The 57,671-nt window shown below is 41.2% G+C and carries 52 protein-coding genes (2 of these 52 only partly in view); 27 read left to right on the top strand and 25 right to left on the bottom strand.

The window, feature by feature from the left end:
• A protein-coding gene (locus tag BLQ87_RS16790; RefSeq protein WP_083361911.1) for an NUDIX hydrolase crosses the window boundary here: on the top strand, positions 1 to 300 show its 3' portion. 252 nt of this gene lie to the left of the window's left edge; only the last 300 of its 552 coding nucleotides appear in the window; its start codon lies off the left edge, out of view; its stop codon occupies positions 298 to 300.
• 72 nt (positions 301 to 372) lie between these two features.
• On the opposite strand, the gene dnaA is transcribed toward BLQ87_RS16790, so the two are convergent.
• The 3 genes from dnaA to BLQ87_RS16775 all read right to left on the bottom strand — a co-directional run bounded on the left by dnaA (position 373) and on the right by BLQ87_RS16775 (position 4,078).
• The gene (gene dnaA / locus BLQ87_RS16785; protein ID WP_074609032.1) at positions 373 to 1,803 is read right to left on the bottom strand and encodes a chromosomal replication initiator protein DnaA; all 1,431 of its coding nucleotides are present in this window, start codon (positions 1,801 to 1,803) and stop codon (positions 373 to 375) included.
• Positions 1,804 to 1,997: 194 nt separating this feature from the next.
• Positions 1,998 to 3,545, bottom strand: a complete 1,548-nt coding sequence (locus tag BLQ87_RS16780) for an acyl-CoA mutase large subunit family protein (RefSeq protein ID WP_074608896.1) — start codon at positions 3,543 to 3,545, stop codon at positions 1,998 to 2,000.
• Between the two features lie 2 nt (positions 3,546 to 3,547).
• Positions 3,548 to 4,078 carry a DUF7935 family protein gene (locus BLQ87_RS16775; RefSeq protein WP_074608894.1) on the bottom strand — a complete coding sequence of 177 codons (531 nt, stop codon included), beginning with the start codon at positions 4,076 to 4,078 and terminating at the stop codon, positions 3,548 to 3,550.
• 89 nt (positions 4,079 to 4,167) lie between these two features.
• Between BLQ87_RS16775 and BLQ87_RS16770 the strand changes: the two genes are divergently transcribed.
• Positions 4,168 to 4,521 carry a HesB/IscA family protein gene (locus BLQ87_RS16770; RefSeq protein WP_074608891.1) on the top strand — a complete coding sequence of 118 codons (354 nt, stop codon included), beginning with the start codon at positions 4,168 to 4,170 and terminating at the stop codon, positions 4,519 to 4,521.
• 118 nt (positions 4,522 to 4,639) lie between these two features.
• Positions 4,640 to 5,872 (top strand): ABC transporter permease, encoded by a 1,233-nt coding sequence (locus BLQ87_RS16765; RefSeq protein ID WP_074608888.1) that lies wholly within the window; start codon positions 4,640 to 4,642, stop codon positions 5,870 to 5,872.
• Between the two features lie 56 nt (positions 5,873 to 5,928).
• Here the strand turns inward: BLQ87_RS16765 and rfbB are convergent, their stop codons facing one another.
• From rfbB to BLQ87_RS16740, 5 genes are all read right to left on the bottom strand, one after another.
• Positions 5,929 to 6,984, bottom strand: coding sequence for a dTDP-glucose 4,6-dehydratase (rfbB, locus tag BLQ87_RS16760; protein ID WP_074608886.1), 1,056 nt, complete (start codon positions 6,982 to 6,984; stop codon positions 5,929 to 5,931).
• A 108-nt stretch (positions 6,985 to 7,092) separates the two neighbouring features.
• Positions 7,093 to 7,659 carry a hypothetical protein gene (locus tag BLQ87_RS16755; protein WP_074608884.1) on the bottom strand — a complete coding sequence of 189 codons (567 nt, stop codon included), beginning with the start codon at positions 7,657 to 7,659 and terminating at the stop codon, positions 7,093 to 7,095.
• Positions 7,660 to 8,682, bottom strand: coding sequence for a UDP-glucose 4-epimerase GalE (gene galE, locus BLQ87_RS16750; RefSeq protein WP_074608882.1), 1,023 nt, complete (start codon positions 8,680 to 8,682; stop codon positions 7,660 to 7,662). It abuts the gene before it with no gap.
• A gap of 6 nt (positions 8,683 to 8,688) precedes the next feature.
• Complete coding sequence (locus BLQ87_RS16745; RefSeq protein WP_074608879.1) at positions 8,689 to 9,678, bottom strand: UDP-glucuronic acid decarboxylase family protein; 990 nt, start codon at positions 9,676 to 9,678, stop codon at positions 8,689 to 8,691.
• Positions 9,678 to 10,988, bottom strand: coding sequence for a UDP-glucose dehydrogenase family protein (locus BLQ87_RS16740; RefSeq protein WP_074608877.1), 1,311 nt, complete (start codon positions 10,986 to 10,988; stop codon positions 9,678 to 9,680). The genes BLQ87_RS16745 and BLQ87_RS16740 overlap by 1 nt, the downstream gene beginning before the upstream one ends.
• 63 nt (positions 10,989 to 11,051) lie before the next feature.
• Here BLQ87_RS16740 and BLQ87_RS16735 point away from each other — a divergent pair, with 63 nt between their 5' ends.
• Positions 11,052 to 12,269, top strand: coding sequence for a 3-deoxy-D-manno-octulosonic acid transferase (locus tag BLQ87_RS16735; RefSeq protein WP_074608875.1), 1,218 nt, complete (start codon positions 11,052 to 11,054; stop codon positions 12,267 to 12,269).
• Here BLQ87_RS16735 and hemH read toward each other — a convergent pair.
• From hemH to BLQ87_RS16710, 5 genes are all read right to left on the bottom strand, one after another.
• On the bottom strand, positions 12,266 to 13,279 hold the full coding sequence (gene hemH, locus BLQ87_RS16730) for a ferrochelatase (protein WP_074608873.1): 1,014 nt from the start codon (positions 13,277 to 13,279) through the stop codon (positions 12,266 to 12,268). The two genes, BLQ87_RS16735 and hemH, sit on opposite strands and share 4 nt — an antisense overlap.
• 90 nt (positions 13,280 to 13,369) lie before the next feature.
• Positions 13,370 to 14,218, bottom strand: a complete 849-nt coding sequence (locus tag BLQ87_RS16725; RefSeq protein WP_074608871.1) for a 4-hydroxy-3-methylbut-2-enyl diphosphate reductase — start codon at positions 14,216 to 14,218, stop codon at positions 13,370 to 13,372.
• A 58-nt stretch (positions 14,219 to 14,276) separates the two neighbouring features.
• Positions 14,277 to 15,158, bottom strand: coding sequence for a hypothetical protein (locus tag BLQ87_RS16720; protein WP_143010460.1), 882 nt, complete (start codon positions 15,156 to 15,158; stop codon positions 14,277 to 14,279).
• Positions 15,159 to 15,238: 80 nt separating this feature from the next.
• Positions 15,239 to 15,862: a 1-acyl-sn-glycerol-3-phosphate acyltransferase gene (locus BLQ87_RS16715; protein ID WP_074608867.1), complete on the bottom strand. Its 624-nt coding sequence runs from the start codon at positions 15,860 to 15,862 to the stop codon at positions 15,239 to 15,241.
• Between the two features lie 38 nt (positions 15,863 to 15,900).
• Positions 15,901 to 16,410: a phosphoribosyltransferase family protein gene (locus tag BLQ87_RS16710; protein WP_074608865.1), complete on the bottom strand. Its 510-nt coding sequence runs from the start codon at positions 16,408 to 16,410 to the stop codon at positions 15,901 to 15,903.
• Positions 16,411 to 16,547: 137 nt separating this feature from the next.
• On the opposite strand from BLQ87_RS16710, the gene BLQ87_RS16705 reads away from it, so the two are divergent.
• Positions 16,548 to 17,264, top strand: a complete 717-nt coding sequence (locus BLQ87_RS16705) for a head GIN domain-containing protein (RefSeq protein ID WP_074608862.1) — start codon at positions 16,548 to 16,550, stop codon at positions 17,262 to 17,264.
• 155 nt (positions 17,265 to 17,419) lie between these two features.
• On the opposite strand, the gene BLQ87_RS16700 is transcribed toward BLQ87_RS16705, so the two are convergent.
• The 3 genes from BLQ87_RS16700 to BLQ87_RS16690 all read right to left on the bottom strand — a co-directional run bounded on the left by BLQ87_RS16700 (position 17,420) and on the right by BLQ87_RS16690 (position 19,673).
• Positions 17,420 to 17,821, bottom strand: coding sequence for a hypothetical protein (locus BLQ87_RS16700; RefSeq protein ID WP_074608860.1), 402 nt, complete (start codon positions 17,819 to 17,821; stop codon positions 17,420 to 17,422).
• A gap of 19 nt (positions 17,822 to 17,840) precedes the next feature.
• The gene (rlmD, locus tag BLQ87_RS16695; RefSeq protein WP_074608857.1) at positions 17,841 to 19,322 is read right to left on the bottom strand and encodes a 23S rRNA (uracil(1939)-C(5))-methyltransferase RlmD; all 1,482 of its coding nucleotides are present in this window, start codon (positions 19,320 to 19,322) and stop codon (positions 17,841 to 17,843) included.
• Positions 19,323 to 19,562: 240 nt separating this feature from the next.
• A complete protein-coding gene (locus BLQ87_RS16690) occupies positions 19,563 to 19,673 on the bottom strand; it encodes a phenylalanyl-tRNA synthetase subunit alpha (RefSeq protein ID WP_074608855.1) in 111 nt (36 codons plus the stop codon).
• A gap of 120 nt (positions 19,674 to 19,793) precedes the next feature.
• On the opposite strand from BLQ87_RS16690, the gene BLQ87_RS16685 reads away from it, so the two are divergent.
• Positions 19,794 to 20,357, top strand: coding sequence for a hypothetical protein (locus tag BLQ87_RS16685; protein WP_074609030.1), 564 nt, complete (start codon positions 19,794 to 19,796; stop codon positions 20,355 to 20,357).
• 3 nt (positions 20,358 to 20,360) lie between these two features.
• On the opposite strand, the gene BLQ87_RS16680 is transcribed toward BLQ87_RS16685, so the two are convergent.
• The 4 genes from BLQ87_RS16680 to kbl all read right to left on the bottom strand — a co-directional run bounded on the left by BLQ87_RS16680 (position 20,361) and on the right by kbl (position 23,682).
• On the bottom strand, positions 20,361 to 20,936 hold the full coding sequence (locus BLQ87_RS16680) for a TetR/AcrR family transcriptional regulator (protein ID WP_073237758.1): 576 nt from the start codon (positions 20,934 to 20,936) through the stop codon (positions 20,361 to 20,363).
• The gene (locus BLQ87_RS16675; protein ID WP_074608853.1) at positions 20,936 to 21,355 is read right to left on the bottom strand and encodes a Rieske (2Fe-2S) protein; all 420 of its coding nucleotides are present in this window, start codon (positions 21,353 to 21,355) and stop codon (positions 20,936 to 20,938) included. Before BLQ87_RS16675 ends, BLQ87_RS16680 begins: the two co-directional genes overlap by 1 nt.
• Positions 21,355 to 22,392 carry a phenylalanine--tRNA ligase subunit alpha gene (pheS, locus tag BLQ87_RS16670; protein ID WP_074608851.1) on the bottom strand — a complete coding sequence of 346 codons (1,038 nt, stop codon included), beginning with the start codon at positions 22,390 to 22,392 and terminating at the stop codon, positions 21,355 to 21,357. The genes BLQ87_RS16675 and pheS overlap by 1 nt, the downstream gene beginning before the upstream one ends.
• 102 nt (positions 22,393 to 22,494) lie before the next feature.
• Positions 22,495 to 23,682 carry a glycine C-acetyltransferase gene (gene kbl / locus BLQ87_RS16665; RefSeq protein ID WP_074608848.1) on the bottom strand — a complete coding sequence of 396 codons (1,188 nt, stop codon included), beginning with the start codon at positions 23,680 to 23,682 and terminating at the stop codon, positions 22,495 to 22,497.
• 142 nt (positions 23,683 to 23,824) lie between these two features.
• Here kbl and BLQ87_RS16660 point away from each other — a divergent pair, with 142 nt between their 5' ends.
• Entirely contained in the window at positions 23,825 to 26,275 is a 2,451-nt protein-coding gene (locus BLQ87_RS16660) for a DUF5686 and carboxypeptidase regulatory-like domain-containing protein (RefSeq protein ID WP_074608846.1), read from the top strand.
• Between the two features lie 51 nt (positions 26,276 to 26,326).
• Here BLQ87_RS16660 and BLQ87_RS16655 read toward each other — a convergent pair whose 3' ends face one another.
• Positions 26,327 to 27,061: a hypothetical protein gene (locus BLQ87_RS16655; RefSeq protein ID WP_074608844.1), complete on the bottom strand. Its 735-nt coding sequence runs from the start codon at positions 27,059 to 27,061 to the stop codon at positions 26,327 to 26,329.
• A gap of 125 nt (positions 27,062 to 27,186) precedes the next feature.
• Between BLQ87_RS16655 and BLQ87_RS16650 the strand changes: the two genes are divergently transcribed.
• Positions 27,187 to 27,873 (top strand): S24 family peptidase, encoded by a 687-nt coding sequence (locus BLQ87_RS16650; protein ID WP_074608842.1) that lies wholly within the window; start codon positions 27,187 to 27,189, stop codon positions 27,871 to 27,873.
• Here BLQ87_RS16650 and BLQ87_RS16645 read toward each other — a convergent pair.
• Together BLQ87_RS16645 and BLQ87_RS16640 are read right to left on the bottom strand one after the other, a co-directional pair.
• Positions 27,864 to 28,835: a 2-hydroxyacid dehydrogenase gene (locus tag BLQ87_RS16645; RefSeq protein ID WP_074608840.1), complete on the bottom strand. Its 972-nt coding sequence runs from the start codon at positions 28,833 to 28,835 to the stop codon at positions 27,864 to 27,866. The genes BLQ87_RS16650 and BLQ87_RS16645 overlap by 10 nt on opposite strands.
• A gap of 108 nt (positions 28,836 to 28,943) precedes the next feature.
• The gene (locus BLQ87_RS16640) at positions 28,944 to 30,140 is read right to left on the bottom strand and encodes a C1 family peptidase (protein ID WP_083361910.1); all 1,197 of its coding nucleotides are present in this window, start codon (positions 30,138 to 30,140) and stop codon (positions 28,944 to 28,946) included.
• Between the two features lie 219 nt (positions 30,141 to 30,359).
• On the opposite strand from BLQ87_RS16640, the gene BLQ87_RS16635 reads away from it, so the two are divergent.
• From BLQ87_RS16635 to BLQ87_RS16575, 13 genes are all read left to right on the top strand, one after another.
• The gene (locus tag BLQ87_RS16635; protein WP_074608837.1) at positions 30,360 to 30,614 is read left to right on the top strand and encodes an SDR family oxidoreductase; all 255 of its coding nucleotides are present in this window, start codon (positions 30,360 to 30,362) and stop codon (positions 30,612 to 30,614) included.
• A gap of 74 nt (positions 30,615 to 30,688) precedes the next feature.
• Positions 30,689 to 31,627: an oxygen-dependent tRNA uridine(34) hydroxylase TrhO gene (gene trhO, locus BLQ87_RS16630; protein WP_074608835.1), complete on the top strand. Its 939-nt coding sequence runs from the start codon at positions 30,689 to 30,691 to the stop codon at positions 31,625 to 31,627.
• Positions 31,628 to 31,642: 15 nt separating this feature from the next.
• Positions 31,643 to 34,543 (top strand): ligand-binding sensor domain-containing protein, encoded by a 2,901-nt coding sequence (locus tag BLQ87_RS16625; RefSeq protein ID WP_074608833.1) that lies wholly within the window; start codon positions 31,643 to 31,645, stop codon positions 34,541 to 34,543.
• A gap of 250 nt (positions 34,544 to 34,793) precedes the next feature.
• Positions 34,794 to 37,826 carry a SusC/RagA family TonB-linked outer membrane protein gene (locus tag BLQ87_RS16620; RefSeq protein ID WP_074608830.1) on the top strand — a complete coding sequence of 1,011 codons (3,033 nt, stop codon included), beginning with the start codon at positions 34,794 to 34,796 and terminating at the stop codon, positions 37,824 to 37,826.
• Positions 37,827 to 37,837: 11 nt separating this feature from the next.
• Positions 37,838 to 39,325 carry a RagB/SusD family nutrient uptake outer membrane protein gene (locus BLQ87_RS16615; RefSeq protein ID WP_074608828.1) on the top strand — a complete coding sequence of 496 codons (1,488 nt, stop codon included), beginning with the start codon at positions 37,838 to 37,840 and terminating at the stop codon, positions 39,323 to 39,325.
• A gap of 20 nt (positions 39,326 to 39,345) precedes the next feature.
• Positions 39,346 to 40,176 (top strand): LamG domain-containing protein, encoded by an 831-nt coding sequence (locus BLQ87_RS16610; protein ID WP_074608826.1) that lies wholly within the window; start codon positions 39,346 to 39,348, stop codon positions 40,174 to 40,176.
• Between the two features lie 22 nt (positions 40,177 to 40,198).
• Entirely contained in the window at positions 40,199 to 41,935 is a 1,737-nt protein-coding gene (locus BLQ87_RS16605; RefSeq protein ID WP_245723872.1) for a glucoamylase family protein, read from the top strand.
• 12 nt (positions 41,936 to 41,947) lie between these two features.
• Positions 41,948 to 43,297, top strand: coding sequence for a glucoamylase family protein (locus BLQ87_RS16600; RefSeq protein WP_074608823.1), 1,350 nt, complete (start codon positions 41,948 to 41,950; stop codon positions 43,295 to 43,297).
• 72 nt (positions 43,298 to 43,369) lie between these two features.
• Entirely contained in the window at positions 43,370 to 43,807 is a 438-nt protein-coding gene (locus BLQ87_RS16595) for a hypothetical protein (protein WP_074608821.1), read from the top strand.
• 33 nt (positions 43,808 to 43,840) lie between these two features.
• Positions 43,841 to 45,592 (top strand): family 43 glycosylhydrolase, encoded by a 1,752-nt coding sequence (locus BLQ87_RS16590; protein ID WP_083361908.1) that lies wholly within the window; start codon positions 43,841 to 43,843, stop codon positions 45,590 to 45,592.
• Between the two features lie 7 nt (positions 45,593 to 45,599).
• On the top strand, positions 45,600 to 46,256 hold the full coding sequence (locus BLQ87_RS16585) for a GDSL-type esterase/lipase family protein (RefSeq protein WP_074608818.1): 657 nt from the start codon (positions 45,600 to 45,602) through the stop codon (positions 46,254 to 46,256).
• A gap of 25 nt (positions 46,257 to 46,281) precedes the next feature.
• A complete protein-coding gene (gene bglX / locus BLQ87_RS16580) occupies positions 46,282 to 48,585 on the top strand; it encodes a beta-glucosidase BglX (protein ID WP_074608816.1) in 2,304 nt (767 codons plus the stop codon).
• Positions 48,586 to 48,701: 116 nt separating this feature from the next.
• Entirely contained in the window at positions 48,702 to 49,466 is a 765-nt protein-coding gene (locus BLQ87_RS16575; RefSeq protein WP_245723871.1) for a carboxylesterase family protein, read from the top strand.
• Here BLQ87_RS16575 and BLQ87_RS16570 read toward each other — a convergent pair whose 3' ends face one another.
• On the bottom strand, positions 49,467 to 50,192 hold the full coding sequence (locus tag BLQ87_RS16570; protein WP_074608811.1) for a YebC/PmpR family DNA-binding transcriptional regulator: 726 nt from the start codon (positions 50,190 to 50,192) through the stop codon (positions 49,467 to 49,469).
• A 28-nt stretch (positions 50,193 to 50,220) separates the two neighbouring features.
• Entirely contained in the window at positions 50,221 to 51,171 is a 951-nt protein-coding gene (locus tag BLQ87_RS16565) for an NAD-dependent epimerase/dehydratase family protein (RefSeq protein ID WP_074608809.1), read from the bottom strand.
• Between the two features lie 259 nt (positions 51,172 to 51,430).
• Between BLQ87_RS16565 and BLQ87_RS16560 the strand changes: the two genes are divergently transcribed.
• From BLQ87_RS16560 to BLQ87_RS16535, 6 genes are all read left to right on the top strand, one after another.
• A complete protein-coding gene (locus tag BLQ87_RS16560; RefSeq protein ID WP_074608806.1) occupies positions 51,431 to 52,090 on the top strand; it encodes a gluconate 2-dehydrogenase subunit 3 family protein in 660 nt (219 codons plus the stop codon).
• A 20-nt stretch (positions 52,091 to 52,110) separates the two neighbouring features.
• Entirely contained in the window at positions 52,111 to 53,814 is a 1,704-nt protein-coding gene (locus BLQ87_RS16555) for a GMC oxidoreductase (RefSeq protein WP_074608804.1), read from the top strand.
• Between the two features lie 100 nt (positions 53,815 to 53,914).
• Positions 53,915 to 55,075, top strand: a complete 1,161-nt coding sequence (locus tag BLQ87_RS16550) for a Gfo/Idh/MocA family protein (RefSeq protein WP_074608800.1) — start codon at positions 53,915 to 53,917, stop codon at positions 55,073 to 55,075.
• Between the two features lie 5 nt (positions 55,076 to 55,080).
• Positions 55,081 to 56,133, top strand: a complete 1,053-nt coding sequence (locus BLQ87_RS16545) for a sugar phosphate isomerase/epimerase family protein (RefSeq protein ID WP_074608797.1) — start codon at positions 55,081 to 55,083, stop codon at positions 56,131 to 56,133.
• Positions 56,134 to 56,150: 17 nt separating this feature from the next.
• Positions 56,151 to 56,540, top strand: a complete 390-nt coding sequence (locus tag BLQ87_RS16540; protein WP_074608795.1) for a c-type cytochrome — start codon at positions 56,151 to 56,153, stop codon at positions 56,538 to 56,540.
• Between the two features lie 48 nt (positions 56,541 to 56,588).
• Positions 56,589 to 57,671: the 5' portion of a Gfo/Idh/MocA family protein gene (locus tag BLQ87_RS16535; protein ID WP_074608791.1), read on the top strand. 363 nt of this gene lie beyond the right edge of the window; the window shows 1,083 of its 1,446 coding nt (coding positions 1-1,083); it begins with the start codon at positions 56,589 to 56,591; its stop codon lies off the right edge, out of view.

The raw sequence follows: 57,671 nt of genomic DNA, 5'->3' as shown, positions 1-57,671 counted from the left end.
AAACCTGAAGATGCGGTCAGAAGAGAACTATTAGAAGAAACAGGCTATTCCTTTCAAACGATAGCCCTTATTGCCACCCTCTATCCCAATCCTGCAACGGCTAATAATGTCACCTATACTTACCTGTTAACCGGAGGTGTTAAAACTCAGGAACAGCATTTGGATGAACATGAGATTCTGAATGTAGAAAAATATAGCATAGCAGAAGTTAAACAACTCCTTCTGGAGAATAAAATTGACCAGTCTTTACATGCTTCTGCGTTATTCTACGGATTATTAAAGCTGGAAGCCATTCAATAAATTTATGTCTAAAATAAGAAGACCTGGTAAATAAAGTTTACCAGGTCTTTTTGTTTGATGATCCAGGGATCCCTAGTTCATTTTTAATTTCTTTTGAATGTCGTGAACGTAGCCTTTAAATTTTTTATCGGTATCAATCAGATCTTCCACGGTCTGGCAGGCATAAATGACCGTAGAGTGATCTCTTCCTCCAAAAAAGGCACCAATCGTTTTCAAGGATGATTTGGTATGGCTTTTTGAAAGATACATGGAGATCTGCCTGGCCTGAACAATCTCCCGTTTCCGTGTTGGTGATTTCACCATATCAACAGGAACTTCAAAGTATTCACAAACCAGCTTCTGGATGTATTCCATTGAAATCTCTTTAGAGGTATTTTTGATGAAGTTTTTCAACATCTGTTTCGCCAGGTTCAGGTCTATATCTTTCTTGTTTAAGGTGGACTGAGCCAATAGTGAAACCATTGCACCTTCCAGTTCACGTACATTATTATCAATATTATGGGCTACATATTCAACCACCTCATTAGGCAGTTCAATCCCATCTGCGTACATTTTCTTTCTAAGGATAGCAATCCTTGTTTCCAAATCCGGAATCTGCAGGTCTGCAGATAAGCCCCATTTGAAACGACTCAACAATCGTTCTTCTAATCCGGCCAGGTCCTTTGGCGCCTTGTCGGAAGATAAAATCACCTGCTTACCAGATTGATGTAAATGATTAAAAATATGGAAAAATATATCCTGGGTCTTTTCTTTACCCGCAAAATTATGAACATCATCCATGATGATTACATCCATTGCCTGATAAAAATTAACAAAGTCATTAATGGTATTATTTTTTAAGGAATCGACAAATTGCTGGCAGAACTTTTCGCAGGAAACATAAATGACCAGTTTATCGGGCATGTTTCTTTTGATCTCATTTCCAATCGCCTGTGCAAGATGCGTTTTACCCAAGCCTACGCCACCGTAAATCATCAGTGGATTAAAGGATGTCCCACCAGGTTTAGCAGCAACAGCGTAGCCCGCAGAGCGCGCCAGACGGTTACAATCCCCTTCAATATAATTTTCAAAAGTATAATTAGAATTCAGTTGAGGATCAACGTTGAGTTTTTTTAATCCGGGAATGATGAAGGGATTTTTAATGTCTTTATTTATGGACACCGGAATGGGCATGGACTGAAATTTGGCTGCTGCTCCATTCCCATTGCTGGGTATATTAGTCGTATAGGGAGAACCACTGTTTGAGGATTTATCCACCACGATATTATACTCCAACCTTCCTTCATCCCCCAACTGCTTTTTCACCGTCTTTCGCAACAAACCAACATAGTGTTCTTCCAGCCATTCATAGAAAAACAAACTAGGTACCTGTATCGTTAAAACTTTGCCATCCAACTTGAGAGCGGATATTGGCTCGAACCAGGTTTTGAAACTTTGATTCGGTATATTATCCTTTATGATTTGGAGACAGTTTTTCCATACTTCGGTACAAGTTTTTTCCATTGTCATAATATAATTTGTTGGTTGATTGCGACGAGAACAACACAAAATGCGTGCTGTTTCGAGAGATCGAATATTCAAAAAATTATCAACAAAAAAAACTTAATTTTAATTTATTTGGCAAGTACTTAAACATCAGCAGCATACCATAGTTAACCTGAATTTATTGTGTGGATAACTATTTTTTAACATTCTTTTTAATACTCACCAAAAACGCAACGCAACACATCTGCAATCTCTCCAAGACTGGCATAAGCCTCTACGGCGACCAGAATATAGGGCATCAGGTTTTCAGTCCCCGTTGCTGCAATCTTTAAATTGCTCAAAGCTTTTTCCACAGCCACATTATCCCGCTCAGATTTCAGCTTATTCAGCTTATCGGTTTGTATCGTTCTGATGGATTCATCAATAGTAAAAACATCATTGATTCCTTCCTGTTCCTGGGTAAATTTATTCACCCCAACGATCACCCTTGTCCCCGCTTCTATCTCGACCTGATACTGGTAAGCAGCATCGCCAATCTCATTCTGAATATACCCGTTTTCAATTGCATTTACAGAACCGCCCATGGCGTCGATCTTATCGATATACAACTGTGCGGCCGCTTCAATTTCGTCCGTCAGGTTTTCCACAAAATAAGATCCGGCAAGCGGATCAACCGTATCCGTTACCCCGCTTTCAAATGCGATCACCTGTTGTGTACGCAAGGCTATTTTTGCAGCGGCTTCCGTAGGTAAGGACAATGCTTCATCATACCCATTGGTATGCAAAGACTGTGTTCCTCCAAGTACCGCAGCCATCGCCTGATTGCTCACACGGATTACATTGTTCAAGGGCTGTTGTGCAGTAAGTGTAGAACCACCAGTCTGTGTATGAAAACGCAACATCTGCGCCTTCTCATCAGTGGCTCCTAATTCTTTAGTAATTTTTGCCCACATTCTTCTCGCCGCTCTGAATTTAGCAATCTCCTCAAAGAAATTGTTATGACAATTAAAGAAAAACGACAAGCGTTTTGCAAAAACATTGATGTCCAATCCTTTTTCCAAAGCTGCATTTAAATACGCTTTTCCATTTGCCAGCGTAAATGCCAGCTCCTGCACTGCCGTAGAGCCCGCTTCCCGGATGTGGTATCCGGAGATGGAAATCGTATTCCATTTGGGAACCTCCTTGCTGCAATATTCAAAAATGTCAGTAATGATCCTCATCGAGGCCTTTGGGGGATAGATATACGTTCCCCTTGCCGCATATTCCTTCAGGATATCGTTTTGGATAGTGCCGGAAATCTGTCTGATATCCGCCCCCTGCTTCCTGGCCAGTGCAATATACATCGCCAACAAGATGGACGCAGTCGCATTGATCGTCATCGAAGTGGTGATTTTTTGAAGCTCTATTCCATCAAATAATATTTCGATGTCTCTTAAGGAATCGATCGCTACCCCAACTTTCCCGACTTCACCTTCGGACATTTCATGATCAGAGTCGTATCCGATTTGTGTTGGAAGATCAAATGCGACCGATAAGCCCATTGTTCCCTGTTTCAATAGATAATGATAGCGCTTATTAGATTCCTCTGCGGTAGAAAAACCTGCATATTGGCGCATTGTCCATAAACGCCCCCGGTACATGTCCTTTTGAATCCCCCTGGTATAAGGAAATTCACCAGGTAATTCTGTAACGGGCCTTGCACTTGTATATGTTTCTTTGATTTCGATACCAGAGGTAGTCGTAAATTTTTTGTCTTCCATAATTAAAATAACTGATGAATATCCTTTTTAATTAGATCAAGGGTTAATTCGTAAGGATTATCTGCAATCCCAGCCATATGCTGCAAAACTTTTTTACTCAGGTCTATTCCCGTGGAATGTTCCGGCAGGTCTCTCGCCGCATTGGTCACCATCGCCAAAGTATCATCCTTTAGCTTCCGGATCACATTCCAGGTGGTCGTGCTCACATAAAGCTGCTGCGTTACGTTGTGCTGGTACTCTGCCCTGATTTCATTTAAGACCAGAGACTGTAAATCTTTAACAGCAATGCCCTGATGGTGCAGGCGGAGAAATAAATTCGATGGGTTAATGCGTTCAATGAATACGATCAACCGCTCATGTGCCTGTAACCTTAATGGCAACAACTGCGCCTTTCCATCCTCGGGCTTCCCTGCAGATTTCAACCGTAAAAAGGTCTGAATATCATCTTTAATCAGGTAATAACCAACAGAAACGGTTAGCACTCCGGCGATCGTCAGCGCCGCAGTTTCGGTTAATAAAGATTCTATGTTCATTTCTTTGTTTGAATACCGTAATAATTAGCGAATAACACCGACAAAAATGTACATTTTATTTATATTTGTTCTTCCTAATTTTAAATAACATGAGTAATACAGTTGATACGGCATTTGCACCGGTTACCTTTACAGAAACTGCTGTGAAAGAACTTTTTAAGTTAAAAGACCAACAGGAAATCGCTGAAGACTTCGGCCTGCGTGTTGGCGTAGAAGGTGGAGGTTGCTCCGGAATGAGTTATGTTTTAGGTTTCGATCAAAAAAAAGAAGGAGATCAGGAATATATCATTGATGGCATTAAGGTATTTATGCACAAAGCACATCAAATGTATTTAATGGGAATGCAGGTAGATTGGCAGGATGGCTTAAATTCGAGAGGATTTACATTCAACAATCCAAATGCAGCTAGCACCTGCGGTTGTGGAACCAGTTTCTCTGCATAGATAGTATTCGTTCCTATGAACTTTATTTAGAGTTCCTTTGTAACATTATAAGAGGTCTCGTTGTCTTAACAACGGGACTTTTTATTTTTACCCTATAAAGCATTATATTTCCTAAAGAATGACCTATACAGAGAACGTAAGAATTGCCATCCAATCCATAAAGAGTAACAGATTACGTACAATGCTGACAGCATTGATCATTGCGATAGGTTTATCTGCTTTAGTAGGAATCTTAACCACGCTGGATGCGGTTAAGACAAGTATGACCGAAGCTTTTTCAAGTATGGGCGCTAACGCCTTTACCATTAGAAACCGTGGAGTAGGGATCCGTATTGGTGGTGGCGGAAAAAGACCCAAGCCTTTTAAAAATATCCGATATGAAGATGCCATTGCATTTAAAGCGCGTCTGAATACCCCTGCCACTGTAGCCATTAGTGTAAGTGCCAGTTTTGGTTCTACCATAAAATATGGAACAGAAAAGACCAATCCAAATATCAACATACAGGGCGTTGATGAAAACGGATTGAATTCTCAGGGCCTTCAACTGACATTGGGACGAAATTTCAGCCAGGCAGAAACCCTTCAGGGCAACAATGTCTGTATCATTGGAAGTGAAGTGAGTGAGAAGTTATTCAAAAAGGAATCTCCATTGGACAAAGTCATCAACGTGGGTAATAACAGGCTTAAAGTTATTGGCTTACTGGCCTCTAAAGGTCAAAGTATGGGATTTAGCGGAGACAGGGCGGTATACGTTCCCCTGCAAAAAGCAAAGCTGATTAATTCCAATGCCAATCCTTCTTATACCATTACGGTAATGGTTCCTACCAATGACCTTCAGGAAACCATTATCGGAGAAGCCACAGCAGAATTCAGAAACATCAGGAAGATCAAAATAACAGAACCCAATAATTTTGAGATCACAAAAAGCGATGCCATTGCGCAGTCTTTATTTGAAAACTTGAAATATGTGGTCTTGGGTGGAATTGCTATCGGAGGAATTACTCTTATCGGGGCTTCTATTGGCTTAATGAACATCATGCTCGTTTCTGTGACCGAGCGGACCCGGGAAATCGGAATCAGAAAAGCCATTGGCGCAAATCCTTCGGTAATCAGAAAACAGTTTTTAATTGAAGCCGTCATGATTTGTCTGATGGGCGGAGCATTCGGAATCTTTCTGGGCATCGCAATAGGCAATATCATTTCCTTCAGCATGGGTGGTTCATTTATTGTGCCCTGGGTATGGATCTTCGGTGGTTTTGCACTTTGCGTCCTGGTAGGTATTATGTCCGGATATTATCCGGCAAAAAAGGCATCCAAGCTGGATCCTGTAGAGGCGTTGCGGTACGAATAATAAAAAACGGGCATCTTTGCTACCAAAGATGCCCGTTCTATAATATTTACAAAAGCTTATCTGCCTTCGTATTGATTTTCATAATAAGCCTGATAGTTTCCTGAAGTGACGTTAGAAAGCCATTCTTCATTCTCCAGGTACCACTCTACCGTTTTTTCCAATCCTTCTTCAAACTGTAAGCTCGGAACCCAGTTCAATACCTTTTGCAATTTAGAAGAATCAATGGCATAACGTAAATCGTGCCCTGCCCTATCTGTTACGAAGGAGATCAGTTTTGCTGATTCTCCGGGAGTTCTACCTAATTTCTGATCCATGATCTTGCACAGCAAATGAATCAGGTCGATATTTTTCCACTCATTATGCCCTCCGATATTGTAGGTTTCTCCTGTTTTTGCCTGATGAAAGATGACGTCTATTGCCCTTGCATGATCTTCCACCCAAAGCCAGTCCCTTACATTCTCTCCTTTTCCATAAACAGGAACAGGTTGGTTATTCTTAATGTTGTTGATCGCCAGAGGGATTAATTTCTCTGGAAAATGATGAGAACCGTAATTATTAGAACAGTTCGAGATCACCACATCCAATCCATAAGTATCATGATAAGCACGAACGAAGTGATCTGAGGATGCTTTTGATGCCGAATATGGACTATGTGGATCATAGGCCGTAGTTTCCGTAAACATGCCTGTTTCCCCTAAAGCACCATATACCTCATCTGTAGAGACATGATAGAACCGCTTCTGCTCATAAGCACCTTTCCAATGTTCTCTGGCAGCGTTTAAAAGATTTACCGTACCAATTACATTGGTCATCACAAAGGCTGTAGGATCTGAGATCGACCGGTCTACATGTGATTCAGCTGCGAGGTGAATAACCGCATCAAAGTTCTCCAGCTTAAACAATTCGCTCATCGAAAGCGCATCTGTAATGTCTGCTTTTACGAAACGATAATTAGGTTTATGCTCTATGTCCGTTAAATTGGCCAGATTCCCTGCATAAGTTAACTTGTCAAGATTCAGGATTTCATACTCCGGATAATTGTTCACGAAACGACGAACCACATGCGAACCAATAAACCCGGCTCCTCCCGTAATCAATATTTTCTTTTTCATCAGTATATAATTTGATTTTTATCGGTTATGAAGCGATCATAAGCCTGTTCATTGCCTTCTTTCCGGCCGTATGCTTATGATGGTTTCATCCCAATGGATATCACATTTTTAAATTTCCTTAGGCAACCCTAATTCGGCTGCTACTGCGGCCGTTCTATATACATATAGCTTATTCAGCACCTCATTAAAACCGGCTTTCAGATCAAACTGAATATCTTCATGCATTTTCTCATATTTATTAAATACAGAAAGAACAGATTTGGCAAAATAGATCATGAGCTTTTCATTGAACTTATGCATCGGAGAAAACACCCCTTCATTGAAATCAATGGGAACAGTCTGAAAAAGATGAATTCTCAGTTCAATCTCCGTATTCAGGTCTTTTGTTACCTTAAAATGATGGGTAATGCTTCCATTCAGCTTTCTCATTTTTAGCAAAGCATCTTTGGAATTCATTTTCCTGTTCGACAACAGTTCGGCGATTTCCAGATCAATCCTTTCTCTTAACTTTTCCTGCCTGTCTACTAAATCCTGTTCATCCTCCAGCAATTTAAAATGCAGGTGTTCTGTTAAGATCTTGTCTTTTGCGATCAACCTGAGCAAAAGCTTGTCCTTTTCCTTTTCAGGAAGGGACTTAATTTCCAGCTTAAGGTCTTTATGCTCGCTTAGTAACATCTAAAACGGGTTATCTTTTAAATATTTTTCCCAGTTCCATGCAGAAGACATCATTACATTGATATCCAGTTCAGCTTTCCATCCTAAATCACGTGCTGATTTAGTCACATCTCCCCAAACTTTTTCAATATCGCCTTCTCTTCTCGCGCCGATGGTATAACTTAATTTCTCTCCTGTTGCTTTTTCAAAGGCTTCAATCACCTGCAGTACTGTAGAACCTGTACCAGTCCCTAAGTTAAAGACTTCATAATTAGATTCCGCCTGATCGCTTTCCATTCTTCTGATGGCTGCAACATGTGCTTTAGCCAGATCAACAACATGGATATAATCTCTGATTGCGCTGCCGTCCGGAGTATCATAATCATTTCCATAAACCGTAATCGGACCACGTTTACCGATGGCAGACTGTGTAATAAAAGGAACCAGGTTTTGTGGAACTCCTATCGGCAACTCACCGATTAAAGCGGTATGATGAGCACCAACCGGATTAAAATAACGCAAGGAAGTCACCCTTAGTTCTGGAGTCACCGCACAGGTTTCCTGCAAAATCTCTTCTGCAATCTGCTTGGTATTTCCATAAGGAGATTCTGCCCTTTTTACCGGAGCACTTTCGGTCACCGGCAAAACATCAGGTTGACCATATACGGTACATGAAGAAGAGAAAACCAGGTTAACTTTACTCTCAAAACCATTGATAATATTGATCAATGAATAAAAGTTATTCCTGTAATATTTTAATGGCTGCTGTACAGACTCACCTACAGCCTTAAATGCTGCAAAATGAATCACTCCGCTAATGTCTGTATGCTTAGTTACAAATTCTTTCACTTTCAATTCATCACACAGATCAAGTTCTACAAATTCAGGTTTCTTTCCTGTGATGGCTTCTATCTGGTTAAGAATTTTTGGGTTAGAGTTCGAAAAATCATCAACAATCACCACTTCATATCCCGCGTTGTAGAGCTCTACAACGGTATGTGATCCGATAAATCCCGTACCACCTGTTACTAGTATTTTAGACATTTTTTATTAACGATTATAGGTTGTAAAATCTTTGTGTTCTTTATTAATTAAGGCATCAGCAGGTAAAGACTTGAAATACTCATAGGTAATTTTCAATCCTTCCGCCCTGCTTACTTTAGGCTCCCAGCCAAGAATTTCTCTTGCTTTTGTAATATCCGGGCGTCTTTGCTTAGGGTCATCAACAGGTAAATCTCTTAAAACCAGTTTCTGATTTGTTCCCGTAAGTTTGATGATTTCTTCACCAAATTGCTTAATTGTAATTTCATCCGGATTACCGATATTAACCGGCATGGCATAATCACTCAACAGCAACCTGTAAATTCCTTCTACCAGATCATCCACGTAGCAGAATGAACGGGTTTGAGAACCATCACCAAATACAGTCAGGTCTTCCCCACGCAAGGCCTGTCCGATGAAAGCAGGTAGAACCCGTCCGTCATTCAGGCGCATTCTGGGGCCATAAGTATTGAAGATCCTGACAATTCTCGTTTCTAAACCATGGAAAGTATGGTATGCCATCGTCATTGCTTCCTGAAAACGTTTTGCTTCATCGTATACACCTCTCGGACCCACAGGGTTTACATTTCCCCAATATTCTTCCGGCTGAGGGTTTACATTTGGATCACCATACACTTCAGAAGTAGATGCAATCAGCATCCTCGCATTTTTACTCTTTGCCAGGCCTAATAAATTATGTGTTCCTAATGAACCTACTTTCAAGGTTTGAATCGGGATCTTTAAATAATCAATAGGGCTTGCCGGAGAAGCAAAGTGAAGGATATAATCCAATTCACCTGCAACGTAGACAAACTTAGATACATCATGATGGGCAAACTCAAAGTTCTCCAGCTTAAAAAGATGTTCAATATTTTTGAGATCACCTGTGATCAGGTTATCCATTGCGATGACATGGTAATCTTCTTTAATGAACCTATCGCATAGGTGTGATCCTAAGAACCCCGCGGCTCCAGTAATTAATACTCTTTTACGTCCCATTAATCTATAAGTTTACGGCCAACACTGTTATAATAATACCCTAAGTCGATCATTTTCTCCAGGTCGTATAAGTTACGCCCATCAAAAATCACCTTATTACTCAGCACTTCTTCCATTTTCTCAAAATCAGGATTCCTGAAGACAGACCATTCTGTAGCGATCAACAAAGCATCTGCATGATGTAATGCTTCATACTGATCTTCTACATAGCTGATTTTATCTCCTATAAGCCGCTTCACATTTGCCATTCCTTCCGGATCGAAAGCCGTTACTGTGGCACCATGTTTAACCAGCTCATCAATGATGTACAAGGCCGGAGCTTCGCGGATATCATCCGTTTCCGGCTTAAATGCCAATCCCCATAAAGCAAAATGTTTGCCTTTCAGATCGCCTTTATAATATTTCAGTAGTTTATCTACCAATACGGTCTTTTGTTTCTCATTTACTTCCATGACCGCTTTAAGGATCTGGAAATCGTAATTATTCTCATCAGCAGATTTTGCCAATGCCTGAACATCTTTAGGGAAGCAGCTTCCGCCATATCCGATTCCGGGGAAAAGAAAACGTTTACCAATCCTTGCATCCGATCCAATTCCTTTACGGACAGCATCTACATCTGCCCCAACGATCTCACAAAGATTTGCGATCTCGTTCATAAAAGTAATTTTTGTCGCCAGAAACGAATTTGCAGCATATTTTGTCAGCTCTGAAGAACGCTCATCCATAAACAACACCGGATTTCCTTGTCTGACATAAGGGCCATACAATTCGGACATCAGTTTCTGAGCTCTTTCACTTCGGGTACCGATTACGACACGGTCAGGCTTCATAAAATCTTCCACCGCTACACCTTCACGTAAAAATTCCGGGTTGGAAACCACATCAATCTCTACGTTAGTATGCGCTTTAAAAACCGCCTGAACCTTATCTGCAGTCCCTACAGGAACCGTCGACTTATTCACGATGACTTTATATTCAGTAACTAATTTAGAAATGTCTTTTGCTGCACCTAGAATATAAGAAAGATCTGCTGCTCCATCTCCTCCCGGAGGAGTTGGCAATGCCATAAAGATGATCTGTGCATCCTTTATGCCATGAGCCAGATCCGTAGTAAAAGTCAGCCTTCCCTGCGCAATGTTCCGGTGAAATAACACGTCAAGTCCTGGTTCATAGATCGGTACCTGACCTTCCTGCATTTTCTGTACTTTGGCAGCATCTATATCTACACAGATTACTTTATTTCCTGTTTCTGCTAAACAGGTACCGGTAACCAAACCAACATATCCTGTCCCAATAACAGCTATTTTCATATATTAATTACGTTTTAATTTTAATGGAGTATCTTCGGCTAAGATAATAAATAAACACACAAAATGCTTTGGCTTTATAATATAGGAATCTCATTTTACGGATTAATCGTTAGCGCATTTTCTATATTCAATTCCAAGGCCAAACTATTCAGTCAGGGTCGAAAAAACATCTTTGACCATATAGAAAAAGCCCTTGATGGCACAAAGAAGCACATTTGGTTTCATTTTGCTTCTTTAGGAGAGTTCGAGCAGGGAAGACCTCTTCTGGAAAAGATAAAGGAATTACATCCCCAAAAAAGAATAGTTATTACATTTTTCTCCCCATCGGGATATGAGATCAGGAAAAACTACGCACTTGCAAGTGGTGTTTTTTACCTGCCGCTGGATACGGCCGGCAATGCGAAAAGGTTCATTTCGCTGATCAATCCGGAGATGGCCATCTTTACCAAATACGAGTTCTGGTATCATTATTTTAAAACCCTGAACGATCAGCAAATCCCACTATACCTCATTTCAGGAATATTCAGGCCAAATCAGATTTTTTTTCGCTGGTATGGCTCATTTCACCGCCGCATCCTGGGCTTTGTGGATCATTTCTTTGTACAAAACACAGAGAGCGTTAATTTGTTAAAGCAACTGCAACTGGAAAATGTAAGTCTGAGTGGTGATACGCGTTTTGATCGGGTAGCAGAAAATGCATTATCCCCTAAAAAGGTCACACTTGTGGAAAACGGGTGGATAAACAACCCTGTATTCATTGCCGGATCAACCTGGCCCGCAGACGAACGTTTAATCGCGGTCTTAATTCAACAACAACCAGATTGGCAATTCATCATCGCCCCCCACGAAATCGACGAAGCTCATATCCATGACATTGAAAAACTGATTCCGGGAGCAGTCCGCTATTCTAATTTAGATAATGGTACAGCAAGCAGGCCTCAAACCTTAATTATAGACAATATCGGGTTGCTTTCTTCGCTCTATCAATATGCCAGCATTTCTTACATCGGAGGGGGCTTTGGCGTAGGTATTCATAATACCTTAGAAGCGGCAGCGTTTGGTACTCCTGTTATTTTCGGCCCTAAGTATGATAAATTTCAGGAGGCAAAAGACCTGATTGCCCTTACTGCGGCCAGGAGTATCGAAACAGAAAGCGACCTTTCCGCAGCCTTTACCCATTTCAGAGAAAATAAGGAAGCCGGAAAGATCGCCCAAAAATATGTAAATGAAAAAACGGGATCAACCCGTCAGATTCTGGAATTTATAGAAAAGCAGTTTTAGTTTTTTACCATTGCCACCAATGCCTCAATGAATTTAGGGTCATCATTCAGACTGGCAACGAGCTGAACTTCTTCTCCACCTAGTGCTCTGAACTCCTCATGGTATTCCACACTCACCTCATATAAAGTCTCCAGGCAATCCGCTACGAAGGCCGGGCAGAACACCAATAATCTCTTTTTACCCTTTTCAGCAAGCTCTTTTAAAACTTCACTTGTATAAGGTTGTACCCATGGCTCTTTTCCTAACCTGGACTGGAAACATACGGAATATTTTTCTGCCGGAATATTTAAACGTTTAGCAATCAGCCTGGCCGTATCGTGGCATTGTGCAGAATAGCAAAACTTATTTACATCTGTTAAAGTAGCGCAGCAATCATTTTTTTTCAGGCAATGCTGACCACTATGGTCGCATTTTTTCAATTGCCTTTCCGGTAATCCATGAAAACTGAACAAAATCTGATCATAACTTTCCGGTTGATACTTCTCTGCATTTTGCGCAAAAGTATCAATCATCAATTCATTATCATGAAAAGAATTAATGAAACTTATCGGTGGAATCGTCTGCCATTTACCCACCAGCTCCATTACTTTCTGGATCACAGAACCTGTACTGGCGGAGGCATATTGAGGGAACAATGGGATCACCTGTATACTTTCTACCATCGCCGCTTTCAGCTTATCTAAAGCGGAAGCAATAGAGGGATTTTGGTAGCGCATAGCCAGCTCTACATGATATTCGCCGCCAAGCTTCTCCTGAACCATGGCCACCTGGATCTTACTGAAATATAGTAATGGGGAGCCATTTTCATCCCATATCTCTTTATACAACTTGGAGGTCTTCGGACTGCGAAAAGGAACAATGATGCCCTTTACCAGTAATGTTCTTTTGAAAGCATTGATATCAATTACCCGCTCATCCATCAGAAACTCATCCAGATATGTCCTTACATCACTCACTTCCGGACTGTCCGGAGTTCCCAAATTCACTAGTAATACGCCCTTTTTTCCCATAATTTTAGCAAAAATAACTAATCAATCGATTATAACCCTGTATCTCTTAAGGGAAAACCAATAATTACTTTTTAATGATGTTTGATTATTTTAATAAGATTCCAGCTTAGCCTTAACTTGCTCCATCAGCCACATCGGCGTAGAGGTTGCCCCACAAATACCAACTTTATCTTTAGCAGAGAACCAATTCAGGTCGATCTCCTCTATGTTAGAGATGAAATAAGCGTTGGTATTGTATTTTTTGCATACATCATACAATACTTTTCCGTTGGAGGATTTCTTGCCGGATACAAAGAGTATTTTATCAAAATTAACAACGAATTTCTCTAAATCACCGTATCTGTTGGAAACCTGTCTGCAAATGGTATCATTTGCTTTCACGTCATATCCCCTGCTGATCAGTTCTTCTTTGATGTGGTAAAATTTGTCCGTGCTCTTTGTGGTCTGGCTATATAAAGTGAATTTCGGGGGCAGCGCCACCTCATCCAGCTCCGCAAGATCCTGGAAAACAATCGCTTTTCCATCGGTTTGCCCCTGCAATCCAATGACCTCAGCATGCCCATGCTTACCAAAAATCAGGATCTGTTCATCTTCATCATGAGAATTTTTAATCCTGTTCTGCAGTTTTAGTACTACCGGACAAGAAGCATCAATTAAGATCAGCTCATTCTCTAAAGCGAGCTGATAGGTAGAAGGTGCCTCTCCATGTGCACGAATCAGAACTTTCTCGTTCTTCAATTCACGCAGTTGTTCATGATCGATTATCCTTAGCCCTTTAGCTGTTAAGCGCTTCACTTCCTCATCATTGTGTACAATATCGCCCAGGCAATACAAATATTCGTCTTCATCGAGAATGTCTTCAGCCATGTCGATCGCATACACCACTCCGAAACAAAACCCTGATGCTTTATCTATAGTTACGGCTAAATCGTATTTCATAAATCAATTATATAGAAATCAATGAGACTACAAAATTACACAAAAAGAGTTTGATATGCTATTTCTTATCACCAAGACCTGAGAATACCCTATTCCACAGGTTACCAAGCAACAACAATACCAGGGCCAACATTTGTAGAGGATGAAGCAAAATATTGGGAACAGGGTGCTGGGCCGATAAAAATGAGGTCATCACCCTCGACAAAAAGATCAAACCAAAAGGCAAAACCAGAAATGCAGGTTCCAACTCAATGGCCACGACGATGGGGCCAGCAATGACAAGAATTAAATAGAGAACTGCGACTAAGACATTGTTACTAAAGTTAAGCATCAGACGCCTGGAGAAAAGAAGAAAACCAGATTTCAATTGTCTTTCTCCAAAATATATCAGCCTGTTGCCTAGCAAAACATCTGCTTTCAGTCCCTCCTGCTTTACCATTTTTACAATTTCCACCGCTCTGGATACGTTTCTTTTCACCCTTTCATCCCATTTAAACTGGCGATATATCCTCGCATCGAAAAACAGACAGGATTCATTTGCTGTTGCAAACACAGGGTGATTGATCAATCGGACCAGTCTTAACGGAAACAGGTTTAACAAGACAAAGTCACTCAAAGGATAAACACAGCTAGCTAAAAGACCCACATTTTTCTGGGTTGGGATCACACTGAGTAAGGCGAGGTTAAAGATTTTAGTCCGATAAATCAGGCTATGAATAAACCCATTCTTCAGCACCGTGTTTGCCTCTAAAAACAAAAAATAATCGCCGGTAGCATCCTTTACAGAAAAAGGAGCTGCCGCATATTGAATGATGATTTGTAAATGTTTATAATCCTGTGCAGCTATGGAGGCCAGTAATTCATCCGCTTCAGATGCTTCCTTTTCAACCTTAATGATCAGGGAAACGGGATCTGTAAACTTTCTTCCATAATTTCCCATTTTTGGATTAGACAGAAAGTTAAACAAGGTGACTGAAAAACGTAATACTAAGAAAACAAGGACTGTATAAATGAAAATGATCATGCCACCTCTTTACTTTGCTTACTGACGGCATTATTATAATGTTTGTTGTATTCTCTTTTCAACAACTGCAGGCTCATGTATTCCTCCGCTTCCCAACTTAAGAGGTGACTTTCTGCTTTTGGCTTTCTTTTATCGAAGTAATCGATGAGTGTTGCAGAGAATACGATCTGAAATTTCTTTTTGGAAGCATTGATGAGTTGCATCACTCCTCTTTCAAATGAAATGCTATTGATATAGCTCGTATAAAGCCTTCCCTGAGGAAATAACAGCACCAGGTTTTGTGGCTGATCCAATAGTTGTCCGGCATAGATCAATGTTTCTACCACATCTTTGCCTTTGGTATCCGCAGCAAAAGCACCCAAATATTTCAAGAACCATTGTTTCCGGTAATCTTCATCCGACACCAGCACATGGAATTCCTTTTTAAATACCACTTTATTCAGTTGGAACATCAGAAAACCATCCCACCAGCTGAAATGGTTAGACAAGAGTAATATGGCTTCATCTTCTTTAAGCTGAAGCCTGTTATAAGTATAGCTGGAAAAGTCCTTCTTTATGATATAAGCGATATACCAGGAAAAGAATTGAAAAATTATTGGGCTTTTACGGGACCGGTACATCTCCCTAAAATGAGAAAAATAAGCTTTAAATGCAAAAATTAACTCAAATAAACCCGGTCTTCCTCTCCCTCTACATCAATAACCACATCCACATGTTCCTTTAAAACTGTCGACATTTGCAGCCCTACGAAATCTGTAGCAATAGGAAATATTTTATGACTCCTGTCGACCAACACTACCGTTCTGATTTTTTTATGGGGCGTATTCAGGAAAACACCCAGGCCATATGCCAGCGTTTTTCCACTATTCAACACATCATCTACTAAAATAATCACCTTATTTTTCCAGTGACTTTCGTCTAAATCGGTATTGGCAACGAGCTTCGTACTTACGCGGTCAAGGTCTACCTTCAACATGGTGATCTTAAGATCAGAAATCTTAGACAACACCTTTTTTAAACGCAATGCTATCTTATAGCCCCTATCCCATATTCCGGCCAATACAATTTCCTTCTCACCCAGGTTATCTTCCAATACCTGGTAAGCGATCCTGTTAATCTTTTGTTGTATCTGCTTCTTATCTAGAATAAGCAATTGAGATTCTGCCATTTGTTATTTCATTGTTTATACTACAAAAAGAACGATTTTAAGGGTCATATTCAAATATTTGAAAAATATTTTCTAAATGATGCAACGTTTCCTGCCTCGCAGCGTCTAATCCATATAAACCTTAACAAACCGACAACATGAAAAGTACAACAATATTTAAATCTGCCCTTCCTGTACTTCTTGCATTTTCATTAAATACCCTGACTGCAACAGCACAGGAAAGCAAAAATATAGCACTTACCAATTTCAATGAAGTAAGTGTAGCCAGCGGAATAGACCTTTACCTTACACAAAGCAATTCAGAAAACATCAAGGTCAGCGGACATGAGGACCTGATTAAAAATGTAGAAGTAGAAAAAAACGGCTCTTCCCTGAATATCAGATACAAAAAGAACATCAGCTGGCAGCGCATGTTTAAAAATCAGACTTTAAAAGTTTATGTGAACTATAAAACTTTACAGGCCATTACCGCCAGTGGTGGTAGTGATGTCTATGGGCAAAACACTTTAAAAACAACCTCACTTAAAATTCAGGCTTCCGGAGGTTCTGACATCAAAATGGAGATTGCAGCAAAAGACCTGGAGCTGACCGTTAGTGGTGGCTCTGATGCCAACCTCAAAGGAACAGTAAGCAATCTGAACATCCAATCGAGCGGAGGTTCAGATGTTGATGCCCTCAACCTGGTATCTGAATATGCTAAGGTAACTGCAAGTGGCGGTTCTGATGCCAATGTACATGTTACAAAAGGATTGGAAGCCAGTGCCAGTGGTGGAAGTGATATCAATTACAAAGGAGATCCTGCTGTGAATAAAACATCATCCTCGAAAAGCGGAGACGTAACGAGAATAAAATAATTTAGACCATTAGTTTTTAGTTTATCCCTACTCAGGAATTCCTGGTAGGGATTTTTTGCTTTTAGCAAAAAACAAAAGCCATCAGATTGATGGCTTTATAATAGATCATGTCCGGATAAAAGGTTTACTCTTTACAAAAGAATAGCGCATCAGCGCTATTTTTTATACGGATAATAAATAAAGTTAGCTCCTTCAGGAACGATCACAAAGACGCACATAAAATCTTCCGGTTTTTTGTAGCTTTTCAGAAATAGTGCTTTCTTTTCAGGATTAATGATTCCTTTTTCTATAAACTCATCCATTGTGGATGCCTGGATGGTCCAATCAGTATTCAATTCTTTTCTGTCAAGAATGACTTCACCTATACTCACCGTGTGTTGGTGGGCAACAAAGATAGGATGTGTCGAAATACCTTCCGACATAATTGCGATAGAGACCTCCTTAACAGAGTCTGAATACAATTCCAGATCTTTTTCTAAACTCACCAGCGGGCTTTGTTTCTTAGGTTCTTCTTTCGAACCCTCGGGCTGCTGAGGCAATAACTCTTCAATATCCATTCTAATATATCTTATTTGCTTAAAGAACCTCTGGAGAAGTGCTTCCTGTAAATCTTAATAAAACTACGTTTTCAACATGCTGGGTATGCGGAAACATATCCACAGGCTTAATGCGAACAACTTCATATTTCTCCTTTAACAAAGCAAGATCTCTTGCTTGTGTCGCTGCATTACAGCTTACATAAACAATCTTCTCGGCCTCCATCTCCAGTAACCGTGCAACAACATCTGCATGCATTCCAGCCCTTGGCGGATCCGTAATTACCACATCAGGTTTCCCATGTTCTGCAATAAACTGAGTAGTCAGAATATCTTTCATATCACCTGCATAGAAAACAGTATTGTCAATGCCGTTCAATGCAGAATTGAATTTAGCATCTTCAATTGCTGTTGGTACGTATTCTACACCAATCACCTGTTTGACACTGGAAGCAACAAAATTGGCAATCGTTCCTGCACCTGTATATAAATCATAAACCAGTTCATCCCCGGAGAAACCCGCAAACTCTTTGGTGATTTTATACAATTCATGCGCCTGTATAGAATTTGTTTGATAGAATGATTTTGCACCGATCTTAAACTTCAGTCCATTCATTTCCTCAAAAATGTGATCTCTTCCGGCGTAGGTAATGACCTCCTGATCGAAAATGGTATCATTTTTCTTCTGGTTCATGATGTATAAAAGCGAAGTAATCTCCGGGAAATTAACTTTCAGGTGCTCCATCAAGCCATCTGCCTGTTCCTGCTCCACGTAAGCAAAAACCACCACCACCATCACTTCTCCTGTGGAAGAAGTCCTGATGATCAGATTTCTCAGACTCCCCTCGTGGTTACGAAGGTCGTAAAAGCTCATTCCATTTTCCAGGGCATAACTTCTTACAGTATTTCTCAAAGTGTTGGAAGGCTCGGCCTGTAAATAACAATGCTCGATATCCAGGATTTTATCAAAGCGCAAGGGAACGTGAAAACCCAGGGCATTCATTTCCAGCGCTGCTTTTTCTTCAGAAGCTTCTTCTTCTCCGTTTTCCAATGCAGACTCCGCAGCCGGCATATCCTGTTTGTTCAACCAACGTTTGTTAGAAAAAGTATATTCCAGTTTATTGCGGTAGTATTTATTCTCAGCGGAACCCAAAATAGGCTCCATAGCAGAAGTATCAATTTTAGCCAGTCGCTGCAAGGCAGCCTCCACATTTTTATGCTTAAATGTCAATTGTGCATCGTAGCTCATGTGTTGCCACTTACAGCCACCACAGGTTCCGAAATGCTGACAAAAAGGATCTGTTCTCAGTTCCGACTTTTCGTGTAATGACTCAATTACAGCCTCAGCAAAATTTTTCTTTTTCTTTACTACACGAACATCAACGACGTCGCCGGGTACAGCTTTATCCACAAATACCACCAATTCATCTGCTTTACCTACCCCTTTGCCTTCTTCAGCAATATCAATAATTCTTAGATTGGGAATAATGGTTACCGTTCCGGATTTTCTATTTCTACTCATTATGCCGCAAATTTAAGATTTTTTTCATCAGAATATATTTGTTTTTTTAATGGCTATGAAGCCTGATTAGGCGGGTTTCCTCTCTATCATTTCTTCAACATCATTATCCTCTCCGGAAATTTCAGCGTCTTTCGAATAAAGCGGGTTTATAAATAGTAAGGGAAAATTGGAATTTCAAGACATAAGGATTTCCTGTCGGCATTTTAACGCCTTTTAAACAAGAAATCAGGATATCAGATGCTACTTACCAAAGACTTTAAGGATAAAACCAAAAATGCCTTCAACAAGGTTAAAGCTCATATCAAACTTCTCATCAACTAAAACAGAAATCTCTAAAACTTCTTTACTCATTTGTCTTATGCATTGATAATGACGCAAATATAGCTATTTTTATACCAAACACCAAAACGGTATACATTAAGTTTATGTCAAATTATCTTAAACAGTTTTATAATTATGTACCTTCAAAACATGAAGAAACTGTTTTTTTTATTGCTTTTAAGCATGAGTACGATCGGTTATGCACAGGAAAAAAGTGCAGCAAGACAATTTTGGGAAAACCTAAAAAAACATTGCGGAAAGTCCTATGAAGGAAGCATTTCTGCAGGTGCAGGGAACGACGACTTCAGCAATAAAAAACTAACGATGCATGTCCGCTCTTGTGAAGAGAATACCATAAGGATTCCATTCTTTGTGGGAGAAAACAAATCCAGAACCTGGGTACTGACTTTTGCCAACGACCGGATCAGCCTCAAGCACGACCATCGCCATGAGGATGGTTCAGAAGATAAAGTAACACAATATGGAGGAACAAGTACAAATGCAGGCTTGCCGGAAATCCAGTTTTTCCCGGCAGATCAGCAAACCAGTAGTCTGCTTCCCAATGCATCAACCAATGTATGGTGGATTACACTGGATAAAGATCTCTTTTCCTATAACCTGAGACGAATTGGCTCCGACCGCCTGTTTACGGTCAAGTTCGACTTATCAAAAACAATAGATACGCCTTCCGCTCCCTGGGGATGGAAGGACTAATGACTATAAAGCGGCTTTAACAAGAAAAGGCAAAAGCTCCTTCTGGAAACTCACAAAGTTCTTCCGAACATCAGAATCGCTAACAGAAGTAAAGGCGAAGGAGAATACAATGCTCTTACTGGCTTTCAACAAAAAGGCCAGTCCTTCTTTTCGGGAAGGGTTGTTTTTAAAGTGATCGAGTTCCAGATAAGCGGAAAGCAACAATGATTCCAACTGATCAGAAAGATGTTTTAAAAACTCCTGAGAATTGGCATTCTCCCTTACGAAATCCCATCCGATAAATTCATTGCAAACGGTATAGGTTAACCTGCAGGTTTTCATTACCAGTGCCTTCAGGTGTTCTTCTTCATTTGCAAACTGAGCCTTATTTTTAAGGATCTCATGTAGGTTCAAATCCAGATAATCCATTAAAATGGCATCCAGCACCTGTTCCTTACTCTCGAAATACTTATATATGGTGGCTTTGGCTATACGCGCTTTCTTCGCAATCTCGTTAACACTTGTTTTGTGATACCCGTATTTCCTGAATAACTCTTTAGCTGCTCTAATTATACTTTCTTTAATTTTCTCTGGTTCCATCAATTAGATACATTTATTTCGCCATTACCAATACCGGACAAAGATACCTGGTATGACTTTAAAGCACGTACTGCCGGAGCTTTTTGAGGGCTGCCATCAGTAAGCAAAAATTTAGCTCCTGAACATGGATCAGTGGCAGTAATTCCACTATCGTCCACCGTTACTTTGCAGCGTTGTTCAGGATTAACAGAACTACAGCGGTCAAAAGCAACATAATTATTCACTGCGATCTTAATGATCATGATACCCGCAACTCCAATGTTCTCAACGATATAAACACCATTTTTTGCATCCACACTAAAAGCAGCTGCAGTCATATGGTACCTTACCTGAACATTAGGAATATAACTCCCATCGTCTTTACCACAACCTGCAAAGAGCAATAATAAGGCAAACGCGGCGGTTATTCTTTTGATCATTATATCAATGAAGTTTTATATTGTTTCAGGAATCTGGCATCGTTCTCAGAGAATAACCTTAAATCCTTAATTTCAAATTTAAGATTAGCAATTCTTTCAATTCCCATTCCGAATGCAAAACCACTATATTTTTTCGAATCAATACCACAATTGTCCAATACATTAGGATCTACCATTCCACAGCCCAGGATTTCTACCCATCCGCTATATTTACACATCTGGCAACCTGCTCCTTTACAAATGGTACAGGAAATGTCCATTTCTGCCGAAGGTTCTGTAAAAGGAAAATAAGAAGGGCGGAAACGAACTTTAGTTCCTTCTCCATATAGCTCCTGTACAAAATAAAACAAGGTCTGCTTCAAATCTGCGAAAGAAACATTTTCATCTACATACAGGCCTTCAACCTGGTGGAAGAAGCAATGTGCCCTTGCTGATATCGCTTCGTTACGGTACACACGACCCGGCATAATTGCCCTGAATGGTGGTTTTCCGGCTTCCATCATTCTCACCTGAACGGAAGAAGTATGGGTACGCAGGGCGATGTCTCCCTTTTCTCCACCTTTTTTAATGAAAAAGGTATCCTGCATATCACGTGCCGGATGTTCCTCAGGAAAATTTAGTGCAGAGAAGTTATGCCAGTCGTCTTCGATCTCCGGGCCTTCGGCTACAATAAAACCTAATTTATTAAAAATTTCTACGATCTCTCTTCTTACCAATGCCAAAGGATGGCGTGCGCCAATCTCAAAACCTTCACCTGGCAAAGTCAGGTCCAAACCTGAGTCTTTGGAAGTATCGGCTACTTCAGTCTGGTCTTTAAGCGTTTGGTATTTTGCTTCAGCCAACTGCTTAAATTCATTTAAAACCTTACCCAGGGTTCTTTTTTCCTCAGGGGAGACGGCTTTAAACTCATCAAAAATATCTTTGATTATCCCTTTTGTACCAAGGAATTTAATACGGAATTGTTCTAACTCATCAGCGTTATCAGTGGAAAACGCATTTATTTCGGCGGTATATTGTGTTATCTTATCTTGTAACATGAGGCCAAATATACAGCTATTTATACAATATTTTTATAATCGCTGAGTCCAAAAATCAACTTGAACTGATCTCCAACAGGTAAATGGACTCAGCGTTATATTTTAAATCACGCCAAGCGCTTTGCCTACTTTGGTAAATGCAGCGATCGCTTTATCTAAATGATGTTGTTCATGGGCCGCAGACAACTGTACGCGAATCCTCGCCTTTCCTTGTCCAACTACCGGATAATAGAAACCAATTACATAGATCCCTTCTTCCAGCATTTGCGCTGCAAATTCCTGCGCCAGCTTTGCATCATACAGCATTACCGGAACAATCGGATGAACTCCTTCTTTAATGTCAAAACCCGCTTCAGTCATTTTTTTACGGAAATAAACGGTATTACTTTCCAGTTTATCCCTTAAATCAGTGGTCTCGCTTAGCATATCCAATACCGCTACAGAAGCACCGGCAATAGCAGGAGCTAAAGTATTAGAGAATAAATAAGGACGTGATCTTTGACGCAACATGTCAATAATTTCCTTTTTTCCTGCAGTAAAACCTCCGGAAGCACCACCCAATGCTTTACCCAAAGTACCGGTAATGATATCTACCCTGTCCATCACATTAAAATGTTCATGGGTTCCGCGTCCCGTCTTACCGATAAATCCGGTACAGTGCGACTCGTCAATCATCACCAATGCTTCATATTTATCCGCAAGATCACAGATCTGATCAAGTGGGGCAACGACACCGTCCATAGAGAAAGCTCCATCCGTAACAATAATGCGATGTCTGGCATCCTTTGCAGCAATCAATTGCTGCTCCAGGTCTGCCATATCTGCATTTTTATACCTGAAACGTTTCGCCTTACACAAACGTACCCCATCAATGATGGAAGCGTGGTTCAGTTCATCTGAAATGATGGCATCCTGATCGTTAAATAAAGGTTCAAAAACACCTCCGTTTGCATCAAAAGCTGCAGCATATAAAATGGTATCCTCTGTACCTAAGAATTTGGATAACTTTGCTTCCAGTTCTTTATGCACATCCTGGGTACCACAGATAAAGCGCACTGATGACATGCCGTAGCCGTATTTATCAATTGCTTTTTTAGCAGCTTCCGTTACACGTGGATCAGAAGACAATCCTAAATAATTATTCGCACAGAAGTTGATCACTTCCTGTCCGGTACTTACCTTGATGTCTGCACCCTGAGGCGTAACAATCACACGTTCACGTTTAAATAAACCGTCTTTTTCTATTTGCTCCAGTTCTTGTTGCAGAACAGGTTGTAATGTTTTATACATACTATTATTTGCTTGTTGCAACCAAAGTTATAAAAATATCGTCTTCCAGGAACAACCTTATTAAATCATCATTCACAAACTTTAGTAAGATTATTGTGTTAATCTAACATTAACATAGCGATATTTAGGCTTTAATACACATATGAAGAGAATCCATCTAGCGTTTTTATTAATATTCGGCAGCGTCAGTACCTTATTTGCACAGGAATTCAAATTAAAAGGCAGTATTAAAGACACTGAAGGTCAGGCAGTCCCTTTTGTTTCCGTATATATTAAGAACACAACAAAAGGGACGTCCGCAAACGTCGATGGAATTTATAGTCTGGCATTGGACAAAGGCACTTTTACCATCATTTATAAAGCCATAGGTTATAAAGCGATAGAAAAGAACATCAATATTACTGACAATATCTCGGAAGATGTCGTATTGGCTGCAGAATCTTACACCCTTTCCGGAGTTACGATTGATGGCAATGCCGAAGATCCTGCTTATGAAATCGTACGTCAGGCCATAAAAAGGAGGAAGCAACATTTAACCGAAGTAGAATCCTATACTGCTGATGTCTATATTAAAGGAGTGCAAAAGCTCGTTGGTGCCCCTAAAAAATTCTTTGGAAGAGATGTTCGGAAAACCCTTGATCTGGACACCAACAGAAAGGGAATCCTTTATTTATCGGAGTCCACTTCCACTTTTGCTTTCCAGCGTCCAGGTAAAATCCATGAAGAAATGGTGTCCTCTAAAATATCCGGACGGAATAATGCATTCAGCTTTAACAAAGCTTCCGACCTGATTGTTAATTTCTATGACAACATCCTTTTAGAGAATACCATGAGTGCACGTGGATTTGTATCCCCTATTTCTGATAATGCATTCTTGTATTACCGGTATAAGCTCTTAGGATTCAGCAATGAAAATGGCGAGACCATCAATAAGATCCAAATCATTCCAAAAAGAGAACACGACCCGGTATTCAGAGGAATTATCTATATCAAAGAAGACAGCTGGCACCTGGTGAACGCCAATGTTTACCTGACTCAAAATTCGGGGATTAACTTAATAGATACCTTAACCATCTCTCAGCAATTCCTGAAAGTGGAAGACACTTATATGCCTTCCAACATGAATTTCCAATTTAATGGAAATGTATTTGGCTTTAAGTTTGAAGGTTACTATGCTGGAGTCTACAGCAATTATAACATCCATCCGAACTTTCCCAAAAACTACTTTAATGGAGAGATCTTAAAAATAACCAAGGCAGTGAATAAGAAGGATTCACTTTTCTGGTTAAACAACAGACCAATACCATTAACTCCGGAAGAAAGCCGTGACTATGTCAGAAAGGATAGTATCGCTGCTTTAAAGACCTCAAAACGCTACCTTGATTCTGTGGAAAGAGCAAACAATAAGTTTGGGATTGTTAAAATATTACTAACCAGCTATACCATAAATAACCGGTACGACAGAAAACGGCTGAGGTTTGACCCCATCCTTCCTGCCTTATTCTATAATACGGTAGAAGGCTTTGGGGCAAGATACGGTGCAACCTATACCAAAGATCTGGAATATGGTGCTTTCTACAGCATCCGTCCGGAAGTAAGGTATGGATTTTCCAATAAATTACTTACCGGATCGCTAAGTGGAAATTACCTTTATGATCCTGTAAAACGTGCAAGCATCAATGCCAGCATTGGATCCGGAATCTATGACCTGAATAATCATGGCAGTATGAGTTTGCTGGCCAACTCGATCAACTCCCTGTTCTTCGAAACCAATTTCTCCAAATTCTATAAAAAGGAATTTGCAAATATCGGAACGAGCAGAGAACTGACGAATGGATTACAGGCCACCATTTCTGCTGAATTTACAAGAAACACCAATCTGGTAAATACCACGACTTATAAGATCAAGGATTTAAAAGGAGAAACTTTTAAATCCAATAATCCTTTCAGCCCTGAAGTAGAAACACCTTTATTTCCTACTTACGAAGCCTTTATCATGAATGCTTCTCTTACCTACACCATCGGACAGAGTTACATTACCCGTCCCGATCGTAAAGTTTATCAGGAGTCAAAATATCCGAGCATCAGACTCGCTTATAAGAAAGGAATCAAAGGCATCCTGAGCAGCGATGTGGATTACGATTTGATTACCGCTGAAGTGTATCAAAACAGAATCAGCTCTGGTCTATGGGGCTATTCCTCTTTCGTTATTGGTGCAGGAAAGTTCCTTAATAATGCACAGGTTTACTATCCGGAGTTTAAACACTTCAGAGGAAACAATTCCTTATTTGGCTTACCGGAACTGAGAAAATTCCTATTTCTTGACTTTTACCTGCACAGTACGAACAGAGAGTACTTTGAAGCGCATTTCGAACATAATTTCTCCGGATTATTTACCAACAAAGTACCATTACTCCGGAAGTTAAAACTGGAAGAACTGGCCGGCGTCAGTTACCTTAGCCAACCCTTGAAAAGAAATTATACGGAGTTCTATTTTGGCTTACAACGCCTGATTTTCAGAGCTGCTTATGGTTTTGCCTATGATGGCAACAAAAGGGTAAATCACGGTTTCAGGCTTTCTTACGGTTTTTAAAACACAAAAGCATTCATCCGTTGCGAAAATGCCCGGATGAATGCTTTACACTCAATTTCCAAAACTTAACATCCGATGGTAAAGGCTCATAATGAGCTCAGGCGGAGAATAATTGTAGTCTTTGTTTATGACATCCGCATCCGGGGGCAGCACATTCCAACCTTCATCTGCCTTGATTTTAACCTCATGGATCACATGAGTACATTCCAATAGTTTTTCCAGCAATTCATACATGGCAAAGGCGAGGTGTCCATTGTCACATTCCTCAGACATCGGCGTAGACCGCATACTATAAAACAAGACCATATCCAGCTCATCCTGCCATGCCAAAAGACTCTGATATTGAAAGATATCATTAAACACAAACTTTATATTATTGATTTCCTGATCTTCCAGTACACGGCAGTTTTTCATAACGTCATCTGATAATCTTTTCCGCATTTCTATAAAAGAAGTCTCTCTCCACATTCCCCTGCTTTGATAAAGCGGATCCCCTTCCCGGATGACCAAATCTATATCATCATCATTTAACAGTATCCAGGCCATTTCAATAAGGCGGGTGGCATACTGATGAACACACATCAGCCTGGACCGGTCATATACCTTTTCTTCTCCATAAACAGAATTACCAAAAGAAAGGCTGAATAACAAACGTAGTTCCTGCCTGAACAACTCCAGATCAGTCGCATCAAAAAATTCCTCCACCACCAATAATGGGTTTTTAACTTCTATTTCTACCAAATACCTGAAACCGGGATTCTCTAATCCCTCATACCGTCTTCTCATAATACACGAATTTTTAATTAATGATATAATAATTATAGTTTAAAATATTATATTAGCTAAATAATTAATACAAGCTTACAAATAATTAATCAAAAGACAAACTAATTAAGACAATAAATAAAGCTATGAGAAAAAACATTTATTTAGAGACCGACAAAGCCGGCGCAAGGCTGAGGGAAGTCCGATTAACAAAACAGATGACCCTATCCCAGTTTTATACCCCAATCACCAAACATATAGGGAACTGTTCGTCTATTGAAAGTGGGAGAAGAAGAATTGGGAAAAGACTTTCAAAGGAAATCCTGGAATACCATAGAATTAATCCCAGATACCTCAATACCGGTATGGGGGAGATGTTTATAAGGTCTGACGATCCTGCAGAGCAACAGCCTCATCTGGAAGAAGGGGTCCCTTTTTTCAATGTAAATCTCACTGAAATGACCTTTGGAGAACTTCAGGTCTTTCAGGACCCTCCGGAATACTATGTGAATTACCGGCCTTTTAATGATTGCGATGCTTACCTTCCTATCTATGGAGACAGCATGTATCCTAAATTCACCAGCGGAGAGATTATTATTGTAAAAGAGATCCGAAACCGGGACATCATTCAATGGGGCGAGGCTTACCTGGTGGTGGCCGATGAGCGGGCGAACAACATCACCACCGTAAAACTGTTATTTGAAGATCCAAACCCGGAAAAGATTGTATTGCGTTCCCTAAATCCTGAATTTAAAGGAGATACAGTTATTCAAAGAGAGGTCATTAAGCGAATATTTCTCGTCAAGGGTAAAGTAACCCGGAATCATTTATAAACGTCGGGATTGACGACAAACGGAATTCGTTCTCCTTTGAGGCCAGCAATGATATTCCTGGCAGCCAGAACAGACATTGCCGCCCGCGTTTCTTCTGTTGCAGAGCCAATGTGGGGAAGAACGGATACATTGGGCATATTTAAAAGAGGATGATCTGGATGCATTGGTTCAGGGTTGGTTACATCTAGCCCTGCTCCCCAGATCTTCTTTTTTAGCAATGCGCTTAACAAATCCGGCTCATTATGAATTGCCCCCCTTGCCGTATTGATAAAAATCGAGTGGGGTTTCATCTTATTAAAAGCAGACCGGTCGAACTTCCCTTCTGTTTCCGGGGTTAACGCTGTATGTACAGTAAGGACATCACTTTGTTCCAGCAGTTCATCAAAAGAAACCCAGCTGGCATTTAATTCTTTTTCAGCTGTTTCGTTTCTGTTCCTGTTGTGATAGATCACTTGCATTCCAAATGCGCCGATGCAACATTTCGCCATTTCCAGTCCGATTTTCCCCAAGCCAAAAACACCCAATGTTTTACCTCTTAATTCTATGCCCAGATTTGCTGTGGGGTCAAAAAAGCCCCATTCCCCTTTTATAATGCTTTTATGCATATGGAAAGCTTTCCTGGAAGTGGCAAGCATCAGCAAAAATGCAGTATCTGCAGTTGCCCCACTCAATACACCAGGCGTATTACCTATCGGAATCTTAACAGCAGTAGCCGCTTCAACATCTACATTATCATAACCTACAGAATGTAAAGCAATCACCTTTAGATGTCTGGAAGCATGAAGAAAATCTTTGTCCAGTCTGGTACTTACACTCAATAATGCATCGCAATCCCTGGTATGAGCAATGAGTTCCTCCTTACTAAGTGCTCGTTTTTCTTTCCACTCCTGCACTTCAATACCCGCATCAATCATCAATTTTCTTCCTTCTTCCGGAATCACCCTGGTTACAAATACTTTCATAAATCCTCTTTTATATAAAAAAAACAACCCTCCCGGACAAATGTTCTCAAAATAAAGAAGGCGGCTCCAATTTTTTGGAGCCGCCTTCTTTATTTACAAGATAACTAATTAAAGACTAAGCTTTTTACGAATGTCAGATGGAAGACCTTTTTTATTTAACAAGAACGCGGTGGTTTTATATTTCACAAAATTCTTGGTAACGTACAGGTATCCTTTATAATCGTTGGTTGCACCCCATGAGTTTTTAACGATATAATATTCTTTACCGTTCTGATCTTTTGCAATACCAGTGATTTGCATTCCATGATCATCTGTAGTCTGATAATTGTCAAATGCTTCCTGACGCAATTCAGTAGTAATTTCTTTTTCAGCTTTAGGTCCGTTGAACATCGTTGATTTCTCTTCTTTCGACATACTTTCAAAGTCCTTTTCAGGAACAAAAGCAACACCATTTTTCCAGCTGAAGCCTTTTTCACTTACATCGGTAGCCCAGGCAACTGTAAATCCTTTTTTCAAAGCATTGTCAATTACTTTAGTAATGTCATCCATCTGTACATTATATACCTGATCATAAGACCAGTTATCTGGAACCATTAATACCGTTTTTGTATAATAAGGAGCAGTATTGAAAGAAGAAAGCTCCACATAATCTGCTGGATTAATCCCTACCACTTCTTTAGCAAAAGTTTTTGGCGTGTAGTTTTCACCTTCAAACATAAAGTTTTCAGGAACCGCGCCAAGGCATGAATCTATCGTAGCGATATATTTCTTTTTCCAGTTCGGATCAAGCTTTCCGTTAGGTGCTTTAACCGCTTCTTCAAGAATGGCTTTCGTCAGCTTATTCATGTCATCAGACTTGTTTGCTGCGGTTCCGTAATCTCTGCCATTATAAACTTCCTGAGGCAATGCACCATATAAAGCAAACATATTGATTACATCATGACATGCACCACCGTCGCCAAGCGTTAAAGCACCATGCATACGCACATAGTTGATTCCTTTTTCGATATACGCATTACGGGCAGTGAAAATATCTGCAAGGTCGACTGGCTTTTTACCTGCACGGATCATTTCTGATTCTAAGAAAGAGTTCGTGCTATAGCTCCAGCACGTTCCCGATGATTTTTGGTTTTTAACAGAAGTTGCCTCTGCGTTGATCACCGGAGTAAAAACAAAACTATTTTTACTGTCTGTACTTTGGTTGTTTTTTAGTGAATTCACAAGATCATCTTGCGCAAATCCGCTACCAGCACTGAATAGAAGGCCTGCAGCCATCAATACCGGTTTAATAGAAATTTTAGTCATTTTATGTGTTTAAATTTAATCCGCCTCACAAATCAGGATATGATTTATAATGACGAAGGCAAACTTAACAATATTCTTTTCAGTCAACAACAGCTTAAAAAGAATGTTACGGAACGTGTTTGCGGAAAATTTCCATAATTTCATCCTTACATCAGGATATGGACATCTCATTAAAAGGAAAATACGCATTAATTTTGCGGCAGTACGCAGGGTATCGGGTTGGCAACGGCAAAAGTTTTAGCTGGCCTTGGTGCCAATTGCGTTCTGATGGCCAGAAATGAAGCGACCTTAAAAAGTGCGGTTCTACAGCTACCCTGCGATCAGGATCAGCAGCATAGCTATCAGGTTGCCGACTTCTCTGAAAAACAGCAAGTAGAAATTGCCAATGTGGTTGCTTTCCTTGCTTCTCCGGCGGCATCCTATGTAACAGGGACCAGTATCCGGGTAGACGGCGGATGCACACCTTCCATTTAGATTTTTCCTATATCATTTATCTTTCTTAACTTTGCGCTGCATTAAACGCTGTATGCAACAGTATCAATGAATATATGAAAAAATTCCAGACCCTACTTTACTATTGCTATAGTTACATAGCAGAAGCAGAACAATTTGCTGCCAATCACCTTACATTTTGTAAATCTCTAGACCTTGTTGGGCGCATTATTGTAGCCAATGAAGGATTAAACGGTACCGTTTCCGGGACTAAAGAAGCTTGTCAAGCCTATATGGCTGCCATTAAGGCCGATGAACGTTTCGCTAAAACAGAATTCAAAATTGACGAGGTAGATGAGCCTTCTTTCATCAAAATGCATTGCCGTTATAAAGCGGAAATTGTGCATTCAGGATTAAGAGATACAAGCATCATCAATCCCAATGAGCGTACAGGTAAACACCTGGAACCCGTAGAATTTCAAAAGATGATCGACGATGAGGATGTCATCATTCTTGACGTCCGTTCAAATTATGAGCACAATCTGGGTAAATTCAAAAACGCGGTAACGCTGGATATTGAAAATTTCAGGGATTTCCCGGAAAAAATCAATGAGCTTGCGCAGTATAAAGACAAAAAAGTACTCACCTATTGTACCGGTGGAATCAAATGCGAAAAAGCGTCGGCTTTATTGTTGCATCACGGTTTCAACGATGTATATCAACTTCATGGCGGAATTATCAAATATGGTAAAGAAGCCGGCGGAGAAGATTTTGAAGGTAAATGTTATGTCTTTGACAACCGCATTGCGGTTGATGTCAACTCGGTAAATCCAAGTATCGTTTCCAAATGTTTTAACTGCGGGACAGTTACACCGAAAATGATCAATTGTGCCAATCCGGAATGTAACGAGCACATCACACAGTGTGATGCCTGTGGGGAAGAATTACAAGGCTGCTGCTCTGTAGCCTGTACCACCAACCCGCGTAAACGCATTTATGACGGAACCGGATATTATGTAAAAGTACCTCAACCTGTAAACGTTGCTGCTAAATAACTATCTTAGTCGTTAATGAAGATCGGCCACCTCAAATACTTTTTATTCCCTATCCTGCTTGCGTTTATTTCATTCTCCGCTATTGCAGAAAACATTAAAAGTATTGGGGTTCCCTATGTACAAAATTATCCCAAATCGGTATACCTTTCCGGAAATCAGAACTGGTCAATTACCAAGGATAAACAGGGCATTATGTATTTTGGAAATGCACAGGGCTTGCTTACCTATGATGGTAAATACTGGCAGCAATACAAAATGCCGAACAGACAAATTGTTCGCTCGGTGTTTGCAGATCCTTCCGGAATCATTTATACCGGTGGATTTGGAGAACTCGGTTATTGGTCTAATAAAAACAGGAAGTTAAGCTACACCTCGTTAACAAAGCTTGTTCCCAAGACAAGCGCCGTAAAAGATGAGATCTGGAAGATTTGTTCAGAGGGAAAAAAGGTAATTTTTCAATCGTTTAACACCATCTATATCTACGAAAACAACAAGATAAAGGTTGTCAAAGCAGGCCATCCATTTTTGTTTCTTCACCAGGTAGGAAAGCGTTTTTTTGTAGAAGTGCTTAGCCAGGGGCTTTTTGAACTGATTAACGATAAACTGGTTCCATTAAAAGGAAGTACGCCTGCAAACTCCACCGACGTATTGTCGATCTTACCTTACAAAAACGGAAGCTTGTTAATTGGAACCAGCAAAGACGGCCTGTTCACTTACGACGGGAATAACTTTACACCTTTAAATACTCCTGCTAATGCCTTCCTAAAAGTCTATCAGTTAAATAATGGGGTAAAAATTTTAGATAAATATTATGCTTACGGGACGATACTAAACGGACTGATCATCATTGATGAACAGGGAAATATCGTGCAGCGCATCAATAAATCCAGTGGCCTACAGAACAACACCGTCCTTAGTCTTTACGCTGATAACGACCAAAACCTATGGGCAGGACTCGACAATGGCATAGACCGTATAGAGCTCAATTCCCCACTATATTTCTATTTTGACAAAACCGGACAGTTCGGAACCGTTTATTCCAGCCTGATTTACAACAATACCATTTATCTGGGCACCAATCAGGGGCTATTCTACAGTCCATGGGCTTCAGGGCAAGACCTCTTCAGTTCTTTTGATTTTAAATTGATCCCTGGCTCTCAGGGACAGGTCTGGGACCTTTCTATTATTGACGGGCAATTGATTTGCGGACACAATAACGGTACGTTTAATGTGACCGGGAATAAGCTGGAGAAAATATCCAGCGCCAACGGTGGCTGGACCATCAAAAAACTGGACGACGGCCAGGATTGCCTGATCCAGGGAACCTATAATGGCCTTGTCATTTATAAGAAGGATCCCAAAGGCACCTGGAGATTTCACCATAAAATTTCCGGCTTTGACGCACCCTCCCGATATGTGGAGAGGGATGCAAAAGGCGATATCTGGGTAAGTCATGCCTATAAAGGACTTTACAAACTGACCCTAAGTCCGGACCTTACAAAGGTCATTTCCAGTTGGCCCTACAATGAAACCAATGGCCTCCCTGACGATTATAACATCAATATCTTTAAAATCGCAAACCAACTTGTCTTCTCATCTGATCAGGGATTTTTCATCTATGATGAGATCAGTAACCGTTTTAAAAACTACGAAGAGCTCAATAAGGGATTAAAAGGATTTTCTACTTCCAACAAGATTATCAGTGCCGGCCTCAACAGATATTGGTTCATTAACCGCGGTAAAATGGGACTGGTTCACTTCACGCAGCCGGGTAAGCTCAGCATCGATTCCAACAGGTTCAGCATTCTTGATGGCAGAATGGTTCAGTACTACGAAAATATCAGTAAGATCAGCAACGACATCTACCTGATCAGCGTGGATGATGGCTTCGTCATTTATAACGGAACTGATGGCCAGACAGAAAGCAAAAAATCAATTTTACCCTCTGTACTCATCCGTAGGATAGAAGACATTACCGATACTTACCACACCCTGAGTGAAATTGGAAGTAATGGATCTGAGATGGAAATCCCCTTTAGCAGGAACAACATCAGGATTTCTTATTCCCTTCCCCATTACCGGCAGGCAAAAGTAAAGTTCCAGTACTATCTGGAGGGCTATTCCAAACAATGGTCAGACTGGAGCCCTGCCTCGCAGAAAGATTTTACAAATCTCAGCAGGGGAAGTTATGTGTTTAAAGTAAGGGCCAAGATCAATGATGAGCTGGTGAGTAAAGAAACCGTGTTTGAATTTAGCATCCTCCCTCCTTTTTATGCCACAAACTGGGCCATAGCCCTATACCTCTTAGCAACCATTGCCCTGCTCATCTCTTCAAAACGTCTTTATGAGAAAAAGCTAAAGAAAGACCAGCAGGCCATTTCCAAAAAACTACAGGCAGAAAAAGAAGCTTATCTTAAAAAGGAAGCTGAGGCAACGGAAAGGCAAATCATCAAACTGCAGACTGAAAAGTTACAGGTCGAGCTGGCCGGTAAGAACAGGGAACTCGCAAATTCGGCGATGAGCCTTGTCTATAAAAACGAATTATTGCAAAAGCTGAGTCAGGAAATTCTGAAGTTAAAGGATGGTAATGGGAAACCATTGGCGGAAGATCAGCTGCGAAAAATCCAAAAGGTAATTGACGAAGGAATGAACGATGAGCGCGACTGGAATTTATTCGAGAGCAGCTTCAACGAAGCACATGAAAGCTTCTTCAAAAAATTAAAAGCAAATCACCCTGACCTCGTACCAAACGACCTGAAACTATGTGCTTATCTGCACATGAATATGAGCAGTAAAGAAATGGCATCATTACTTAACATTTCTCTGCGAGGTGTAGAAATCAGACGCTACAGACTTCGAAAAAAGCTGGAAATCCCACACGACAAGAACCTTGTTGAGTTCTTAATGGAACTTTAGGACTACATCATTACCACACATCGATAGATTTTACCCCCACATTTCTGCATTTCAGCAAAACCTTGCGCAACCATATATAATTTTGCCTAATAAGTCATAGAACCGCATTTTTAGGCCAAAAACTGATTTGGACAAGGCGTTTAAAACACTACACATCAACCGCTGATGTATAAATGTATAGGCCTTTTTTTTGTAATAGCGGTTATAGTCTCAGAGATTTAACAAACAATTAAACAAAACTTAAACGAGCATGAAAAGAATCTTTACAAAATTTTCTGTTTTAACATTTCTCTGTTTTCTTTTTAATTATACAGCCTTCGCACAGAACATTACTGTGAAAGGAAAGGTTACTGACGGAGGTGATAAGACCACTATCCCGGCAGTAAGTGTACAGGTAAAAGGGACAACAACAGGAGCGCAAACAGATGTCAATGGAAACTATTCCATCAGCGCCCCGGCGAACGCGACACTGGTATTTACCTATATCGGTTATACGACACAAGAAGTACCGGTAAACAATAGAACGACCATCAATATTGTATTGGCCTCATCTGCTCAACAACTGGATCAGGTAGTTGTAGTGGGTTATGGTACACAAAGAAAAATTGATGTAACTGGTTCAGTCGCTACAATAAAGGGAGACGAAATTTCTAAACAAGCTTCTGTAAATCCCGTAAGTGCATTACAGGGTAAGGTTGCCGGTATCGCCATATCAAACAGTGGTGCGCCCGGTACTTCTCCTCAGATCACGATCCGCGGTACCGGAACAGTATACGGTAAGGTTGGTGTTTTATATGTTGTGGATGGAGTTTGGTTTGAAGACATTAACTTCTTAAATCCTGCCGACATCGAGAGCATGAGCATTTTAAAAGATGCATCCAGCTTATCTATTTATGGAATCAGGGCTGCCAATGGAGTAGTACTGGTCACCACCAATAAAGGAAAGAAAGGCGATGCAATAATTAACTATACCGGAACTGTTGGTTATCAAAGCGTAACAAATAAGCTAAAAATGGCCAATGCTACCGAGTATGCAACATTGATCAATGAATTGACGGCTTCATCAGGAAACCCACCTTTATTTAAAGACCCGGGAAGTTTTGGTGTTGGAACAGACTGGTACGGACAACTCCTTAGAAATGCAATGGTGACCAATCACCAGCTGTCGGTCAGTGGTGGTGGTGAAAAAAGTACTTATAACTTATCCCTGGGATATTTAAATCAGGATGGTATTGTTGAAAAAAACAACTACACACGCTACACTGCCAGATTATCTAATGATTTTCAAGTATTAAAGCCTTTAAAGATTGGTTATAGCGTTTCAGGGACTTCCAGCAAAACCAGAGACATCAATACAGGTATCTTCCGCCAGCTTTACGCCGCTGGTCCTGTAGTACCGGTTTTTTATGCCGATGGTACTTATGGCGATCCAAATGATTTTAGTCTGGGTGGAGGAAACAACTTCAATCCTCAAGTTACCTCCGATTTTTACAACGGTGTAACTAAAGACTATAAATTGGTTGGAAATGTATATGCAGAACTCAACATCTTTAAAGATCTGACCTTCAAGACCAGCATTGGAGGAGATTTCGGTCAGAATGAGGTAAGAATCTATGATCCGGTTTACAAAGCAACCCAAGGGCAGCAAAGCGACAACAGCAAGCTAGGGATTGACAGATCTGAAACCAGAAACTGGATTATTGAAAACACGCTAACTTATAAAAAGCTTTTTGGCGATCATAACCTGACTGTTTTGGCTGGCCAGACCGCACAAAAATCAAAACTATATGTAATTAACGCCAGCGCAATGAATGTACCCTTTTCTAGTGAGGGCGACCTTTACCTCAGATTAGGTGACGCAGCCAACCGTACCATTAGTGATCGTGGCGAATTAAATACTGCCGTGTCCTATTTCGGAAGGATCAATTATTCTTATAAAGACAGATATCTCTTGAATGCTTCTCTGCGTGCAGACGCCGCTTCCCAGTTTTTTGGTGGCGGAAACCTGTGGGGGAAATTCCCTTCCATTGGTGCAGGATGGGTCGTGACTAAAGAAGCGTTCATGCAAGATCAAAAAGTGTTCAATAGCCTGAAATTACGTGGAAGCTGGGGTAAAGTAGGAAATGCTGGTGTACCTCTAAATCCAACCAACCAATTAATTGGTCAAAAAGGAGGATATGTAGCCTATTTTAATGGCATTGCTTACACTGGAAAAAATATAGACACGATGGTGCCGGCTTTCCTGGACTGGGAACGCAGTTCAGGTGTAGATCTTGGTTTCGAAGCCAGCTTCCTGAATAGCAGATTGAGCATAGAGGCAGACTATTATAACAAAACAACTCAAAAAGCGATATTTGAAATCCCGGTATTTTCAAATATTGGTTTAACAGCTGCTACTCAAATTGGCAATCAGGCCGATTTCGAGAATAAAGGATATGAATTCATGGCTACCTGGAGAGATAAAACTGAGGGAGGCCTGACCTATTCCATCAGTGGAAATTTCAGCTATAACAAAAACATAGTTAAGTCAACCGTTTCAGGTAAAAACCCGATCTACTCTGGTGGTGGTGGATTGGCAAATGGTTCAAAAGCGACCAGAACACTTTTAGGCAGACCTATTGGCGAGTTCTATGGTTATCAGGTAGACGGTATTTTCCAGAACACTGCAGAGGTTGCCGGTTCTGCACAAACTTCGGCTAAACCTGGGGATTTCAAGTACGTAGATCAGAATGGTGATGGTGTAATTAATGGCAATGACCGGGTAGCTATCGGCAATCCTAACCCTAAATTCAACTATGGTTTAAACACAAGCTTTGCTTATAAGAACTTCGATCTTGCTGTAGATATCCAAGGCGTTGCAGGAGTTGATGTCTATAACGCAAACCAGAGCGTAAGATTTGGTAATGAGAATTTCTCTAAGGACTTCTATGACAACAGGTGGCATGGAGAAGGTACTTCAAATAAGTATCCTTCTGTAAATATCGGTTCTACCAATAATGCTGCCCCGAATTCATATTATGTTGAAAGTGGTGCCTATATCAGGTTAAGAAATGTACAATTAGGCTATACCCTTCCTCAATCTGTATTAGGTAAGTGGAAAATGCAGAAAATAAGGGTATTTGCAAATGCACAAAATCCGGTCAACTTATTTGGCTACAAAGGATTTAGCCCTGAAATCAGCAAACAGGTGACTGATAAGTACTCTCCAACAAGCGCAGGTATAGATGTGAACGTATATCCATTATATGCGACTTATAATTTCGGTGTAAACGTTACTTTTTAACAACTAAAGAGATGAATATATATAAAAATATAAACCTGCGTAAGGTATGTACTGTAATCATTACAGGCAGCGTCTTATTCAGTACTTCATGCAAGAAAAGTTTCTTAAATGTAGATCCACAAGGCCAACAACCGGCGGAAACCTTTTGGAAAAGCCAGGATGATGCAACCGCTGCTGTAAGTTCCATATATGGCAATTTACGCAGTTGGTCAAACACCGCATTTCCGGCACTGGCGGTAGAAAGCATAGGCTCCGACGAAGCCGAAAAAGGAAGTACGCCAAATGATGCAAGTTACCTGAACAATTTTGATGATTTCACGGCTACTGCTACAGACGGACAAATCCTTGGATTCTGGGAAGGCCAATATCAAAACATCAATCTATGCAATCAGGTTTTAGATAACGTTCCGGGCATTACTATGGACGAAAACCTGAAAAGCCGTTATTTGGCTGAAGCAAAATTTATCAGAGCTTATTCCTACTTCAGACTGGTAAGGGCTTTTGGAGATGTTCCGCTGAAATTGAAGGTTCCTAAAGAAGTTTCAGAATTTAATATTCCACGCACGCCAAAAGCAGAGGTTTGGGCAGCCATAGAAAATGACCTTAAAGATGCTGAAGCAATATTACCTGTAACTTATTCTCTTGCCGATCAGGGCCGCATCACAAAAGGGGCAGCCATGTCACTACATGCAAAAGTAGCCATGTATCAAAAGAAATGGGATCAGGTCCTTTCTTTAACAAATACGGTAATGGGCTTGGGATACAACCTATTCTCAAATTACGAGACTCTTTACCGGGAAAGAAACGAGAACGGCTCAGAATCTATATTTGAAATTCAATGTGTCTATAATCCAAGCATTAAAGACGCAAGTAACAGCCAGTACGCACAAGTTCAGGGCGTGAGAACCCAAACCGGATACTGGGGCTTTAATGTACCTACTCCAGCCCTGGAAAGTGCCTATGAAACCGGAGATCCACGCAGAACCGCGACTATTCTTTATGTAGGAACGACTACAACTGAAGGGGACGCAATTACGGCTAATCCTGGTGACCCGACAAAATACAACCACAAAGCATATGTTCCTTTTGCTTCTCCATGGGATAATGGAAATCCAAGAGGAGGTCAGCAAAATGTAAGGGTATTACGCTATGCAGATGTACTACTGATGAATGCAGAGGCTGCAAATGAATTGGGCAATTCAGGTCAGGCGATCTCATCTTTAGAGCTTGTAAGGGTAAGAGCAAGACAAGGCAATAATGCGATCCTGCCAAAAGTAACCACCACTGATCAGGCAGCTCTACGTACGGCCATCTATCACGAAAGACAAGTAGAACTTGCTATGGAATCTGACCGTTACTTTGATGTGATCCGTCAGGGAAGAGCCTCGGTAGTATTTGGTCCTAAAGGTTGGAAAGCAAATAAAAATGAAGTATGGCCAATCCCACAAAATGAAATAGACATTAGTGTGGGCGTACTTACTCAAAACACAGGTTATTAATCCCAATTAAACCTTACAACATGAAAACAAACTTATCATATATTGTGTCGGCATTAGCGCTTTCTTTTGCTGTTTCCTCCTGCACAAAAAAATTCGATCCTTCCAGTTATGCACCTGCATTAAATATTGGTGGCTATTCCAACTCCAAACAGGTGGCCTCTGCTAATTTAATTGCACAATGGTCTTTTGACGACAGCACCATCGACAGTGTTTCCAAAACAGTCGGCACCCCTACAGGGACTTCCTTCTCTGCCGGAGTAAAAGGAAAAGCACTACAAGTAGCAGCAAACGGCTATGTCGTTTCAAATACCCCCACTGATGTGCAAAACCTGAAAAGCTTTACCACGATGCTATGGTTTAAGTCGGATCTCAACACCGCAGCAACCGGACTCATTGACATTGCGAACTCCGCTGCAGGATGGGGAAATCTCACCATCTTTCTTGAAAATGGTGGCGATGCAACAAAAGGTTTGATTAAATTCCATATCAACAGCAATAGTAAGGAAGCCTGGTCTGAGCTTTATACGGTACCGAATCCATGGAAAAAATGGAATCACCTCGCCCTGAGTTACAATCAGACCACTTCAGATTTCACGCTCTATTTAAATGGGAGTAAAATTGGTAAGGCACTCAATGTTCCTAACTACGGGCCGATTACCTTCCAGAATGCTACCAAAATGGTGTTCGGAACCCTTCAGTTCCAAACCACACCTAGCCTGTCAACAACTGCGGGTAAAGAGTCATGGGCAGGTTCTTTAATCGGCCAGTTAGACGAAGTGAAAATCTTTAATAAAGCACTCACTGTGGATGAAATCAGCTCAATCACGAAGTTAGAAGGAAGAGGAAAATAATCTCTTCAACTGTAAAATACCATTGTCTCAGAGCGTTGCCGGAGTAATCTGGCAACGCTTTACAAAATCACCGATCCCTTTTGACATGACTTTACGACATTATCTCTATTCATGTGCCTTATTGCTGTTGTTATCTTGTGCGAAGAAGGACACACCCATTCCCGTTGAGCCCATAAAACCGCCAGCAGGTTCATTTACCTTTACAGCGTTAAAAGTAAATGAGCTTTTTAGTGGCTACAGCTATTACGGCTTAAATGCCAGTCCGGTATTTAAGATTTCCTTCTCCGGTCCTGTTGATAAAATTTCCGTAGCAAGTGCCATTCTGATGAAAGATAAAGATGGAAATGCCGTCAAAACAGAAATCACGTACGAGAACAATGATCAGACACTGATCATCAAGCCCCTCAGCCCTCTAAAATCCATCAGCAAATATTTCCTTGACATACAAACGAATTTAAAAGCAGGAACAGGAGCAAATTTAAACAGCGCCATCACCGTAAATTTCACAACCCAGGTTGATCCCGCGGATAAATTCCCTTTAATCAGCGACGACGAACTCCTGACCCTGGCTCAAAAACAAACCTTTAAATATTTCTGGGATTTTGCCCACCCAAACAGCGGGCTTTCCAGAGAAAGAAATACGTCGGGTAACCTCGTGACTTCAGGAGGATCCGGCTTTGGCATTATGGCGTTAATCACTGGTGTCCACAGGAGTTTCATCAGCCGCAGCGAAGGACTTGGCAGAATGCAAAAAATCGTCGCTTTTCTAAAAGATAAAGCACAACGTTTTCATGGCGCTTATCCACATTGGCTGGATGGAAATACAGGGACAGTAATACCATTCAGTCCAAAAGACAATGGAGCAGACCTGGTAGAAACTTCATTCCTAATGCAAGGCATGCTCAGTGCCAGGCAATTTTTCAATAACCCTGACCCTATAGAAACTCAATTAAGAAAAGACATTAGCACCATCTACAATGAAGTAGAATGGGATTGGTTCAGAAAGAACAATTCAAACACCCTCTACTGGCATTGGAGTCCAACCTTGGGTTGGGATATGAATATGCCCATCAGAGGATGGAATGAAGCCTTGATTACCTATGTACTGGCCGCTTCCTCTACCACACATGGCATCCCAAGAAATGTTTATGACAACGGATGGGCAAATAACGGAAGTATGAAAAATGGAGGTAACTTTTACAATGTACAATTACCACTGGGACCGGTTAATGGGGGCCCATTATTCTTCTCACATTATTCCTTCCTCGGAATCAATCCTATAGGCCTTAAAGATACTTATGCAGATTATGAAGCCCAAACAAAAGCGCATAGCCTGATCCAATACAATTATGCCAAAGCGAACCCGAAGAACTTCTATGGTTACGGAGAAAGCTGCTGGGGTCTCACTGCAAGTGACGACATCAACGGATATCTGGCTCATGAACCTAACAACGACAATGGTGTCATCTCTCCTACTGCTGCCCTTTCCTCCTTTCCTTATACTCCGGTAGAATCCATGCAGGCTTTAAAATATTTTTACTATAAACTTGGCGATAAAATCTGGTCGGACTATGGCTTCACAGATGCGTTTTCCTTGCATGATGCCTGGTTCGCAAGCTCCACATTGGCCATTGATCAGGGCCCCATTATCATTATGATTGAAAACCACCGAAGCAAATTGTTATGGAACTTATTTATGAGCGCTCCTGAAGTAAAATCAGGAATGCAAAAACTCGGCTTTACCAGCCCTAATTTATAAAAACGACTTAAAATGAAAAGACACTTACGCCATACCTGTTTAATGCTCATCGTTATTTGCTCATTTAAGCAGGTCAGCGCACAAAAGAAAAATCCGGAAGGTATCAAACCAGAGCTAAAAATACAAAAGAATTTAACCGACAACCAGTTATTGGATCTCGTACAAAAACAAACCTTCCGTTATTTCTGGGACTTTGCACATCCGGTAAGCGGAATGGCGCGTGAGCGCAGCAATGTGGCCTTTGAATACGGAAATGAAGTCGTAACCACCGGAGGAACCGGTTTTGGCATCATGGCCACCATTGTGGCTTCAGAACGTAAATTTATTACCCGGGAACAGGCAGCAGCCAGAACAAAAAAGATCGTAGACTTCCTTTGGAAAGCCGATATGTTTCATGGCGCATTCCCACATTGGCTAAATGGCGAAACCGGAAAAACCATCCGCTTCAGTCCTAAAGACGATGGTGCCGATATCGTAGAAACTTCTTTTCTCTTTCAGGGATTGCTAACAGCGCGTCAATACTATACCGTCGACAATGCCACCGAAAGAGACATCAGAAATAAAATATTATGGATGTGGGAAGGCATCGAATGGAATTGGTTCACTCAAAACCAGAATGTGCTTTACTGGCACTGGAGCCCGAACAATGGCTGGAGCATGAACCACCAGATCAAGGGATACAACGAATGCCTGATGACCTATGTCCTTGCTGCATCTGCACCTAAATACGCCATTGATAAAAAAGTATACGACGAAGGATGGGCCATGAGCAATACCTTCTTCAACGGCAAAAAATTCAATAACATCACGCTTCCCTTAGGTTTTGATGGAGGTGGCCCATTGTTCTTCTCTCATTATTCTTATCTCGGACTAGATCCAAGAGGATTAAAAGATAAATACGCAGACTATTGGGAACAAAATAAAAATCATACCCTGATCAACAGGGCTTATTGCATCGAAAATCCTAAAAACTACAAAGGATATAGTGCAAAAAGCTGGGGTTTAACGGCTAGCGATAGCTGGCAGGGTTATGCGGCTCATTCTCCTGCGGAAGATTTGGGGGTCATCACACCTACCGCAGCTTTATCCGCATTTCCTTACACACCGGAATATTCCATGCAGGCTTTAAGACATTTTTACGAAGACATGGGTGATCAGCTCTGGACAGAATATGGCTTTGCTGATGCTTTTAGCGAACAGCACAATTGGGTGGCCAAATCTCACCTCGCCATTGATCAGGGACCGATCATTGTCATGATTGAAAACTACCGGACCGGCTTATTGTGGAAATTATTCATGAGCAGCCCGGACGTACAAAAGGGATTAACAAAACTAGGCTTTAGCACGCCTGCAATTAAGTAATTTATAGAATCGGGGGATTCAATTTATAAATGTTTAGCCATATCATATCCATTAAACTTTAAATCTAAAATTATGAAAAGAACCCTCACCGCTTTAACAGCTCTCTTATTAACCGTTGTACTCTTAAGTCCATCCAATAACTCTTTTGCAAAAAGCAATAAAAACACCCCTTTAAAAACAACTATAAATTCAGAAACAAAGGTTAAGAAAATACAGGCACAAATTCCATTGATGGCTACGAACAGTACCATCGACGGCGTTTATGTACAATTATGGAACACAACCTCCGGAGGTTATGTTTCTTATTATCTTCCGCCAAATACCAACAACCCAATCGCGCTGGGGTATCTGCCGGCAAACAATGACATCTATAATGTCAGCTTATCTTCTACCGGAGGGGCGCACGACATGTGGATCTATTGGGAACACAAAACCAAGGTCACCGGACTGGTTGCGAACGGAATGGCACTTGCATGTCCAAGCTGTGCGCAAATAAAAATCTTCAACTAAAATGGTACTGGCTAAACATTTAACTCATTGATAATGTCTAATAGAAAACACTTAACGATTTTCATATTTTGCTTCCTGCAAAGCATCGTGGCATTTGCACAGCAAAAACAATTCACCTATTGTAATCCGGTTAACCTGGATTATGGATATACCCCTATCCCAAATTTTGCCACTCAGGGAAAACACAGGGCCACGGCTGATCCGGTAATTGTCAATTATAAAGGCGATTACTATTTGTTTTCCACTAACCAATGGGGCTATTGGTGGAGCCCGGACCTGAACAACTGGACTTTTGTCTCCAAATCATTTTTAAGACCGGAACACAAAGTATACGACGATTTATGTGCCCCTTCTGTGTGGATACAAGGTGATACCATGCTTGTTTTCGGTTCCACCTATTCCCGCAACTTTCCCATCTGGATGAGCACCAACCCTAAGGGCAATGATTGGAAAGAGGTAGTTCATGAATTTGAAATTGGCGGATGGGATCCTGCACATTTTGTAGATGACGACGGAAAACTATATATGTACAATGGCAGCAGTAATGTCTATCCGCTCTATGGTGTAGAACTCAATAGAAAAACTTTCCAGCCCATAGGAACAAGAAAAGAACTGCTACTCCTGAATCCGGACCGCTATGGCTGGCAACGCTTCGGAGAAAATCTGGACAATACTTTTCTCGATCCTTTTATGGAAGGTGCCTGGATGACCAAACACAATGGCAAATATTACCTTCAATACGGTGCGCCTGCCACTGAATTCAGCGGTTATGCCGATGGCGTAGCAATTGGAAAAACACCACTCGGACCATTCGAACATCAGTCGCTCCCCTTCTCTTATAAACCCGGGGGCTTTGCCCGTGGTGCCGGACATGGGGCTACTTTCCAGGACAACTGGAAAAATTACTGGCATGTTTCAACGATGGTACTGGGCATTAAAAACAATTTTGAAAGACGTATTGGCATCTGGCCGGCAGGCTTCGATAAAGACGATGTGATGTATATGGATGCTGCTTTTGGAGATTATCCTCATTACCTTCCTAATAAAGCCACAAATCATTTAAAAAGCGGCTTCACCGGATGGATGTTACTCAACTACAATAAACCCGTAAGTGTGTCTTCCACTTCGGGAAATTATAATGCCAATAATGCAGTCGACGAAAGCATCAGAACCTATTGGAGTGCCGCTTCTGATCAAAGAGGAGAATGGATCCAGTCTGACCTCGGTACCCTTTCTACTGTCAATGCGGTACAAATTAATTATGCGGATCAGGATGCTGCCTTTTTAGGGAAACAACAAAGCACATACCATCAGTATAAACTCTGGTATTCTGTGGATGGACGCAGCTGGAAAATCCTGGCAGATAAAAGCAAGAATAAAAAAGATGTGCCACATGATTATGTCGAACTGGAAAAACCCATCAAAGCCAGGTTCATCAAACTGGAAAACATCCACATGCCAACCGGAAAATTTGCCATCAGCGGACTCAGGGTCTTCGGAAACAGCAACCTCTCCAAACCGGAAATGGTTAAAGATTTTATCATCCTGAGAACGGAAAAAGACAAACGCAGCGCATGGATCAGATGGCAAATGTCAAACGATGCCTATGCCTACAACATCTATCTGGGAACAGACCCGGACAAATTATACAACTGCATTATGGTTCACAATGCAAACGAATATTGGTTTAAAGGAATGGATAAGGAAAAAACTTATTATTTCAGTATCGAGGCCATTAATGAAAGTGGCCTTTCCGAAAGAACAAAAGTGCAGGCGATTAACTAAACAAAAAATGAAGCGATTTTATTATTTCCTGGTTTTATTGAGCATTAGCTGCGGAACAACACTAGCTCAGGAAAAACCAGCCTTCTGGAAAGAAATCCAGGAATTCAAACACAAAGACAGCATTACTATCCCTCAAAAAAATGGGATCCTGTTTGTAGGTAGTTCTTCATTTGAGAAATGGAAAGGCCTGGAAACAGTCTTTAAAGATTACCATGCCATCAACAGAGGTTTCGGTGGTTCTACCCTGACCCAGGCCAACTATTATGTGGCCGACCTGGTGTATCCTTATCAGCCCCGCCAAGTGGTAATCTATAGCGGAGAGAATGACATTGCCGTAGACGGTGTCAGTGCATTGGAAACCCTAAACAGATTTTCCAGCTTCTTTACCAGCATCAGAAATAAATTTCCAGATGTTCCGGTGTTGTATCTCTCCATAAAAAACAGCCCTTCCAGAACTAAATTTTCCGCAACAAACACGCATACCAATACCCTGATTAAGGAATACCTAAGTCATTATAAAAATGCCCAGTTCCTGGATGTAAACAGCAAAATGTTAAAAAACAATGCAGTCCGCCCAGAGCTTTTTCTGGAAGATATGCTCCACATGAACCAGGAAGGTTATGCCATCTGGATCAAAGCCATAACCCCTCACCTGATTAAATAACGAACACACATAAAAACAACATATAATGAGAAAAGCGACTTACTTATTTTTTCTGGCCGCCCTTTTTAGTCTGAGCTCCGGCTTTGCACAACAAAAGAAAGCGGTAACAGCGGCCGATCAAAAGATGAATACCTTTATTAAAAACCTCCTGTCAAAAATGACGCTGGAGGAAAAAATCGGACAGCTCAACCTGCTGACTGGCGGAGAAGCAACCACTGGCTCTGTAGTGAGTACAGGCGTAGAAAGCAAAATAAAAAACGGACAGGTAGGAGGAATTTTCTCCCTGACCACCCCTGCCAGAATCCGTAAAGCACAGGAAATCGCGGTGAATCAGACCCGTTTAAAAATCCCGATCATCTTTGGTCAGGATGTGATTCATGGCTATAAAACTACTTTCCCGATTCCTTTGGCCTTGTCCTGCACCTGGGATATGGCACTCATCGAGAAAACAGCCAGAATTGCTGCTATTGAAGCAACTGCTGATGGTTTAAACTGGACCTTCTCCCCTATGGTAGACATTTCCAGAGATCCACGTTGGGGCAGGATTTCTGAAGGATCAGGAGAAGATACTTACCTCGGTTCAGAAATCGCGAAAGCAATGGTTAAAGGATATCAGGGCGATGATTTGTCTAAATACAATACCATGATGGCTTGCGTAAAACACTTCGCCTTATATGGTGCTGCCGAGTCGGGAAGAGATTACAATACTACGGATATGAGTCTCCACAGAATGTATAATGAATATTTACCTCCTTATAAAGCAGCAGTTGATGCAGGAGCAGGAAGTGTGATGACCTCTTTCAACGACATCAACGGGGTTCCTGCTACCGCCAACAAATGGTTAATGACCGACTTATTGCGTAAGCAATGGGGATTTGACGGATTTGTAGTTACCGATTATACCGCTGTAAATGAGTTGATCGATCATGGATTAGGCGACTTACAGGCCGTTTCTGCCCTTTCCATCAATGCAGGAGTAGAAATGGACATGGTAGGTGAAGGATTCTTAACCACCCTGAAAAAATCAGTTCAGGAAGGAAAAGTTAAGGAACAACAAATCACCAATGCCTGCAGACTGGTACTGGAAGCGAAATACAAACTGGGTTTATTTGAAGACCCTTTCCGTTACTGCAGTGAAGAACGTGCTAAGAATGAAATCCTGACTCCGGAACACCTGAAAGCAGCCCGTGAAACGGCTGCTCAAAGTTTTGTATTGTTAAAAAATCAGGGACAAATCCTGCCACTTAAGAAAGCTGGTACTGTAGCCCTGATTGGTCCATTGGCAAATACCGGAAGCAACATGCCGGGAACATGGAGCGTAAACAGTGATTTAAAAAACACCATTTCTCTTTTGGAAGGACTAAAAGCCAATGCAGGCACCGATCTTAAAATCCTGCACAGCATGGGTGCCAATTTATTAACAGACCCTGAATATCAGAAAAGAGCCACGATGTTTGGTCGTGATATTCCGAGAGATAACCGCAGCGAAGAAGAAATGATCAATGAAGCAGTCGCAACTGCTCAAAAATCTGATGTCGTTGTTGCCGCGCTTGGCGAGAGTTCTGAGATGAGTGGAGAAAGCTCCAGCCGTACCAACCTTGACATTCCTGAGCCTCAAAAAAGATTATTGCAAGCCCTGCTAAAAACTGGAAAACCGGTAGTGCTGGTATTGTTCACCGGAAGACCATTAACACTGAAATGGGAGGATGAAAATGTTCCTGCCATCTTAAATGTCTGGTTTGGCGGTACAGAAGCAGCAAATGCCATTTCGGACGTTTTGTTTGGAAAAGTAAACCCATCCGGAAAACTAACCGCTACTTTCCCGCAAAATGTGGGTCAGATTCCACTTTATTATAGCCAAAAAAGCACTGGTCGTCCTTTAGAAGAAGGGAAATGGTTCTCGAAATTCCGCTCCAATTACCTGGATGTGAGCAATGAGCCTTTATATCCTTTCGGATATGGCCTGAGCTACAGTACTTTCGACTACAGCAATCTTAAACTGAGCAAGACTAAGTTTAAAGCTGGCGAAACCATTACCGCAACCATCACCGTTAAAAACACAGGTACAGTAGAGGGTAAAGAAGTCGTTCAAATGTACATCAGAGACCTGGCAGGTAGCATTACCCGCCCGGTTAAAGAATTAAAAGGTTTTCAAAAGATCAATTTAAAGTCCGGAGAAAGCAAAAACATCAGTTTCAAAATCTCTGTAGAGGACCTGAAATTCTATAATGCAGATTTGAAATTTGTTGCCGAGCCTGGTGATTTTAAAATATTCGTGGGAACAAACTCCAGAGATAATTCGGAAGCTTCCTTCCAGCTGACGCTTTAGTTCTTTCTACTCCATATAAACCCTGGCCGCAGAAATGCCGTCAGGGTTTATTTTTTTTAAATGATTCTTAAATTGTTTAATTTTGGGAAATGAACCGCCCTACAATAATTATTTCGATGTTACTGCTCATCTGTGGCATGGGTACTAAAGCCCAGGATTTGAAAAAATTTGATAAAGGAAGCTTTATTAAAGGAAAAGACAGCATTTACTACCGCATCTTGTTTCCTCAGAATTTTGATGCTACCAAACAATACCCCATCCTGTTCTTTTTACATGGAAGCGGAGAAAGAGGCAATGACAATCAGAAGCAATTGACACATGGTGCAAAACTATTCCTTAAAGAGGACGTCCGTAAACAGTTCCCTGCCATTATCGTTTTTCCACAATGTGCAGAAAATAGCTTTTGGGCAAACGTAGAATTCGGTACAGATCCACAAGGCAAACGTTCCTTTAATTTTCAAAAAAGAGGAAAGCCAACCAAGGCCATGCATGCCTTATTGGGCATGATTGATAACTTCCTGGATAAACCTTTTGTAGACCAAAAGCGCGTATATATTGCGGGTTTATCAATGGGTGCAATGGGAACTTATGAGTTATTGAGACGAAAAAAGAAACTTTTTGCAGCAGCTTTTGCCATCTGCGGAGGTGATAACGTAGCAAATGTTCAGAAATACAAAGATGTTCCCCTCTGGATCTTTCATGGGGAGAAAGATGATGTGGTACCGGTAGTTCATTCTACCATCATTGCGGATCAGCTTAAGGTTTTAGGGAAGGTACCGAAGCTTACTTTGTATCCTAATGCCAATCACAACAGTTGGGACACTGCATTTGCAGATCCCAAACTATTGCCCTGGTTATTTTCTAATCAGAACCAGCGTTAGCTAGTCTGCCATATTGTGATAAACAGCCTGAACATCATCGTCCTCTTCCAGTTTATCAATTAATTTAAATACATCTACTGCCTGCTCTTCTGTAATAGGAGTAGTAGACTGAGAGATGCGCTCTAATTTTGCACTTTTCATTTCCAGACCTGTATCTTCTAAAGCCTTCTGCATTTTTCCGAAGTCTTCAAAAGCAGTTTGTACTACTGCAATGTCGTTTCCTTCTTCATCTGCTTCCAGGTACAATTCTTCTAAACCGGCATCAATCAATTCAAATTCCAGTTCTTCCAGGTCTTTTTCTCCAGGTAAGAAACGAAAGATAGATTTGCGGCTGAAAATAAAATCCAGAGATCCTGTTTTACCTAAAGTACCACCTGTTTTATTGAAGTAACTGCGCACATTCGCCACAGTTCTGTTGGTATTATCTGTAGCTGTTTCGATCAGAATGGCTACACCATGTTGTGCATAACCTTCGTAAACAAACTCTTCATAACCGTTTTCATCCTTATTCGATGCTCTTTTAATGGCAGCATCCACCCTATCCTTAGGCATATTTACTGCCTTCGAATTCTGGATCGCGGTACGTAAGCGGGAGTTTGTATCTGGTGAAGGACCACCATCTTTAACGGCCATTACAATCTCTTTACCTATCCTGGTAAATTGAACCGCCATTTTAGCCCAACGCTTAAATTTTCGCTCTTTTCTAAATTCAAATGCTCTTCCCATTGTATATTTTATTTAAGGATCCCCCTTATTAATGATTACTCTGTAAGTTTTTCAACATATCTACCGTCATTTTCGACAAGTCAAACTCCGGTTTCCACCCCCAGTCTTTCTGAGCAAAGCTGTCGTCGATAGAACGCGGCCAGCTGTTCGCGATCGCCTGACGTGGATCATTGTCTTTGTAAGTTAAGGTAAAATCCGGAATATGTTTCCTGATTTCGGCTGCTAAAACCTCCGGTGTAAAACTTACCCCACCAAAATTATAACTGGAACGGATAGATATTTTACTCGATTCTGCATCCATTAACTGGATTGTTCCACGGATGGCATCGTCCATATACATCATTGGCAATTCCGTTTCCGCATTTAAGAACGAAGCATAACTTCCTTTGGTTAAGGCATCATGGAAAATATGAATGGCGTAATCTGTTGTTCCTCCACCCGGAGCAGCTTTCCAGCTGATCAATCCAGGATAACGGATACTGCGGACATCCAGGCCAAATTTCTGGTTATAATATTCACACCAGCGTTCGCCAGCCAGTTTACTGATTCCATACACCGTATTCGGATCCATCACACAATACTGAGGTGTTGCATCTTTAGGCGAGTTTGGCCCAAATACTGCAATTGAACTTGGCCAGTATACCTTAGCCGTTTTATAAGTGATGGCCAGATCTAAAATATTAAGCAAACCATTCATGTTCAGGTCCCAGGCCAGTTTAGGATTCTGTTCCCCTGTGGCCGACAACAATGCCGCCAGCAAATAAACCTGTGTAGGCTTATACTTCTGAAAAATGTTGTTCAGAATGTCTTTTTCAAGCACGTTCACAAACTCAAATGGTCCTGAGTTCTTGATGTCATAATCAGGTCTGCGAATGTCACAGGCCACTACATTACTCTCACCATAGCTCTTACGTAAGGCGGTTACAAGTTCAGTGCCGATCTGACCGTTAGAGCCCAATACTAATATTTTCTCAATCATGAATTATTTGGATTTTGACAAAGTTAAAAAAACGTAACAAACCTATATAAAATGTTTATGATTTATCATGCATCTCCCTGATAATTCCTTTCTCCCTCCCTTCGATCCCTCCAAAGAATTGCACAGGAAATTGATTAAGTAACAAAAACATTATATATTTATAAATACTGTGTATTTATAACACTAACTGTTAATTTTTGCTTATTATTACAAAACAAAACACACTTATAACCACATATAAACACCTAAACCGCCTAATATGGACAGAAGAGAAGCAGTGAAGAGTGTTGCCTTTTTAATGGGGGCAGCATTATCCGCAACTACGATCGGAGTATTTTTAGAGAGTTGCAATTCACCATCCACATCAACTGCCGGTAGTTTATTTTCCGCAGATCAGGAAAAACTAATTACCGAAGTAGCAGACATCATTATCCCAACCACAAGCACACCTGGGGCTAAAGAAGCTGGAGTAGGACCATTTATCGCCATGATGGTCAAAGATTGCTACCCTTCAGATGCTCAAAAAGCATTCACCAAGGGTCTTGAAGATCTGGAAAAACAATCAAAAGACACCTTTAAAAAATCATTCCTTGAAATTTCTGTAGCACAGCGTCAGGAACTTTTAAACAAAGTTCGTGAAGCAACCATTGCAGCAAGCAAGGTGGAAAAAGATGCATTAGAGAAACAACAGGAAAATGTTGTTCAGAAAAAGTCTGAAAAAGAAGCTCCCGGGAATGCAATGACCCCTAAGGACAAGCCTAAAACGGCTCCTCAGTTCTTTGCAATCATCAGGGATTTAACCTTATTGGGTTATTTCACCTCAGAGATCGGTGCTACCAAGGCCTTGGCCTATGTAGAAATCCCTGGCCGTTATGACGGCTGTGTGGACTTAAAACCAGGTCAAAAAGTTTGGGCATAAATCTTTTATAAAATTAGACAATGAGCAATTTAAATACAAAGGCAACGGCGCAGAATACTTATGATGCGATCGTTGTAGGATCAGGAATCAGTGGCGGCTGGGCTGCAAAAGAATTGACAGAAAAAGGTTTGAAAGTTTTACTTCTGGAAAGAGGAAGAAACGTTGAACACATAAAAGACTATACCACGGCCATGAAAAAGCCTTGGGAATTCGAACACCGCGGAAGGTTAACAGAAGCGCAAAAGGATACCCATCCGGTTCAGATCAGAGATTATCCTTATCAGGAATACAATGAAAGCTTCTGGGTAAATGACCACGACTGTCCTTATACAGAAGTGAAACGTTTTGACTGGTACCGTGGTTTCCATGTAGGTGGTAAATCATTGATGTGGGGCCGTCAGAGTTACCGCTTGAGTGACCTGAATTTTGAAGACAATGCAAAAGACGGACACGGTGTAGACTGGCCGATCAGATATAAAGACATTGCCCCATGGTACGATTATGTAGAGAAATTTGCAGGAATCAGCGGGCAGGCAGAAAACTATCCTCACTTCCCTGACGGACAGTTCCTTCCACCAATGGAGATGAACTGTGTGGAAAAAGATGTGAAGAAAAGAATTGAAGACAAATGGAAAAAGTCCAGAATCATGACCATCGGCCGTACGGCAAATTTAACGGTGGAACATGGCGGAAGGGGTAAATGCCAATACCGTAACCTGTGTAGCAGGGGATGTCCTTTTGGCGCTTATTTCAGCACCCAGTCTTCTACCCTTCCGGCAGCAGTGGCGACAGGTAATTTAACCCTTCGTCCTTTCTCCCTGGTAAATACCATCATCTACGATAAAGAAACACAAAAAGCAAAAGGAGTAGTCGTGATCGATTCCGAAACTAAGGAAACGATTGAGTATTATGCCAAAATTGTATTCGTTAACGGATCAACTTTAGGCTCTACTTTCTTATTGCTAAACTCTACTTCAGACATCTTCCCTAATGGATTAGGTAATGGAAGCGGCGAATTGGGACATAACCTGATGGACCACCATTTCCGTTGCGGTGCTTCAGGAAGAGCAGAAGGTTTTGACGATAAATACACCTTCGGAAGAAGGGCAAACGGAATCTATATTCCGAGATACAGAAACATTGGCAACGACAAACGTGATTATGTAAGGGGCTTTGGATACCAGGGTGGTGCAGGTCGCGGAAACTGGCATGCGGATGTAGCAGAACTTGCTTTTGGGGGTGATTTCAAAGACCAGATGACCGTTCCGGGTGCATGGAACATGGGCTTGGGTGGTTTCGGAGAATCTCTTCCATATCATGAAAACCGCGTTTACATTGATAAAAGCAAAAAAGACAAATGGGGACAACCAGTTCTGGCAATTGATTGTGAATTCAAAGACAACGAGCAAAAAATGCGCGTAGACATGATGAACGATGCTGCCGAAATGCTGGAAGCCGCAGGAATCAAAGACGTACATACTTATGATAACGGTTCTACTCCGGGAATGGCCATCCATGAAATGGGTACCGCCCGTATGGGACATGATCCTAAAACTTCTGTGTTGAATAAATTCAACCAGATGCATGAAGTGAAAAACGTATTCGTAACAGACGGTTCATGTATGCCTTCTGCAGCTTGTCAGAATCCATCATTAACCTATATGGCGCTGACCGCAAGAGCATGTGATTTTGCAGTTAATGAACTTAAAAAAGGAAATCTTTAAAACTAAACCTGCATGCTTGTAAAACTGGCATGCAGGTTTTATATTTAAGCCCCCGCTAAGTCGGTTTAGGTATATTAAAAACAATAAAAAAAATATTCTGATGAACAACAGAAAGATGAGAATGGGTATGATCGGTGGAGGTAAAGACGCATTTATCGGCGCCGTTCACCGCATTGCAGCAAACATAGATGGTCAGGTTGAGTTTTGCTGTGGAGCTTTAAGTGTAAATCCTGAAGTAGGCAGACAATCCGGAAAGGAACTTTTCCTGGATGATGACAGAATCTATGAGAATTACCAGGAGATGATCGAAAAAGAAAGTCAGCTGCCCGCAGATAAACGCATAGACTTCGTCACCATCGTGACCCCTAATTTCGCTCACTTTGCGCCTGCAATGATGGCGCTTGACCATGGCTTTAATGTCGTAATCGAGAAACCTATTGCCTTGTCCCTGGAAGAGGCAAAACAACTGCAGCAAAAAGTTGAAGAAACAGGACTGGTCCTTTGTCTTACCCATACCTATTCAGGTTATCCAATGGTAAAACAAGCCAGGGAAATGGTGAAAGAAGGAAAAATCGGAGCCATTAGAAAAATAATGGTCGAATATCCACAGGGATGGCTGAGTACGTTGACTGAAAGAGAAGGCAACGCAGGTGCCGCCTGGCGTACAGACCCAAAGAAAAGCGGTAAAAGTGGTTGTATGGGAGATATCGGTACACATGCTGCCCAACTGGCAGAATACATCTCCGGATTAAAGATCACCAAACTTTGTGCAGATTTAAATATCGTAGTTCCTGGTCGTGGATTAGACGACGATGGCAACGTATTGTTGAAGTTCGACAATGGCGCCAACGGTGTTCTGATTGCTTCGCAGATTGCTGCCGGAGAAGAAAATGCACTAAAAATCAAAATTTACGGAGAAAAAGGAGGCCTGGAATGGCACCAGATGGAACCGAATACCTTAATCGTAAAATGGCTGGATCAGCCGGCACAAATCTATCGTGCTGGACAGGCTTACCTGTCTGACATTGCCAAACACAATACCCGTGTTCCGGGAGGACATCCGGAAGGTTACCTGGAAGCTTTTGCAAATATTTACAGAAACTTTGCGTTAACAATAGGAGCAATCAGTAAAGGTGAAGAACCAACTGCTGCAATGCTCGACTTCCCTAAAGTAGAAGATGGTGTAAGAGGAATGGCATTTATTGAAAATGTAGTGGCTTCCTCAGCCTCTGATCAAAAGTGGTTTGATTTTAACATATAAACATCATGACAACAATTAAAGGACCCGGAGTTTTTATTGCCCAGTTTATTGGAGATGAAGCCCCTTTCAATTCCCTAGATGCCATTTGTGAATGGGCGGCAGGATTAGGTTTTAAAGGCATTCAGATGCCGACACTTGATTCCCGTTTTATCGACCTTCAAAAGGCGGCAGAGAGTAAAACCTATGCGGATGAGTTAAAAGGTAAAGTACAGTCACATGGATTAGAGATTACAGAACTCTCTACCCACCTTCAGGGACAACTGGTTGCGGTAAACCCTGCTTATGATCTCGCTTTTGATGCATTTGCTCCTGATCAATACAAGAACAACCCTGCTGAACGCACCAAATGGGCAGTTCAGCAATTAAAATATGCGGCGAAAGCTTCACAAAACCTGGGACTAAATGCACATGCTACATTTAGTGGTTCCCTGCTTTGGCACATGTTCCACCCCTGGCCACAACGCCCGGAAGGTTTGGTAGACGCTGCCTTTACCGAGCTTGCCAAAAGGTGGACCCCGATTCTGAATGAGTTCGACAACTGTGGTGTGGATGTATGTTATGAGATTCACCCCGGAGAAGATCTCTTCGATGGCATCACTTACGAGATGTTCCTGGAAAAAGTAAACAACCATCCCCGTGCCTGTTTGCTATACGATCCCTCACATTTTATATTACAGCAACTGGACTACATTCAATATATCGATTTCTACCATGAGCGCATCAAAGCTTTCCATGTGAAGGATTCTGAGTTCAACCCTACAGGAAAACAAGGAACTTTTGGTGGATACCAAAGCTGGGCCAACCGTGCAGGAAGATACCGCTCACCAGGCGATGGTCAGGTGGATTTTAAAACCATTTTCAGTAAATTGGCACAATATGATTACCAGGGATGGGCAGTAATGGAATGGGAATGCCCGATTAAAGATGCTCAGGTTGGTGCAAAAGAAGGCGCAGAACTGATCAGCAAAAACATCATTAAAGTAACTGAAAGGGCTTTTGACGATTTTGCCGCTTCCGGTGGAAACGATGATTTCAACAATAAAATTTTAGGTCTATAATATTAATACAACACAAAATGAAACACACACTATTTATCCTTGCCTGCTTTATTCTTGCTTTAGCTTCTTGCGGAAGTCCGGAATCAAATGCAACAAACAACGCCTCAACAACTGAGAGTACACCTGCTGCAAGCACTGCCTCCACAGAAAAACACCCTGGAGAAAGACTGATCGCTACCGCAGATTGTATCGGATGCCACAATAAAGTAACAAAAGTAATTGGCCCAACCTACGAAGAGATCGCAGCCAAATACAGCTTGAATGATGAAACCATTGAATTATTGGCAGGAAAGATCATTGCTGGTGGTAAAGGTGTTTGGGGAGAAGTTCCAATGACGCCACATGCCAGCCTTTCTAAGGATGATGCCAAAGAAATGGTAAGATATATTCTTTCATTGAAAAAATAACCCTGAACCACAGCACCAACCTATAAACCACAGAACCACCTGTAAACCATGGAAGAAACCAACAAGAACCAGGACGCGACGTCGAGACGGAGTTTCCTTAAGACTGCTGCCGTTGCAGCTACTGCATTTATGATCGTTCCCCGTCATGTTTTAGGCGGAAGAGGATTTACCGCACCGAGTGACCGCCTGATTATTGCAGGGATTGGCGCCGGAGGTAAAGGGCAGTCGGACATTGCTAATTTTTACAAAAGCGGTAAAGCCGAAATCGGCTTCCTTTGTGATGTACACGACTCCAGGGCTGCTGCCAGTGTAAAGGCCTTCCCAAAAGCAAAATACTACAGGGATTACCGTGAGCTGTTCGACAAAGAATCCAAGAACTTTGATGCAGTGTCGGTTTCTACTCCGGATCATAGCCATGCCATACAGGCATTAGCGGCGATGCAACTGGGGAAACATGTATACGTTCAAAAACCATTAACCCACGACATTTATGAAGCCCGTGCATTAACCGCAGCAGCTTCAAAATATAAAGTAGTGACGCAAATGGGAAACCAGGGTGCATCTAATGATGGACCAAGGCAGATGAAGGAATGGTATGATGCAGGTTTAATTGGTGATGTACATACCGTATATGCCTGGACAGACAGACCAGTATGGCCTCAGGGCGTACCATGGTCGGCAAACAAAGCACAAGTGCCAAGTGATCTGGACTGGAATTTATGGTTGGGTACTGCCCCTTATAAAGATTATGTAGAAAAACTGGTTCCGTTCAACTGGAGAGGCTGGTGGGATTACGGAACAGGCGCATTGGGAGATATGGGATGCCATTTGTTAGAGGCTCCTTTCAGCATGCTGAACCTGAAATATGCTTCGGAAGTTCAGGCCAGTGTTGGCTCTGTATATGTGGATGAATTCAAAAGGGGCTATTTCCCTGACAGTTGTCCGCCATCAAGCCACGTGACCTTAAAATTTCCGAAAACGAATAAAACCAAAGGTGATGTAGTGGTTCACTGGATGGACGGCGGTATTCAGCCGGAAAGACCTGAAGAACTGGAAGCAAACGAAGTTTTTGGTGATGGTGGAAACGGAACTTTATTTATTGGCACCAAAGGTAAAATGATGGCCAGTACC

This window comes from Pedobacter steynii, from assembly GCF_900103665.1.
Classification (GTDB): Bacteria; Bacteroidota; Bacteroidia; order Sphingobacteriales; family Sphingobacteriaceae; genus Pedobacter; species Pedobacter steynii.
This window is presented reverse-complemented; position numbering and strand designations above follow the sequence as displayed.

What these genes read in the sequence shown, in the direction of transcription:
- BLQ87_RS16645 (WP_074608840.1), bottom strand. Translation starts at nt 28,835, where the DNA reads ATGAAAGTATTTGTAACCAGGGTGATTCCGGAAGAAGGAAGAAAATTG.
- BLQ87_RS16685 (WP_074609030.1), top strand. Translation starts at nt 19,794, where the DNA reads ATGAAGAAACTGTTTTTTTTATTGCTTTTAAGCATGAGTACGATCGGT.
- BLQ87_RS16585 (WP_074608818.1), top strand. Translation starts at nt 45,600, where the DNA reads ATGAAGCGATTTTATTATTTCCTGGTTTTATTGAGCATTAGCTGCGGA.
- BLQ87_RS16615 (WP_074608828.1), top strand. Translation starts at nt 37,838, where the DNA reads ATGAATATATATAAAAATATAAACCTGCGTAAGGTATGTACTGTAATC.
- BLQ87_RS16555 (WP_074608804.1), top strand. Translation starts at nt 52,111, where the DNA reads ATGAGCAATTTAAATACAAAGGCAACGGCGCAGAATACTTATGATGCG.
- BLQ87_RS16765 (WP_074608888.1), top strand. Translation starts at nt 4,640, where the DNA reads ATGACCTATACAGAGAACGTAAGAATTGCCATCCAATCCATAAAGAGT.
- BLQ87_RS16740 (WP_074608877.1), bottom strand. Translation starts at nt 10,988, where the DNA reads ATGAAAATAGCTGTTATTGGGACAGGATATGTTGGTTTGGTTACCGGT.
- BLQ87_RS16710 (WP_074608865.1), bottom strand. Translation starts at nt 16,410, where the DNA reads ATGGCAGAATCTCAATTGCTTATTCTAGATAAGAAGCAGATACAACAA.
- rlmD (WP_074608857.1), bottom strand. Translation starts at nt 19,322, where the DNA reads ATGAGTAGAAATAGAAAATCCGGAACGGTAACCATTATTCCCAATCTA.
- BLQ87_RS16570 (WP_074608811.1), bottom strand. Translation starts at nt 50,192, where the DNA reads ATGGGAAGAGCATTTGAATTTAGAAAAGAGCGAAAATTTAAGCGTTGG.
- BLQ87_RS16655 (WP_074608844.1), bottom strand. Translation starts at nt 27,061, where the DNA reads ATGAGAAGACGGTATGAGGGATTAGAGAATCCCGGTTTCAGGTATTTG.
- BLQ87_RS16775 (WP_074608894.1), bottom strand. Translation starts at nt 4,078, where the DNA reads ATGAACATAGAATCTTTATTAACCGAAACTGCGGCGCTGACGATCGCC.
- BLQ87_RS16640 (WP_083361910.1), bottom strand. Translation starts at nt 30,140, where the DNA reads ATGACTAAAATTTCTATTAAACCGGTATTGATGGCTGCAGGCCTTCTA.
- BLQ87_RS16560 (WP_074608806.1), top strand. Translation starts at nt 51,431, where the DNA reads ATGGACAGAAGAGAAGCAGTGAAGAGTGTTGCCTTTTTAATGGGGGCA.
- BLQ87_RS16705 (WP_074608862.1), top strand. Translation starts at nt 16,548, where the DNA reads ATGAAAAGTACAACAATATTTAAATCTGCCCTTCCTGTACTTCTTGCA.
- BLQ87_RS16650 (WP_074608842.1), top strand. Translation starts at nt 27,187, where the DNA reads ATGAGAAAAAACATTTATTTAGAGACCGACAAAGCCGGCGCAAGGCTG.
- BLQ87_RS16735 (WP_074608875.1), top strand. Translation starts at nt 11,052, where the DNA reads ATGCTTTGGCTTTATAATATAGGAATCTCATTTTACGGATTAATCGTT.
- BLQ87_RS16610 (WP_074608826.1), top strand. Translation starts at nt 39,346, where the DNA reads ATGAAAACAAACTTATCATATATTGTGTCGGCATTAGCGCTTTCTTTT.
- BLQ87_RS16565 (WP_074608809.1), bottom strand. Translation starts at nt 51,171, where the DNA reads ATGATTGAGAAAATATTAGTATTGGGCTCTAACGGTCAGATCGGCACT.
- BLQ87_RS16755 (WP_074608884.1), bottom strand. Translation starts at nt 7,659, where the DNA reads ATGTTACTAAGCGAGCATAAAGACCTTAAGCTGGAAATTAAGTCCCTT.
- BLQ87_RS16590 (WP_083361908.1), top strand. Translation starts at nt 43,841, where the DNA reads ATGTCTAATAGAAAACACTTAACGATTTTCATATTTTGCTTCCTGCAA.
- BLQ87_RS16550 (WP_074608800.1), top strand. Translation starts at nt 53,915, where the DNA reads ATGAACAACAGAAAGATGAGAATGGGTATGATCGGTGGAGGTAAAGAC.
- dnaA (WP_074609032.1), bottom strand. Translation starts at nt 1,803, where the DNA reads ATGGAAAAAACTTGTACCGAAGTATGGAAAAACTGTCTCCAAATCATA.
- BLQ87_RS16700 (WP_074608860.1), bottom strand. Translation starts at nt 17,821, where the DNA reads ATGGATATTGAAGAGTTATTGCCTCAGCAGCCCGAGGGTTCGAAAGAA.
- BLQ87_RS16575 (WP_245723871.1), top strand. Translation starts at nt 48,702, where the DNA reads ATGTTACTGCTCATCTGTGGCATGGGTACTAAAGCCCAGGATTTGAAA.
- BLQ87_RS16680 (WP_073237758.1), bottom strand. Translation starts at nt 20,936, where the DNA reads ATGGAACCAGAGAAAATTAAAGAAAGTATAATTAGAGCAGCTAAAGAG.
- rfbB (WP_074608886.1), bottom strand. Translation starts at nt 6,984, where the DNA reads ATGAAAAAGAAAATATTGATTACGGGAGGAGCCGGGTTTATTGGTTCG.
- BLQ87_RS16675 (WP_074608853.1), bottom strand. Translation starts at nt 21,355, where the DNA reads ATGATCAAAAGAATAACCGCCGCGTTTGCCTTATTATTGCTCTTTGCA.
- BLQ87_RS16780 (WP_074608896.1), bottom strand. Translation starts at nt 3,545, where the DNA reads ATGGAAGACAAAAAATTTACGACTACCTCTGGTATCGAAATCAAAGAA.
- galE (WP_074608882.1), bottom strand. Translation starts at nt 8,682, where the DNA reads ATGTCTAAAATACTAGTAACAGGTGGTACGGGATTTATCGGATCACAT.
- BLQ87_RS16745 (WP_074608879.1), bottom strand. Translation starts at nt 9,678, where the DNA reads ATGGGACGTAAAAGAGTATTAATTACTGGAGCCGCGGGGTTCTTAGGA.
- trhO (WP_074608835.1), top strand. Translation starts at nt 30,689, where the DNA reads ATGAAAAAATTCCAGACCCTACTTTACTATTGCTATAGTTACATAGCA.
- BLQ87_RS16770 (WP_074608891.1), top strand. Translation starts at nt 4,168, where the DNA reads ATGAGTAATACAGTTGATACGGCATTTGCACCGGTTACCTTTACAGAA.
- hemH (WP_074608873.1), bottom strand. Translation starts at nt 13,279, where the DNA reads ATGGGAAAAAAGGGCGTATTACTAGTGAATTTGGGAACTCCGGACAGT.
- BLQ87_RS16545 (WP_074608797.1), top strand. Translation starts at nt 55,081, where the DNA reads ATGACAACAATTAAAGGACCCGGAGTTTTTATTGCCCAGTTTATTGGA.
- BLQ87_RS16660 (WP_074608846.1), top strand. Translation starts at nt 23,825, where the DNA reads ATGAAGAGAATCCATCTAGCGTTTTTATTAATATTCGGCAGCGTCAGT.
- BLQ87_RS16720 (WP_143010460.1), bottom strand. Translation starts at nt 15,158, where the DNA reads ATGGGAAATTATGGAAGAAAGTTTACAGATCCCGTTTCCCTGATCATT.
- kbl (WP_074608848.1), bottom strand. Translation starts at nt 23,682, where the DNA reads ATGTATAAAACATTACAACCTGTTCTGCAACAAGAACTGGAGCAAATA.
- bglX (WP_074608816.1), top strand. Translation starts at nt 46,282, where the DNA reads ATGAGAAAAGCGACTTACTTATTTTTTCTGGCCGCCCTTTTTAGTCTG.
- BLQ87_RS16620 (WP_074608830.1), top strand. Translation starts at nt 34,794, where the DNA reads ATGAAAAGAATCTTTACAAAATTTTCTGTTTTAACATTTCTCTGTTTT.
- BLQ87_RS16540 (WP_074608795.1), top strand. Translation starts at nt 56,151, where the DNA reads ATGAAACACACACTATTTATCCTTGCCTGCTTTATTCTTGCTTTAGCT.
- BLQ87_RS16600 (WP_074608823.1), top strand. Translation starts at nt 41,948, where the DNA reads ATGAAAAGACACTTACGCCATACCTGTTTAATGCTCATCGTTATTTGC.
- BLQ87_RS16725 (WP_074608871.1), bottom strand. Translation starts at nt 14,218, where the DNA reads ATGAAATACGATTTAGCCGTAACTATAGATAAAGCATCAGGGTTTTGT.
- BLQ87_RS16595 (WP_074608821.1), top strand. Translation starts at nt 43,370, where the DNA reads ATGAAAAGAACCCTCACCGCTTTAACAGCTCTCTTATTAACCGTTGTA.
- BLQ87_RS16625 (WP_074608833.1), top strand. Translation starts at nt 31,643, where the DNA reads ATGAAGATCGGCCACCTCAAATACTTTTTATTCCCTATCCTGCTTGCG.
- BLQ87_RS16690 (WP_074608855.1), bottom strand. Translation starts at nt 19,673, where the DNA reads ATGAGTAAAGAAGTTTTAGAGATTTCTGTTTTAGTTGATGAGAAGTTT.
- pheS (WP_074608851.1), bottom strand. Translation starts at nt 22,392, where the DNA reads ATGTTACAAGATAAGATAACACAATATACCGCCGAAATAAATGCGTTT.
- BLQ87_RS16715 (WP_074608867.1), bottom strand. Translation starts at nt 15,862, where the DNA reads ATGTACCGGTCCCGTAAAAGCCCAATAATTTTTCAATTCTTTTCCTGG.